This window comes from Phaeodactylibacter sp. (assembly GCF_022763345.1).
GTDB lineage: Bacteria > Bacteroidota > Bacteroidia > Chitinophagales > Saprospiraceae > Phaeodactylibacter.
Map to the genome: position 1 here is coordinate 1 of NZ_JALEGS010000026.1, position 44,631 is coordinate 44,631.

General features: G+C 43.7%; 44 protein-coding genes. 41 read left to right on the forward strand and 3 right to left on the reverse strand.

Going from position 1 to position 44,631, the window contains the following annotated elements; all coding sequences use genetic code 11:
- Positions 1–195: hypothetical protein (locus MRY86_RS07450; protein WP_293571161.1), on the forward strand; the 195-nt coding region annotated here is incomplete at its 5' end.
- 658 nt (positions 196–853) lie between these two features.
- Here MRY86_RS07450 and MRY86_RS07455 read toward each other — a convergent pair.
- The gene (locus tag MRY86_RS07455) at positions 854–1,123 is read right to left on the reverse strand and encodes a hypothetical protein (protein ID WP_293566406.1); all 270 of its coding nucleotides are present in this window, start codon (positions 1,121–1,123) and stop codon (positions 854–856) included.
- 622 nt (positions 1,124–1,745) lie between these two features.
- On the opposite strand from MRY86_RS07455, the gene MRY86_RS07460 reads away from it, so the two are divergent.
- The 15 genes from MRY86_RS07460 (at position 1,746) to MRY86_RS07530 (ending at position 18,404) form a co-directional block, all read left to right on the forward strand.
- Positions 1,746–2,804: an NAD-dependent epimerase gene (locus MRY86_RS07460; protein WP_293566407.1), complete on the forward strand. Its 1,059-nt coding sequence runs from the start codon at positions 1,746–1,748 to the stop codon at positions 2,802–2,804.
- A 235-nt stretch (positions 2,805–3,039) separates the two neighbouring features.
- Entirely contained in the window at positions 3,040–3,408 is a 369-nt protein-coding gene (locus tag MRY86_RS07465) for a four helix bundle protein (protein WP_293566408.1), read from the forward strand.
- Positions 3,409–3,512: 104 nt separating this feature from the next.
- Positions 3,513–4,301, forward strand: a complete 789-nt coding sequence (locus MRY86_RS07470) for a polysaccharide biosynthesis/export family protein (protein WP_293566409.1) — start codon at positions 3,513–3,515, stop codon at positions 4,299–4,301.
- 133 nt (positions 4,302–4,434) lie between these two features.
- Positions 4,435–6,825, forward strand: coding sequence for a tyrosine-protein kinase (locus MRY86_RS07475; protein ID WP_293566410.1), 2,391 nt, complete (start codon positions 4,435–4,437; stop codon positions 6,823–6,825).
- 114 nt (positions 6,826–6,939) lie between these two features.
- Positions 6,940–8,187 (forward strand): IS256 family transposase, encoded by a 1,248-nt coding sequence (locus tag MRY86_RS07480; RefSeq protein WP_293566411.1) that lies wholly within the window; start codon positions 6,940–6,942, stop codon positions 8,185–8,187.
- 286 nt (positions 8,188–8,473) lie between these two features.
- Positions 8,474–10,198 carry an ABC transporter ATP-binding protein gene (locus MRY86_RS07485; protein WP_293566412.1) on the forward strand — a complete coding sequence of 575 codons (1,725 nt, stop codon included), beginning with the start codon at positions 8,474–8,476 and terminating at the stop codon, positions 10,196–10,198.
- Positions 10,195–11,277 carry a DegT/DnrJ/EryC1/StrS family aminotransferase gene (locus tag MRY86_RS07490; RefSeq protein ID WP_293566413.1) on the forward strand — a complete coding sequence of 361 codons (1,083 nt, stop codon included), beginning with the start codon at positions 10,195–10,197 and terminating at the stop codon, positions 11,275–11,277. The genes MRY86_RS07485 and MRY86_RS07490 overlap by 4 nt, the downstream gene beginning before the upstream one ends.
- Entirely contained in the window at positions 11,270–11,992 is a 723-nt protein-coding gene (locus tag MRY86_RS07495) for a WbqC family protein (RefSeq protein ID WP_293571163.1), read from the forward strand. Before MRY86_RS07490 ends, MRY86_RS07495 begins: the two co-directional genes overlap by 8 nt.
- 9 nt (positions 11,993–12,001) lie before the next feature.
- Complete coding sequence (locus MRY86_RS07500) at positions 12,002–12,679, forward strand: methyltransferase domain-containing protein (RefSeq protein ID WP_293571165.1); 678 nt, start codon at positions 12,002–12,004, stop codon at positions 12,677–12,679.
- Positions 12,680–12,699: 20 nt separating this feature from the next.
- Positions 12,700–13,485, forward strand: coding sequence for a sulfotransferase domain-containing protein (locus MRY86_RS07505; RefSeq protein WP_293571166.1), 786 nt, complete (start codon positions 12,700–12,702; stop codon positions 13,483–13,485).
- 8 nt (positions 13,486–13,493) lie between these two features.
- The gene (locus tag MRY86_RS07510) at positions 13,494–14,402 is read left to right on the forward strand and encodes a glycosyltransferase (RefSeq protein WP_293571168.1); all 909 of its coding nucleotides are present in this window, start codon (positions 13,494–13,496) and stop codon (positions 14,400–14,402) included.
- Between the two features lie 2 nt (positions 14,403–14,404).
- Positions 14,405–15,451, forward strand: coding sequence for an N-acetylneuraminate synthase family protein (locus tag MRY86_RS07515; RefSeq protein WP_293571170.1), 1,047 nt, complete (start codon positions 14,405–14,407; stop codon positions 15,449–15,451).
- The gene (neuC, locus tag MRY86_RS07520; protein ID WP_293571172.1) at positions 15,448–16,575 is read left to right on the forward strand and encodes a UDP-N-acetylglucosamine 2-epimerase; all 1,128 of its coding nucleotides are present in this window, start codon (positions 15,448–15,450) and stop codon (positions 16,573–16,575) included. The genes MRY86_RS07515 and neuC overlap by 4 nt, the downstream gene beginning before the upstream one ends.
- A 3-nt stretch (positions 16,576–16,578) precedes the next feature.
- Entirely contained in the window at positions 16,579–17,286 is a 708-nt protein-coding gene (locus tag MRY86_RS07525; RefSeq protein ID WP_293571174.1) for an acylneuraminate cytidylyltransferase family protein, read from the forward strand.
- Complete coding sequence (locus MRY86_RS07530) at positions 17,283–18,404, forward strand: polysaccharide pyruvyl transferase family protein (RefSeq protein WP_293571176.1); 1,122 nt, start codon at positions 17,283–17,285, stop codon at positions 18,402–18,404. The genes MRY86_RS07525 and MRY86_RS07530 overlap by 4 nt, the downstream gene beginning before the upstream one ends.
- Positions 18,405–18,601: 197 nt before the next feature.
- On the opposite strand, the gene MRY86_RS27140 is transcribed toward MRY86_RS07530, so the two are convergent.
- Positions 18,602–18,901, reverse strand: coding sequence for a transposase (locus MRY86_RS27140; protein ID WP_366145559.1), 300 nt, complete (start codon positions 18,899–18,901; stop codon positions 18,602–18,604).
- Between the two features lie 24 nt (positions 18,902–18,925).
- On the reverse strand, positions 18,926–19,687 hold the full coding sequence (locus MRY86_RS07535) for a transposase (protein WP_293571178.1): 762 nt from the start codon (positions 19,685–19,687) through the stop codon (positions 18,926–18,928).
- A gap of 188 nt (positions 19,688–19,875) precedes the next feature.
- Between MRY86_RS07535 and MRY86_RS07540 the strand changes: the two genes are divergently transcribed.
- The 25 genes from MRY86_RS07540 (at position 19,876) to MRY86_RS07660 (ending at position 44,134) form a co-directional block, all read left to right on the forward strand.
- Positions 19,876–20,925 (forward strand): polysialyltransferase family glycosyltransferase, encoded by a 1,050-nt coding sequence (locus tag MRY86_RS07540; RefSeq protein WP_293571180.1) that lies wholly within the window; start codon positions 19,876–19,878, stop codon positions 20,923–20,925.
- An 11-nt stretch (positions 20,926–20,936) separates the two neighbouring features.
- Positions 20,937–21,803 (forward strand): ATP-grasp fold amidoligase family protein, encoded by an 867-nt coding sequence (locus MRY86_RS07545; RefSeq protein WP_293571182.1) that lies wholly within the window; start codon positions 20,937–20,939, stop codon positions 21,801–21,803.
- A 794-nt stretch (positions 21,804–22,597) separates the two neighbouring features.
- The gene (locus tag MRY86_RS07550) at positions 22,598–23,860 is read left to right on the forward strand and encodes an EpsG family protein (RefSeq protein WP_293571184.1); all 1,263 of its coding nucleotides are present in this window, start codon (positions 22,598–22,600) and stop codon (positions 23,858–23,860) included.
- A 105-nt stretch (positions 23,861–23,965) separates the two neighbouring features.
- Positions 23,966–25,132 (forward strand): glycosyltransferase, encoded by a 1,167-nt coding sequence (locus tag MRY86_RS07555; RefSeq protein ID WP_293571186.1) that lies wholly within the window; start codon positions 23,966–23,968, stop codon positions 25,130–25,132.
- A 389-nt stretch (positions 25,133–25,521) separates the two neighbouring features.
- Positions 25,522–26,628, forward strand: a complete 1,107-nt coding sequence (locus MRY86_RS07560; RefSeq protein WP_293571188.1) for a hypothetical protein — start codon at positions 25,522–25,524, stop codon at positions 26,626–26,628.
- A gap of 88 nt (positions 26,629–26,716) precedes the next feature.
- Positions 26,717–27,793, forward strand: coding sequence for a glycosyltransferase (locus MRY86_RS07565; protein ID WP_293571189.1), 1,077 nt, complete (start codon positions 26,717–26,719; stop codon positions 27,791–27,793).
- On the forward strand, positions 27,790–28,914 hold the full coding sequence (locus tag MRY86_RS07570) for a glycosyltransferase (protein ID WP_293571191.1): 1,125 nt from the start codon (positions 27,790–27,792) through the stop codon (positions 28,912–28,914). Before MRY86_RS07565 ends, MRY86_RS07570 begins: the two co-directional genes overlap by 4 nt.
- Positions 28,915–29,010: 96 nt before the next feature.
- Positions 29,011–30,048, forward strand: coding sequence for an NAD-dependent epimerase/dehydratase family protein (locus tag MRY86_RS07575; RefSeq protein ID WP_293571192.1), 1,038 nt, complete (start codon positions 29,011–29,013; stop codon positions 30,046–30,048).
- A 188-nt stretch (positions 30,049–30,236) separates the two neighbouring features.
- Positions 30,237–31,409: a glycosyltransferase family 4 protein gene (locus MRY86_RS07580; protein WP_293571193.1), complete on the forward strand. Its 1,173-nt coding sequence runs from the start codon at positions 30,237–30,239 to the stop codon at positions 31,407–31,409.
- Positions 31,400–32,566, forward strand: coding sequence for a hypothetical protein (locus tag MRY86_RS07585; RefSeq protein ID WP_293571194.1), 1,167 nt, complete (start codon positions 31,400–31,402; stop codon positions 32,564–32,566). Before MRY86_RS07580 ends, MRY86_RS07585 begins: the two co-directional genes overlap by 10 nt.
- Positions 32,550–33,152, forward strand: coding sequence for a sugar transferase (locus tag MRY86_RS07590; protein WP_293571196.1), 603 nt, complete (start codon positions 32,550–32,552; stop codon positions 33,150–33,152). The genes MRY86_RS07585 and MRY86_RS07590 overlap by 17 nt, the downstream gene beginning before the upstream one ends.
- A 98-nt stretch (positions 33,153–33,250) precedes the next feature.
- On the forward strand, positions 33,251–34,204 hold the full coding sequence (locus MRY86_RS07595) for a sugar-transfer associated ATP-grasp domain-containing protein (protein ID WP_293563883.1): 954 nt from the start codon (positions 33,251–33,253) through the stop codon (positions 34,202–34,204).
- A gap of 79 nt (positions 34,205–34,283) precedes the next feature.
- On the forward strand, positions 34,284–35,348 hold the full coding sequence (locus tag MRY86_RS07600; RefSeq protein WP_293563885.1) for a hypothetical protein: 1,065 nt from the start codon (positions 34,284–34,286) through the stop codon (positions 35,346–35,348).
- Positions 35,345–36,469: a hypothetical protein gene (locus MRY86_RS07605; RefSeq protein WP_293563887.1), complete on the forward strand. Its 1,125-nt coding sequence runs from the start codon at positions 35,345–35,347 to the stop codon at positions 36,467–36,469. The genes MRY86_RS07600 and MRY86_RS07605 overlap by 4 nt, the downstream gene beginning before the upstream one ends.
- On the forward strand, positions 36,462–37,595 hold the full coding sequence (locus MRY86_RS07610; protein WP_293563889.1) for a CapA family protein: 1,134 nt from the start codon (positions 36,462–36,464) through the stop codon (positions 37,593–37,595). Before MRY86_RS07605 ends, MRY86_RS07610 begins: the two co-directional genes overlap by 8 nt.
- The gene (locus tag MRY86_RS07615; protein ID WP_293563891.1) at positions 37,570–38,589 is read left to right on the forward strand and encodes a hypothetical protein; all 1,020 of its coding nucleotides are present in this window, start codon (positions 37,570–37,572) and stop codon (positions 38,587–38,589) included. Before MRY86_RS07610 ends, MRY86_RS07615 begins: the two co-directional genes overlap by 26 nt.
- 64 nt (positions 38,590–38,653) lie before the next feature.
- Complete coding sequence (locus tag MRY86_RS07620) at positions 38,654–39,385, forward strand: ElyC/SanA/YdcF family protein (protein ID WP_293563893.1); 732 nt, start codon at positions 38,654–38,656, stop codon at positions 39,383–39,385.
- Between the two features lie 92 nt (positions 39,386–39,477).
- Positions 39,478–39,702 carry a helix-turn-helix transcriptional regulator gene (locus MRY86_RS07625; RefSeq protein WP_293571198.1) on the forward strand — a complete coding sequence of 75 codons (225 nt, stop codon included), beginning with the start codon at positions 39,478–39,480 and terminating at the stop codon, positions 39,700–39,702.
- 2 nt (positions 39,703–39,704) lie between these two features.
- The gene (locus tag MRY86_RS07630; protein ID WP_293563897.1) at positions 39,705–40,229 is read left to right on the forward strand and encodes a hypothetical protein; all 525 of its coding nucleotides are present in this window, start codon (positions 39,705–39,707) and stop codon (positions 40,227–40,229) included.
- Between the two features lie 2 nt (positions 40,230–40,231).
- Positions 40,232–40,612 carry a hypothetical protein gene (locus tag MRY86_RS07635; RefSeq protein WP_293563899.1) on the forward strand — a complete coding sequence of 127 codons (381 nt, stop codon included), beginning with the start codon at positions 40,232–40,234 and terminating at the stop codon, positions 40,610–40,612.
- A gap of 235 nt (positions 40,613–40,847) precedes the next feature.
- Positions 40,848–41,189, forward strand: coding sequence for a hypothetical protein (locus MRY86_RS07640; protein ID WP_293563901.1), 342 nt, complete (start codon positions 40,848–40,850; stop codon positions 41,187–41,189).
- A complete protein-coding gene (locus MRY86_RS07645; RefSeq protein WP_293563903.1) occupies positions 41,164–41,457 on the forward strand; it encodes an excisionase family DNA-binding protein in 294 nt (97 codons plus the stop codon). Before MRY86_RS07640 ends, MRY86_RS07645 begins: the two co-directional genes overlap by 26 nt.
- Before the next feature lie 488 nt (positions 41,458–41,945).
- Entirely contained in the window at positions 41,946–43,085 is a 1,140-nt protein-coding gene (locus tag MRY86_RS07650) for a DegT/DnrJ/EryC1/StrS family aminotransferase (protein ID WP_293563905.1), read from the forward strand.
- 139 nt (positions 43,086–43,224) lie between these two features.
- Positions 43,225–43,584 carry a four helix bundle protein gene (locus tag MRY86_RS07655; RefSeq protein ID WP_293563907.1) on the forward strand — a complete coding sequence of 120 codons (360 nt, stop codon included), beginning with the start codon at positions 43,225–43,227 and terminating at the stop codon, positions 43,582–43,584.
- A gap of 100 nt (positions 43,585–43,684) precedes the next feature.
- Positions 43,685–44,134 (forward strand): NUDIX hydrolase, encoded by a 450-nt coding sequence (locus tag MRY86_RS07660; RefSeq protein WP_293563909.1) that lies wholly within the window; start codon positions 43,685–43,687, stop codon positions 44,132–44,134.
- Positions 44,135–44,631: the final 497 nt, after the last annotated feature.

Below are 44,631 nucleotides of genomic sequence, written 5' to 3' on the forward strand. Positions count from 1 at the left end.
CAACACAAAACCATTCCCATCCTGGCGGGGGTCGGGGGTGGAGATTCTAACTTTTCCGTCACAAAAAATAGCGCCACACCGACCGGCAACGCTCGCCCCTTTTACATTTTTCAGTTTTACATTTTACATTTTACATTTCTCTGTTCTGCAGTTCCAATCCACAGCCAATGCCCCATAGGAGCAAAATATGGGTAACCCCAAAGACCAACCATCGCCCCGTGCCGTAGGTACGAAATGTGAACGCCCGGCCACACCGACCCAACAAACACGCCCGGCGAAAGGACCGACTCCGTATAAAACTACGTCGGACAGCGAGAGCGCCGGGCGAGACAGCCCCACCGACCGGCAACGCTCGCCCCCAAGACTGCACCAACGGCAACGCTCGCCACTTTTACATTTTTCAGTTTTACATTTTACATTTTACATTTCTCTGTTTTGCAGCCCCACCACAGCCAATGCCCCACTTGGGGCTAAATGTAGGTAACCTCCAAGACCACCCGTAGCCTCGTGCCGTAGGTACGAAATGTGAACGCCAAGGCTACACCAGCTGGGCACTGCTTACAGAACGCCGGGGGAAGGGAGAGCCCCCGGCGTTCCGATTTCCCAAGCCTCCCCGACCGGCACCGCTCGCCCCATGCCACCGCCCCCTGCAGACCCCGCCCGGCCCCGGCCTTGCAGCGTTTAGGGAAAATCGCAGGCAGACGACGGCCACCCAGTGGCGCGGATACACTGTTTGAGCCAATACGCCCCACCAACCTGAAAACCCAACACCAAGCTATTCCCCGCAACCCCTTAATCCACCACGCAACAAGGCGAGTTTGTAGGCGCGAGTCGGCTGTCTGCGATTTTCCCGTTAAGAACGATAAGTCCCGGTATAACCGGGAATTTTTGTTTCCTCCGCCTGCCGTAGCTTAAGCAAAGGCAGGTTCATCCAGGAAAAGAAAATGCTAGATTTGCGCACAAGCCACCGCCCCGCCAGACCAAGCCCAGAAGACCAACCGTACGGCACCGCTCGCCCCAAAGCCATCCCCCCCAGCAGCCACCGCCAGGAAGACCCCGCCCGGCCCCCGGCATTGCAGCGTTTAGCGGATTGGGCTGCGAAAAACCGTGAAGAACGGCTCATTGTTTGAGCCAATGCCTGCAATCAAACTGAAAACCCAGCACTACGCTATTCCCCACAATTCCTATCACCACAATGCACTAAGGCGAGTTTGAGCAGTTTAGGTTTTTCGCAGTTCAATCCGCGTTAAGAACGATGCAGAGCCGTGATTTTTGTTTCTTTTCATCTAGGAAAAGAAAATGCTAGATTTGCGCATAGCCGCACCGACCGGCAACGCTCGAATACAACCAGCCCACGCTGCCCCCACCGACCGACAAAGCCTTACACAAAGTCACCCTACACCTCCCAATACAAAAAACAACCCAAAAGAAAAAATCCCCCAAAATTTGGCACTCTCAAAACCCCTTCGTTTTTTTGTACCGTCTAACACACAACAGGGCAAACACAACAACATCACCACCAACACTGCTCGTCAGCCCACCCGCTGATACAGCAGACCTATCTACCGACGTTGATAAGCCCCTGCGACTTATCGTCGGCGAAGCCGTAGAAAGAAAAGGTTTACCACTCAGGCACTAAGACACCAAGTCTCACTGATGATTTTACAGACAGCTGCCAATCTTAGTGCACCTCACGCCCTTACACCCTTAGTGGTCCATCCCACACGCATAGCATACAACTATAGATGAAAATATTAATCACAGGCACCGCTGGCTTCATAGGCTTCCACCTGGCCAACCGCCTCACCCACCGCGGCGACCAAGTCACCGGCCTAGACATCATCAACGACTACTACGACCCCCAAGTCAAATACGACCGCCTCAAAAGCGCCGGGATCAATACCGATGCGATTGAGTACGGCAAGCCCGTACAAAGCACCACCCACGACAACTACCAGTTCGTCAAGCTGGACCTCGTGGACCGCGAAGGGCTCGACCAACTCTTCAAAACCGAACAGTTTGATGCCGTAGTCAACCTCGCCGCACAGGCCGGCGTACGCTACAGCCTCATCAACCCGCAGGCGTATATCGATAGCAATATCATCGGATTTACCAATATACTGGAGTGCTGCCGCCACCACGAGGTCGGGCACCTGGCCTACGCCTCCAGCTCCAGCGTGTACGGACTGAATGAGAAAATGCCGCTGTCCACGGCCGATAATGTGGACCACCCCATCTCCCTCTACGCCGCTTCCAAGAAGAGCAATGAGCTGATGGCGCACACCTACAGCCACCTGTTTGGCATACCCACGACCGGGCTCCGCTTCTTCACCGTCTATGGCCCCTGGGGCCGGCCGGATATGGCGCTCTTCCTGTTCACGGAAGCCATGCTCAAGGGCGAGCCCATCAAAGTCTTCAACCACGGTAATATGGTGCGCGACTTCACCTATGTGGATGATATCGTAGAGGGCGTGGTGCGCGTCATCGACAACCCGCCAAAGGGCAACCCGCAGTGGACCGGCGCATCTCCCCTGCCCGACTCCTCCGTAGCGCCCTGGAAGGTCTACAATATCGGCAATAACAACCCGGTAAAGCTGATGGACTTCATCAAAGCCATTGAGGAAAAACTGGGGATTACCGCAGAGAAAAATATGATGGATATCCAACCCGGGGACGTGCCCGCGACTTATGCGGATGTGCAGGACCTCATGGATAACTTCAACTATAAACCGGAGACGACGATTCAGGAAGGGATTGATGCTTTTGTGGATTGGTATGTGGCATATTATGGGGTGGAGGTTTAGGCTTGGATGGGTCTGGGCGGGTTTAGGGGTTAGTTCTTGGATGGGTCTGGGCTGGTTTAGGGGTTAGCGTTTAGGTCCTTGCTGCGTCTTGAGTTGTTTAGGGTTTAGGGATAGAGGTCAGTCTGGGCTGGTTTAGAGGTTAGCGTAATAGATGCTCTGCATTTTGCGTTGAGAAAATAAAAAAAGGGCATCGCCCCCCTCTAAACCCTAAACTAAAACCTCTAAACTCAAACCCATGAAAACCTACAGCTTCGAATCCCTAAAAGCCTGGCAAACGAGTAAAGATCTGGCAAAAATAGTGTACGAAATCACCAGAAACTTCCCGGCAGATGAGCGCTACGGGCTGACAAGCCAAATCCGAAGATCCGCCGTTTCCGTACCTACAAATATCGCAGAAGGCAGCGGGAGAATTACTGGCAAAGACAAAGCACACTTTACGACGCAATCCTACAGCAGCCTCATGGAAGTACTCAACCACGCCATCATCGCCCAGGAATTAGGTTATATGAGCAAGGGCCAGCTAGACGTCATACGAACCCGTGTAGACCAAATCGCACCACTACTCAGCGGACTACGAAATGCTCAACTCAAGCAATCAAGCTAAACCCTAAACCCTAAACCACCCCAGCAACACCCCAGCCCTAAACCCTACCCTCTACCCCCTAAACCCTACCCTCTAAACAAAAACCCTATCTTCACCCCAAAAAAATGACCTCCACCATAAAAAATATAACCCTCTTAATCCTTACAGCCCTTTTTCTATCTTCCTGCGTCACACACGATGAACTCCTGAACTTCAACAAAGGACCAGAATTCCCGACTGCTCCAGAAGCCATTCAAAACCTCCCGCAGCTGACGATACAACCGGACGACCTCCTCTCTATACGGATAAAAGCGCTCGACCCCATTGCAGCCATGCCCTTCAATATTGACCCAGAAGGTATGATGAATATGAATATGGGCGGTGGCGGCATGCGCCCTTTAATCGGCTACCTCGTGGACCGGGAAGGCACGATCGATATGCCCATGCTGGGAACAATCAAGGTACTAGGAAGAACAACGGATGAAGTGCGGCAGATTGTACTGGAAAAGTTGGAACCATTTTTGAACAACCCAGTGGTCTCCGTACGATTCTTAAACTTTAGAATTACAGTTTTAGGCGAGGTTTTACAGCCTGGTACTTTTTTTGTAGCCAATGAAAGAGTTACTGTTCTCGATATGTTAGGACAAGCCGGCGATATAACCCCCTATGGTAACCGAACCAATATCCTCGTCATCCGGGAAGAAGATGGGCAGCGGGAATTTGGACGGCTTAATATACAGGAGCGAGATATCTTTAAATCCCCTTTTTTCTACCTCCAGCAAAATGATGTGATCTACGTTGAACCTTTGCAAGTAAGGACTGCCTCTATTCGTGACCAATCTACACGGATTTTACCTTGGCTATCAGCAATTACTGCATTAACTACTTTGGCGTTGACTTTATCGAATTTATGAGTTTAAAAGCAGAGCAGTTGAGGGGTAATTACTAAAGAGAATAAATTTTAAAACAGGCACAGCTACAGAAAAGCAACTCTACTAATTATCTAGCAAAAGCATATCACCCAACTGCTTACTAACTAAAAATACCTTGACCAATAATACCAACATAAACAACCCTGACCGCATCTCCTCCGATCAATACGAAGGAGATGCGGTAGAAATAAAAGAACTCCTCTTTGCTTTCCTCCGAAATTGGTATTGGATTGTGCTTTTTGTTGTGATTGGCTTTTTGGGAGCAAGATTTTATTTAAGGTATACCATAACTATCTACCAGGCAAGCAGCAAAATACTGATCAAGGAAGAAAAAGGAGGAGGCTTGTCCGAAGAGGCAGTGCTTCAGGAAATTGGAATACTTAAGCCGAACAGCAATATTGATAACGAAATACAAATCCTAAAGTCTCGTACCCTCATGACAGAGGTGGTGCAAGAGCTGGGACTGGATGTGGAGTACCTAGGGTTAGGTCGGCTTAAGCATACCGAACTATACACAAGCTCGCCAATAGTGCTAGATTCCGTGCACTGGGGGGGAATAAGGCAGAGTGCCACACTGGACTTAATAGTCAATGGACCTGTTTCCTATAATTTACTGGATTTGGAGTCAGAAACAGAAACAACACACAGTTTTTCCACTCCACTAGTTGTACAAAAGGATACTTTCTGGCTGCGCTATGTCCCAGGCAGAAGTAGAGCAGATCGTATTCAAATCAACATTGGAATAGGCCCAGGGCGTTATATGAAGCCGTTAGAAATAAAAACAGTAGGAAATTACTCCAGTGTACTGAGTCTACAAATCGAAGACCCGGTACCGCAAAAAGCGATTGACATTCTCAATAAACTCGTAGAGGTCTACAATCAGGCAGCGATTGATGATAAAAATCAGGTGGCAAAAAAAACACTGAAGTTTATCGACGAGCGCCTTCGATTACTGACGATCGAACTGAGCAATGTGGAAGGGGGGCTCGAGCAGTATAAAGAACGTAATGAAATCCCTACAGAAACATCCGTTACGGTAAGTATGATACTTTCCGAAATTACTGAATATGATAACACTCTAACACAAGAACAAATCCGGCTAGAACTCCTCATAGCGGTAGAGGATATGCTAAGCAGTGGGGATGTCAACCAATATGAACTGATACCCGCCAATATTGTCCTCGAAGATGCGGGAGGGTTAGATGCTCAAATACAAAGATACAATGAATTACTGTTGGACCGGGAACGGCTAATGCGGGCGGCAGGAGCAGATAACCCTCAATTGATGGCACTGAATGATCAATTGGCAGGCATGCGGCAGAATATTGTGCAGAGTGTGCAGGCGGTTCGGCAAAACCTGGAACTGTCGATCAGGGAAACCCAACGTAAGCTAAAAGAATTACAACAGCGGATTAATCAGGTGCCCCGACAGGAAAGGGAATTGCTGGAAATCAAGCGGCAACAAAATATAAAAGAAGCTCTGTTTCTGTTTTTATTGCAGAAAAAAGAGGAAACAGCGCTCTCGGCGGCTATTACGGTGCCTAATGCCCGAGTTATTGATTCTGCAATATCAGGTGGAGGTCCTGTTTCCCCTAAGTCCATGCAGGTTTATGCTATCGGCCTTATGCTGGGCTTCGCTCTCCCTATCGGCTTAATCTTTATCCGGGAATTACTAGATAACAAAATTTACAGCGAGGCGGATATCAAACGCTTTACCCAAACTCCGGTACTGGGAGCAATTGTCCAAAGTAAAAGCCAAAACCCTATTGTGGTTAAAGCCAATAGCCGTACCGGGATTGCCGAAATGTTCCGCTTATTAAGAACCAATCTCAATTACATTGGTAAGGGGCAGTCTAAACAGACGATACTCATCACTTCTGGCATGGGGGGAGATGGTAAAACATTTATTGCCATTAACTTGGGGATATCGTTGTCTCTGACAGATAAGCGAGTGGTCATCCTAGGCTTGGATTTGCGTAAACCTAAATTATCTAAGTACCTGGCACAACAATCAGACTACGAGGGAGTTGGGATTACAAATTATTTGGTCTCTGATATAGAAATAGACAGTGTCATTCGCCCAACCGAAATTAATGACAATCTTTTCTTTATACCAAGTGGTCCTATTCCACCTAACCCAGCGGAGCTTTTGAGCGGAGGCAAAGCACCTGAGCTCTTTACATACCTCAAGCAGCAATTTGATTATATTGTTATTGATACAGCACCGGTGGGATTGGTGGCGGATGCTTTCTTGCTGGAACCATACACTGATATTTCTCTATTTTCAGTCCGCCACGGCAAAACCCCTCAGCAAATGCTGGTTGGACTGGAGGAAATGCGGAAAGACCAAAAGCTTAAAAATCCTGCCATAGTATTGAATGGAGTGAAGGCTGGAAAAGGTGGGTATGGGTATGGGTATGGGTATGGGTATGGGTATGGGTATGGGTATGGGTATGGGTATGGGTACTATGAGGAAGATAGAAAGAAAAAATGGAAATTGTTTTAAGGAAAGGAATTGGGAAGTAGTCGAGGCATAGCGGAGGAAAAATGTCCCGATAACAGTTCATTTCAATGGGAGTGGCCACTGAACTGTGTCTGCGTCAAAAGTAGATACACGATTATGTCAAAACAACCAAAAAAGGGAGCGGTCAGTGATTTCGATTTCGAGTCCTACCGCCAAACGGTAATCCAGGGCCTGATGCAAGGCAAAGGGCTGACTGGCGAAGAAGGCCTCTTAAAGCCTTTGATTGCCAACTTCATAGAAGGGGCTTTGTCAGCCGAGCTGGAAGACAATCTTGCACAGAGCAAGGCAGAGGGCACCGCCAACAAGCGTAATGGCAAGCAGTCCAAGCAAATCCGTACCGAGTCAGGCGAGGTGGAAGTCCACTACAGCCGGGACCGGGAAGGGACTTTTGAACCTCTCACCGTAAAAAAGCGCCATCACGAGTTTGGCCTGAGGCTTGACAACCAGATCCTGGAGCTTTACGCAATGAGCAATTCAGTGAGCGATATACGCACGCACCTGGAGCGGATGTATGGAGCCCAAATGAGCGAAAGCCGCATTTCGAATGTGATCAATCAAACCTGGGACCGGGTGGAAGCCTGGCGTAATGCCCCTTTAGCTCCGATGCTAGCCGTACTGTTTATTGATGCAGTGCACGTGGACGTGCGCAGGGACGGGCAAGTCAGGCGTATTGCTCTTTATGTAATGTATGGCATAAGCATTGAAGGAGAACGGCAGGTCATTGCCCTAATCCCCGGCCAGGGAGCAGAAGGTGCCGTGGAATGGGGGCGCTGCCTGGAACAGCTTAAGCAGCGCGGCTTGCAGGATGTGCTCTATATCTGCAGCGATGGCCTAAGCGGGCTGCGCGAAGTGATCGCCGAGGCTTTCCCGTTAGCGAATATCCAGCGCTGCGTAGTGCATAAAATCCGCAATACCTTCAGATTGCTGGATGAAAAAGACAGCCGGCAGGTCTTGCGCCAGCTCAAAGAGGTCTACCACGCGGTCAATGAAGCCGAGGCCCGGCGTAAACTGGACGATTTCGGCCGTTATTGGGACGGCAAGTACGACTTAGTGGTTAACTTGTGGCTCAAAGACTGGGAAGACCTTATGGGGTGCATGAACCTCAGCCCGGCGCTCAAAAAGCTAATCTACACCACTAATGCCATTGAAAACCTGAACCGGGAGATCCGCAGGGTAACAAAGGCTAAGGCGGGGTGGGTCAGTGACCGCGCACTCTTGATCCAGCTCTTCCTGGCTTTAGACCGCAAGCGGTCGTCCTGGAATAAGAACGTCTTTGAGTGGAACGCCATCCATAGAGAACTGGCAGCAACTCATGGTGAGCGGTTCACTAAATATATTTCTTAATTTCGCCAGACACAGTTTAGTGTACACTCCCATTTCAATCTTAGTGCACCCTATGAAGTGTGCAAAACGCAATACAAAGCATTATTCCAAAAGGCTCACTTATCAACTTATCCACTGCTCAATACTCTCCCCTTCATAAACCGAAAGTAAAAATAGAACTGGGAAGGCACTCCTAAAATTCTCGTCTTCTTAACTCCTTCACTAAGAATATTAAAGCATCAAAATCTTCGTCAAAAAACACTTCAGTTCTTTAGCTTTCTTCTACCACCACCTGCGCTACCGATTAGTGCAGCTGCTGGTAGTCAGCATATTGGTAGGGCTACTCGATGGTCTAGGCCTGGCCATGTTCCTACCGCTGCTGGAGCTAGTGGCCGACAGCAACGCCCAAGTCTCAAGCGATGCTATGGGCAACCTCGCCTTCATCCTTGACGGGATACAAGCAATTGGGCTGCAGCTTACCCTTACAGTTGTGCTAATGACCATGCTGAGCTTCTTTGTATTCAAAGGTATATCCAAGTATATATCTAGCTATCTCAACGTCATTTACCAGCAATACTTTATTCGGAAGATACGGGTAGAAACCATAGACGCGCTGACCGAATACCGCTACGAAGCTTTTGTAAGTTCTGATGCGGGTGCCATACAGAATACGCTGAGCGGGGAAGTGCAACGGGTAATACAGTCCTATCGCAAGTACAGTCAGATGTTGGAGCAAGGCGTACTCGTTCTTACTTATGCAGGGCTAGCCTTTTTGGCTAATCCGGAATTTGCACTGTTGGTTTTGGTAGGCGGAGTACTCTCTAATTTTTTATTCAGCATCCTTTACAAAAAGACCAAAGTCCTCTCGCGGCAGTTTGTAAAGAGCAGCCATAGCTTTCAGGGCTTACTAATCCAAGAAGTTGCATTTTTTAAGTATTTGAAAGCTACCGGTAGCATCCGTCGCTATGCCCAAAACTTAAAGGAAAAAGTGTACGAAATCGAAGACTCCGTGCGCAAAATGGGCGTACTAAACAGCATCATGACCGGCGTACGCGAACCCCTAATGATGGCTATAGTTATAGGGACTATATTAGTACAGGTGCAATTAATGGGAGGCAGTTTAGCGACTATCATCCTTAGCTTACTCTTCTTCTACCGGGCGCTGAGCGCGGTCACTACCCTGCAAACTTCATACAACCAATTTTTAAGCTTCTCCGGTTCTCTAACCAATATGACCGACTTTGTGATAGAACTGCGTAAGCAGCGCGAGAGGAACGGCAGCATCGCAATGCCTAGTTTCCAACGAGTCATCAGAGTAGAAAACGTAAGCTTTGGCTATCAGCTAGGCGATTGGATACTCCAGGACCTCAAGCTCAGCCTGTACCGCAACGAGACTCTAGCCCTAGTGGGCGAGAGTGGCTCAGGCAAGACTACCCTTATGAACCTGCTGAGTGGTCTGCTGCAGCCTAGCCAGGGGAAGATTTGGATTGATGGACAGGACATGTCCCAACTCGACATTCTGAGTTTCCAAAGCCGCATAGGCTACATTACCCAAGAGCCGGTCATCTTTGATGATACGATTTTCAACAACGTGAGTTTCTGGGCGGAAAAGACGCCGGAAAACCTACGGAACTGTTGGGCAGCCCTGGAGCAAGCGAGCATTGCCGATTTTGTACGAGAACATCCCGATGTCGAGGACGCACGCCTGGGTAACAAAGGTATCAACCTTAGCGGAGGTCAAAAACAGCGGATTTCCATCGCCCGAGAGCTGTACAAGGAAGTGGACTTTCTGTTTATGGACGAGGCAACCTCAGCCTTAGATTCAGAGACCGAACGGGCCATACAAGAAAACATTGACCAGCTCAAGGGGCAGTACACCATACTAATTATCGCCCATCGGCTGTCTACTATTAGGAATGCTGACCGGGTGGTAGTGCTAAAACAGGGGCGAATTGAGCATATTGGGACTTACAAGGACCTAGTGAATAAATCCGTTTCTTTTAAACGGATGGTGGAACTACAAGAATTATGATCCCCGTAACCAAACCCTTCCTCCCTCCCAAACAAGAAGTCTACGCCCTGCTCAATGGCGTGTGGGAGCGCAATTGGCTGACCAATAACGGGCCCTTAGTCAATGAGTATGAGATACGGCTCAAACAATACCTGGGGCTAAAGCACCTCCTGTTTGTTTCCAATGGAACCATTGCGCTGCAGATTGCCATCAAAGCTTTGGGGCTGAAAGGGGAGATCATTACTACTCCCTTCTCCTACGTGGCCACGACCTCCAGCATTGTATGGGAAGGATGTACACCGGTTTTCGTCGATATTGATGAAGAAACGCTTAATATCGATCCGGAAAAGATAGCGGACGCTATTACGCCCCAAACATCTGCTATACTTGCTACGCACTGCTTTGGGAATGCCTGTGATATCGATGCTATTGATACGATAGCTAAAAAACACAACCTAAAAGTCATCTACGATGCCGCCCACTGCTTTGGAACCACCTACAAGGGCAAAAGCATCTTTGAGTACGGCGATATCAGTACGCTTAGCCTGCATGCTACCAAGCCGGTGCATTCGGTAGAGGGCGGTCTTGTGGTGACCCAAGACCCGGAACTTCTGGAGCGGATGGCTTTCTTACGCAATTTTGGGCACGATGGTCCCGAAAACTTTAATGGGGTGGGTATTAATGGGAAAAACTCGGAGTTGCATGCGGCTGTGGGATTGGTCGTCCTGAATCATGCAGATGAAATCCTGGAGAACAGAAAAAAACTGAGCCTTTACTACGATAGGGAGCTGGAAAACTTAAAGGTTAGGAAACCTAAAGTGCAGGAACATTGCGGGTATAATCATGCCTATTACCCTATTATTTTCGGGGATGAAGCCCAAGCTTTAACAGCTAAAGTGGCTTTAGATAAACAAGAAATTTTTTGCAGACGGTATTTTTTTCCTTCACTCAATAAAGTGGGATATGTCAATGATTACGACATGCCTGTTTCAGAAAAGATTGCCCAATCTATTTTATGTCTGCCACTTTACTACGGCTTAAGTAATCAGGAGCAGTTTTTAATTAAGCGAAACCTCCTCAGGCTTCAGAATTATGGATAGAATTAGTCGTATCGCCATAATGCAACCTTACTTTTTTCCCTATATAGGGTACTTTGCAATGATTAAGCATACAGAATTATTTATTTTATTTGATACGCCTCAATTTATAAGACATGGCTGGATAGAACGAAATCAGGTACTAAAACCTAGCGGTGAACCGCTTTATATAAAAGTGCCGTTGGTTAAACACCATAGGGATACAAAGATTAATGAAATAGTTATCAAAAATAGTCAGCCCTGGAAGGATAAAATACTCGCTCAACTTGGGCCTTACAAGAAAAAAGCCCCTAACTACTCAAAAGTAATTAACCTGCTTAATGAAATTTTTGAATTGGATACCGATTCGATTGTTGAGCTCAATCGTTTTTCACTAGAAAAAGTCTGCCAGTATTTAGAAATTAATACCCCGATTGAAGTCTGGTCTGGAATGAATGTAGATATAGCCCCCGTAAATGAGCCTGATGAATGGGCGCTGAATATTAGCAAAGCCCTCGGGGCAGATTCTTATATCAATCCACCGGGTGGAATGGACTTTTTCGATAGAGCAAAGTATAAAAATGCCGGGGTAAACCTCAAATTCATGAAAGTCGTACCCGTTGAATACAGGCAAATATCTGAATCCTTTGTCCCTAATTTATCAATCATCGATATCTTGATGTTCTGTGATGCTGAACAGGTCCACAGCATGCTGGATAATTATGAACTAATTAAGTAATTCAAAAATATGTCAGAATACTGGAAAAGCTATTGGAAAAATGTACATATTACTGATCCACAAATAACCGTAGGAAGGACAAAATTTGGTGATCCTGTATCGGCAAAAGCCTTTTCTAAGGAGATTACCTTCATTAATAAAAAATTAAAAGTCTCTGATAAAGAGAATCTTCTTGATCTTTGCGCAGGCAATGGACTCATATCTGATTTTTTTGCACCACTAGTAAATCAGGTGACAGCAGTAGACATATCAGAAGTACTTCTAGAAAACTTTATTTCTAGAATGCCTAATATAGAAAAAATATGCCAAGATTTAAATGAATTTGACTTCAGAAAATATCATTACCATAAAGTGATCTGGCATTTTTCAATTCAACATTTTAGCTTGTCGAACTCAGTACAAATAATTAAAAAGTGCCTTGATAATATACAAGAAGGTGGAGTGTTTTATATTGGCGATGTGCCTGATTTAGACAAAAAATGGCAGTTTTATTCCCTTCCAGAATATAGGTCTTTCTATTTCGATAAGTTAATTAACGGTCAAGATCATATTGGAACTTGGTTTCAGAAATCCTTCTTTATTCATTTATTAGACTACCTAGGTTACAAAGACAGATACGAAATTATCTCCAAGCCTGAATTTCACTTCAATTCGGGCTATAGGTTTGATTTACTGATTTGGAAATGAAGTTGATAGCCCTACATTCCATGCCACGATCAGGCTCTACATGGTTAGGAAGCATTATAGACTCTCACCCTTCTATTTCATATAAAATGCAGCCTTTATTCTCTTATTCCTTGAAAGGTTATTTAGATGATTATTCCAATTATAGCAGAATACAGAGTTTTAAAAATCAGCTATTAAACACTGAAAGCGATTTTATAGATCAAATTGAGAAAAAGAAAAGAAATATAATTCCAGTTTTTAAGAAGTCAACTCCAAAAGTAGTGGCGTATAAGGAAACTCGATATCATTATATTTTAGAAAATTTACTGCGCACTGATAAAGAATCCTATGTTGTTTGTTTAATCAGAAATCCTCTTGCTCATCTATATTCTTGGCTGAATGCACCAAAAGAGTTCAGGCATGAGTTAGGCTGGAAAATTGAAGAAGAGTGGTTACTTGCTCCCAAGAAAAACCAAGGTAGAGCCGAGGAATATTATGGCTATCAAAAGTGGAAAGAAACCACAATAATGTTTCATTCTCTACAAAAAGCATATCCTGATCGCTGTTTGATTATCAACTACTCTGATTTACTAAGGACCCCAATGCAAAAAGCCTTACATATTTTTAGCTTTTTAGGACTACAAATTCACCAACAAACAAAAGAGTTTATTAAAGAGAGCAGAAGCAAAAATGATAAAGATCCATATGGAGTCTATAAAGACAAGAAGGAAGACAATTCATGGCAAGGAAAATTACCTGGTTATATAGTCGATTACGTACAAAATGATTTGGCTGGTACTAGATTAGAATCATACATTACATCATAACCAATTGCATGAACTTCCAAGAATTCAAATCCAGATACCAAAAAGCCCCTGTTGAGGAATATCCCAACAAAGTCACGGACGTGCCTGTGGTTTCTGTCTGTGTGATGACCTATCAGCACAAAGACTACATCAGGCAGTGTCTTGATAGTATTTTGATGCAAAAAACGGACTTCCCCTTTGAAGTTTTGTTGGGGGAAGATGCTTCGACAGATGGGACACGGGAGATATGTATTGAGTATGCAGAGCGTTATCCGGATAAAATCCGGTTGTTTTTGCATGAGCGAGCGAATAATATTCATATTAATGGCAGTCCTACAGGGCGGTTTAATTTCCTTTATAATTTATTTTCTGCCAAAGGGGAGTATATCGCGCTTTGTGAGGGGGATGACTACTGGGTTGATATACATAAACTTCAAAAACAATATGACTTTTTAGAATCCAACCTTGAATATGTTTTAGTTAAATCAAAGCAAAGAAACGTTGATGAAATTGGAAATACACTCTCTGTGAGTAATGGAGGTACCCGTACAATTATGTTTCGCAATATAGTGAAGCTACCCGTTGACTTTATCAATATCATCCCACATGGTGACAATCTACTTAATGGAGTATTAAAACTATATGGAAAAACATTTTCACTAAATGAAGTTACAGCAGCTTGGAGAAAGCATCCTGAAGGTCTATGGGGACCACTTACAGACCAAGGTAACGAGGCAAAATTGCAGCTAAATAGAGGCCTGTCTAAGGTGGGTACAGGCCTTACTCTTCTGAAAATGAAAAATATAAAGTATGGTGAGGCATATATCCTAAACGCTATACCCAACTTACTCAGAGCCACAGAAACCCCTTACACTTGGAAAGACAAGCTTCGTTTACTAGCAAAAATGTTCAAAATAATCTTTAACAAAAACATTTAAATATGAAAAAAGCAGTTTTGACAATACGTGGTCGAAAAGTAGGTTATGATTATAAGCCTTTGGTTATTGCCGAGATTGGCATTAACCATGGAGGCAGTTTGGAAGAAGCAAAAAAAATAGTAGATGCAGCTTTAGAAGCTGGCGCTGAAGTGATTAAACATCAGACTCATATTGTGGAAGATGAAATGAGTAATTTGGCTAAAACTACTATCCCGGGAAATGCGAATAAATCCATTTACGAAATTATGGATGAATGTGCTTTAAATGAAGCAGAGGAAAAAGCATTAATGGAATATGTAGAAAATAAGGGAGGTATTTTCATTAGCACTCCTTTTTCTAGAGCTGCTGCTAACCGTCTTGAATCATTTGGTGTGCCGGCATACAAAATAGGATCTGGAGAATGTAATAACTATCCCCTGATAAAACATATTGCTAATTTTGGCAAGCCCATTATCCTCAGTACAGGAATGAATGATCTTGACACTGTCCGAGGAGCAGTAAATATACTTGAAAAATACAATGTTGATTATGCGTTATTACACACTACCAATTTATATCCAACTGACCCGAAGCTAGTAAGGCTAGGTGCTATGACAGATTTGCAAAACGAATTTCCAAATGCAGTAATAGGTTTATCAGACCATACGACTTCTAACCATGCTTGCTTGGGGGCTGTTGCCCTTGGTGCGTCTATCCTTGAGAGACACTTCACTGATAGCCTAAAAAGAGAAGGCCCTGATATTGTATGTTCGATGGACCCTAGAGCGCTAAAAAATCTTATTACAGGCGCGAATTTGCTTCAACAAATGCGTGGCGGAAATAAAAAAGTCCTGCTAGAAGAGGAGCAAGTGACTAGAGATTTTGCCTATGCCACAGTAGTTTCAATCAAAGATATAAAAGCGGGCGATGCTTTTACTAAACAAAATATATGGGTAAAAAGACCAGGCGTTGGGGAGATTCCAGCTATTGATTTCGAGCAAATTTTGGGAAAAACAGCTACAGAAGATATAGCTGTAGATCAACATTTGAAGAAAAGTCAAGTGAAATGAAAAGAAGAATACTATTTATTTCAGGGACTCGTGCAGACTTTGGCAAGCAAAAGGCTCTGATGCAAGCTGTCAAGAATCATCCAAATTTCAACTTAAGTATATTTTGTACAGGCATGCATCTAATGTCTAAATATGGCTATACTGTAACTGAACTACAGAAGGCTGGATTTTCAGATAATATCTTCCATTTTCTCAACCAAGTAGAAGGGGAAAGTATGGAAATAACTCTATCTAATACGATTGCAGGGTTAAGTCGTTACCTATGCGAAAACCCGGTAGATTTAATTATTATACATGGAGATCGAATAGAAGCTTTAGCTGGTGCCATAGTGGGAGCATTACGCAATCAACTCGTTGGGCATATTGAAGGCGGAGAGGTCTCAGGAACGATAGATGATCTTCTGAGGCACGCTACATCTAAAATGGCTCACATTCACTTCGTCGCTAGTTCGATTGCAAGACAGCGATTGATACAGTTAGGTGAATTAGAGAAGAATATATTTAAAATTGGATCCCCTGATGTTGATGTGATGCTATCAGATAACTTACCTTCTTTAGATGAAGTTAGGCAGCGCTATGATATAAAATATGAGCATTACGCCATTGCCATATTGCATCCTGTTACTACTGAAGTCCACATGATAAAAAAAGCAGTAACTACGTACATAGAAGTGTTAAGGAAGAGTGGTCGAAATTACGTAGTAGTATACCCAAATAACGATATGGGGTCCGAACACATTCTTGCTGCCATAGAGCAGTTAAAAGAGCTCGAAAGCTTTAGGGTGTTTCCCTCCTTACGCTTCGAGTATTTTCTAACCCTATTAAAAAATTCCGAATTTATCATTGGAAACTCCAGTGCAGGTATCCATGAAGCTCCAGTTTATGGAGTGCCTACGATCGATATAGGTAGCCGTCAGCGGAATCGCTTCAGGTATAAATCGATTCGTAATGTAGATTTTTCACAAGAGCAATTGCTAAGTGCGATTGAGGAAGCTACTCAGGCAGGTCGGTACGAATCAACTACTCACTATGGGAAAGGAGACAGTGCACAGTCTTTTATTAGAATTTTAGAATCTCAGACTTTGTGGGAAACTGAGAAACAAAAACCATTTGTTGATCTTTAGAAAATGTATCAGGATAAAGAAGTTATTGCAATTATTCCAGCTAGAGGCGGCTCTAAGGGTATTCCAAAAAAAAACATGATAAAGTTAGGTGGCTATCCTCTAATTTACTGGACAATAGTTCGGGCTCAACGCTCAAACCATATTGACCGTATAATAGTGAGTTCAGATGATGATGAAATTTTATCCTATTCAGAAAGTATAGGCGCAGAAGCTTTACGTCGACCTTTAAATCTTGCTACAGATACTGCCTCAAGTGTAGACGTTGTCCTTCATGTATTAGAATATCTTGGATTGAAAGAATCGCATGAGCTGATTCTTCTATTACAGCCTACTTCCCCGTTAAGAACAACTGAAACAATAGACAAGTCAATCAAATTCTGTTTGGAAAATGCATATAAATACGTAATGAGCGTCTCCCCACTGCAGAAGAGTCCCTATCATTTCTACTTAGAAGGAGAAAATAATATCCTTATTCCACTTTACTCGCCAGAAGGAATCACTTCAGTAAGACGACAAGATTTACCTACTGCTTATACATCTAATGGGGCGATCTATCTAGTGGACGCACATTACTTTACCCAAATTCGTACGTTCAAACCAGAAAATATTCATGCCTTCAAAATGAGTGACGAAGAAAGTATCGACATTGATACTCTGAGTGATTTGAACGCGGCAGAGAAATTAATACGTCTTAAAAACATCCAAGCATGAAAATACTTCATATCGCCTCTTTTATAGGCAATATTGGCGACAATGCTAGTCATTCAGGGTTCCATAACTTAATAGGTCAAGAGCTTCGACAAAAACTAGAGTTCAACCAAATAGAAATAAGGAGATTTTACCAGAGCTATAGTAGACTTGACAAGCAGCTTTTCGACGAAAGCTTCGCCAAATTATCGAATAAACATGATGCTTTGTTGATTGGGGGGGGAGGGTTTCTTGATTACTGGATTAAGGGTAGCCAAACTGGTACGACCCTTGATATATCTCTAGAAATACTCGAACAAATTAAGGTCCCTATTATTATTGGCAGTGTTGGAAGTCTTCCTCACCACGATGTACCTAAAGAAAACTTTAGGAAATTCGAAAAATTCCTCCAGTACGCATCAAATCGAGACAACCTACATATCCTTTTACGAAATGATGGTTCTAAAACAAGTTTACGAAACACTTTTGGCGAAGACTTAATAGAAAACATGCCCGAAATTCTAGATCACGGCTTTTTCTACGAACCACCCAAAAATGATTTGGTGCTAAAAAAAATAAAGCCTTATGTTCTTATCAATACAACAGTCGACCAATTGGAGATGATAAATAAAAATAAAAATTTGTCAATAGCAGAATTCACGAAACAAATTCGAAGAGTAATAATTCACTTACTGAAAACCACAGAATACAACATTGTATTTATTCCACATATTTACAAAGACATCTATGGATTTATGCAAATCTTAGAGAATGTAGATGATTATTTCATTCGTAGTCGTATCCAAATTGCTCCTTACCTTCAAGGCAATGCGGGGGCAGAAACTCTATTTAACTTATACAGGTACTCTGAACTAAATATCTGCATGAGATTTCATGCAAATGTTTGTTCGTTAGCTTTTAATCAACCAACTGTAGGCTTAGCCGCGTTACCTAGAATAGAGAATGTTCACAAAAATTTAGATAGTCATAACTATGTAAACCTAAATGAAGGAATGGCAGAAACTATTATTAAAAATTTAACAACAGGAATAAGTAAACCTGGAGTAGAAAGTAAATTAAAAGAACATAAAGAGAGGACTATCTCAGTGTATAGAGATATACTAAATGGAATAATAAAATAGTAACATCCAATCATTTATAGCAATTCTTCATCTTTGGCTTTGACTACATACAAATTTACCCCCCGCTTGTCTGCTACCACATCTTGAGCATATGTTCCCCCCTCCGGGTTAAAGTAATTTCTTCAGCTGTGGTGCACTCTCTATATGTTTTTTAGTTACAGTAAACCGGTACAAAATGATTTCATTTGGTCAATGAGCTAAAGAGCCCCAAAGGCAAATAAGATCATTCGTTTGAAATTATCAGTATATCGATAGCCCCTTGCGGCTCTTTTGATAAACTGGATTTTCGAGTTCATTCCTTCGAGTAACCCATTGGTGAGTTTGGGTTCGACGAAGTTAATGATACCCTGAAAATGCTTGTAAATGGATTTGCAAAGGCGGTCCATATTGAATAAATCCTTGGTTCGGCCTACCCAATAAGACAAGAAAGCAGCAGCCTCTTGGCAATTGGGCTGTATCCATAGTTGGTCAAGCTCTTCTATGTGATAAGCTAACAGCTGCTTATCGACTTTTTTTGACTTCTATAGTGGTTTAAAATACCGATTGATAAGTTGAACTACATGGAAGCGGTCAAAAGTCATTCGAGCATCTGAAAAATGAGTCTTCACTCCTGAGATAAAAGCAGGGGACATATCTATTGAAAACTTTTCAACCGTATCAACGGGCTTACCCGAAAGACGGAGTTGATTGACGTATTCGGTAACAGCTTCAGATGACCGGCCATCCTGAATATCAAGGATTTGTCCATTTTCTAAATTGACAAATAGGCTGATGTAGGTATGCGCTTTCTTGGTAGAAGTTTCATCAAGCCCAACTTTTTGAGCTACTTGAGCTTCTCGTTGTTCGTATCTGTCCAGCGTGTAATTATCATAGATAGTACGGACTCGTTGAGGGTAAATATTGAAAAAGGCAGCGGTTGTTTTCTTGCAATTCGTTAAGCGGAGCAATGCTAAGACCTCTTGTTCAAATAGCAGCGTAAAACCACTTCCTTTACGAGCCCAGGGAACATCAATCACTACTGTTTTCCCGGTTCGGCTATCTTTGAAAACAGGTAAATCGGCTTTAATATAACAGGGATACTGAAACAAACTCAGGTGCTGCCAGCATTTTTCATAAGAGGAATGCTTCGTATGAAATTTGCTTGGTCGATAGGAGCTATCGATTTCAATCGTGAACGTGATGCTAGATGTCTTTTCATCTTGCACTTGCCGGTCTACGCTAGCCAAATTAAAAGGATATTCAAGACCTAGCGATTCGATAAATAGTGTTTGTAACTGATCCATCTTTTGAGAATAAAGTTCTTGCACTTACATTTCTTAACCAAATGGATTCACTTTGAACCACATTTTGACTTAACTTCAGATATATTGCAAATTCAACTGCGAGAATTTTTTGTTTCAAAAAAACAGCCATCAAGTGTAAACTACATTGAATCAATCATAACTAAAAAACTTGAATTAGCGCAACAAACATGAAACATATATTCTGTGTTCATTCCCCAATTACTTATTTACTTGCTACCCTAATAATAAACAGCAAAAAGTTAAGTAATAATGATGTTATATTACTAGTAAAAAAGATTAAACTAGATTTTGGTAACATTCAAAGCTTCATGGCTTTTGAAAGTACAGCCAGAAGTGTTTTAAAAAAAATTATATATCTAAATGAGCCGAGAGCTTTCGATAATTATATAACTTCAATCACACAGAAAGAAAAGTTCACAGCTTATGTTCCTTTAATGGATGTTTACCATCGCCTTCTGGTGACACATAGCAATTGTGTTAATTTCAATTTTATTGAGGAAGGGATGATGAGTTATCGCAAATCAACCCAACTTAACCATCTATATCGCAACTATAAGTTTAGTCTCCGGCATTCCATTCTTAATAATCCAAGAGAGGTTAAGAAGTCTATCATTTATATCTTAAGAGGTTGGACTCTAAGGATATTAGAGATGCCATTCACTTACGAGGCCTATGCCCATTTAAAAGGAGTTGAATTTTACAGTATTTCACCTGAGGCGTATCCCATAGCGAGTATGGAAAAAAAAATCGTATTGCCATTAAAATCTTCCCCTACTATGAATGCTTTAGCAAAAGGGATTCTATTAACAGAGCCTAGCCTAATTTGGCTTGAAGATAATTACGCTGAAAACAATGGAATAGCAATCAAGGTTTATGAAAAAGCTATTGAACAAAGCCTGTCACGCGTGAAAAAGAAATTTCCTCAACACCAAATATATCTTAAGTTACGCCCAAGTACAACAATAAAAGATAGTCCTGTTGCTCGTATTCTTGACAGCAAAAATATCTCTTTTCTAAAAATAGACGATGACGTAGTTCTTGAAGCCTTAATGGCTATAAATAAAAACTTAACTTTTATAGGAAATGTATCCTCAGCTTTATTTTATGCTAAGCAAATGGGGCATAGCAGTTGGTCTATTTATGATTTTTTTGATATTCATTCTAATCGTACATTCAATGATTTTCCGCTATACTGGAATAATGTGCAAAAGCTTTAACTATTTAAAATATGAATGTTATTAACCGGATTCACAATAAGCTATTACAAACTATTTTACCTGATGCCGACTACTTGAGTTATCGCTTTGAAAAGCGTATGAACAGGAAGCTAGATTTAAACACCCCAGTTTCCTTTAATGAAAAAATCCAATGGTTGAAATTAAATGGTTTCAAACCAGAAATGACCTCTCTAGCTGATAAAGTGGCTGTTAAAGACTATGTTGGAAATATACTAAGCAATAAAAACCTAATCCCTACACTAGCTGTATATAGTCGAGGAGCCGATATTAAATTTGACCACTTACCCTCTGAATTTATTCTAAAAGCTAGTCACGGATCAGGATGGAACTTTATAGTTACTGATAAAGAGGATACCAAAGAGAACGAAGCGCAAAAATATTTTAATTATTGGCTTAGCAAGAATTATTACCCTGGATCTAGAGAGAAGCCTTATAAGAATATCCCTCCTAGAGTAATTGCAGAACCCCTAATAAGAGACCTTAACGGAGAGTTGCCCAAAGATTACAAAGTATTTTGTTTTAGTGGGGAGCCCTTATTTATTCAAGTAGACATTGATCGGTTTTCAAGTCATACAAGGGTGATCTATAATACAAAATGGGAAAAGCAGCCATATTCCATAGGATACAAATTGTATTCTGGCGAAGTAACAAAACCTAAAAATCTTGAAGCACTTTTAGATTGTGCAAAAAAACTTTCAAAAAGCTGGCCATTTGTGCGTATTGATTTTTACCTGCGAGGTCAAGATATTTTCTTCGGAGAGTTTACTTTTTACCCGGGAGGTGGAATGGAAAAGTTCACAGATTATAAGTGGGATATCGAATGGGGGCAAAAGATAACTTTGGAGCGACCAAAATAAAGTATTTGAACTTTAATTCAATAAAATTTAATCTGCTACTCTGCAAAACCAAAAAACTAGATATTTTGAAAAATCAATTGATACTTCCCTTTTGTTGTTTTACTCAAAAATCGTTTAAACTAAATTCAGCGCCCTTCGTTTGAGTATTTCGAGTCCTTTGAGGAAGATCGACACCTAAGCTTCCCCTCAATATTAAAACGGTGAAACTGCCCTTTACTCGAAGCCTGAAGTCTTGTTTAAGACCCAGCGAACCGTCCCTCCTCTCTTTTAGCAGCACCTCTCTGATAGCCGATTATATATGCGAGCACGGCGATGGTCTTCATCAAGTGGCATTTTTTCAGCCCTGCACATTCATCATCGCCTACAAGTTGACCACGTTGCTCTTCAGATGCTTAAAGCAGACATCAATCTGCCAGCGCCACCAATACCGGGTTGCTTATGTGGAGTTGTGCAAATTAGTAAGCAGGTAGACTAGCTCCGCTGTCGCTACGCACATGTGGGACACTGTTCTTTACATTGTTCAGATTCACAGTACTCTCATCAAAGATCGAATAACTAACGATCAAGGTGCTCTACAAGGTCTATTTTGGAAGTTCTACAGCCTTTCCTGTAACTTGTCCACGAAGCGTAAATGTCGACATGTTTTTTGATTTTGGTCGAGTTTAAAGATAATCGCTTTTGCGCTTCTTCTATAAAACGCCTAGTGGTGTGCTGCATAACTTCACACTCTTAATAGTCAAAAATAGAAATAGACTATGTCATTAAAGAATAAACTCATATACTTTTTCCAGAATATGCTGATAGCACTATTCTTCCCAGCTATTAGCTTATACTATGGAATAAAAAATGGAAATGAATCCCAAAAAAAAATAGTACTGTTTATTTTTTTTTTATTCTATGGTGCTACGATTAAGTTCAGCGTTGAGAATGATGGGTTCAGGCATAGAGAAAATGTAGATACATATTATCAAAATATGGATTTGTCAGAATTTGCGGGTGCATCTATGAAAATCCTTAAATTTCAAGACTCTGGAGTGGGATCAGATGACATCTATCGTCATACTATTTCTTTTATTTCAGGGAGTATATTAGGTAATTCTCTTTTCTTCTTCGTAATTGTAGCCGGTGTATATGGATTTTTTTTTCTGAACGTCCTTTTTGAAATTTTTGATAGACCCTTGACCTTTACTTATTTTCCTTTGATAGCGACTGGGTTCTTATTAATAATGCATAAAAATATAGAAGGCGTAAATACAGTTAGAACATGGACTGCTATGTGGATGCTGTTATATGGGACTTTAAAATTCTTAAAAAATAAAAAACCACAATATTTACTTTTCATTTTACTAACTCCAGTAGTCCATTTTGGTTATTTCATCTTAGCTCTTCCTGTTATATTAGGCATCGTTCTTAAAAACACACCAAGACTAGCTATAACAGCTTTTATAATATCCATGTTCTTTTCTAATTTCAACCCTACCAATGGTTTAGCAGAACGTTTTGAAAACCAAGAAATAATACACAAGCGAGTCGAAAACTACAGTGTTGACAAAAAGATTAGTGCTAATGCGAAATGGGAAAGAATCGAAAGCAGAGGAAATCAACGATTTTATAATAAGCTCCAATCCTTCGGATTACACCGGTATGCGTTTAGCTTTATAATTATTTCTGTCTACTTTTTTGCCATAAGGCAGTCGAATACGAATAAAAGCCTTATAATATCATTATTTGTAATTGGTGTTTTTATTCATGCGTTTTCTAATTTCAGTTGGTTTATAGATCAAGTCTCTGGTCGCTCTAGAGTTATAGGAGAAGTATTTATTTTAATGAGCCTATTTCTTCTTCTGCGTGACACAACAATCTACTTTAAAAATATCTACTTTAGATGGAGTCTTAATTTTTACCTTGCCCTAATGATTCCTTTTGCAATATGGAATATAAGCAGGTGGTTTGACCACCCAAGTTTCTTTTCATTTATTTTACCTGGAATTGTAATTACTAATCCTGATCTTAACTTTTCACTCAAAGAGTTACTCAAGTTTATTATTCCAATTTAGTCATTCTGAAGTCTGATGATACTCTACTAGTACGAGCGTTCGTGAAAATCCAAGTTACTTTAATCATTTAACTTTACTCAACTTTAAGCACAAACTGAGTTCTGCATGAAAATTTTATTCGTAAAAAGTACCGCATTCGATATCAATAAAGGCGGTGTTCAACGTACAACCTATAAAATGGGATCATATTTCCATTCGATCGGTTATGAGGTTTTCTATTTTTCGCTGAAAAACTCAGGACATCAACACAAATACCCTGGACATCAATTTAACGCTATTGAACCCAATGGTGCGAGTAACAAAGAAAACATCGCGAAATTAAAAGCCCTTATTGAAAAAATCAGCCCTAAAATAATTATCAACCAGATGCCTTATATTAAATCTTTAAGCAAGGTTCTTAGTGATTACTCAAGAAAAAATACTGACGTTCGCCTTATTGGTTGTCTTAGAAATACCTTATTTAGTTTTAAAGACAACATTAAAAATACCACTAAACGAATATTACCAGCTTCCGTTTTTAAAATCATTAATAATAAAATTGGATTTTCCCTGATTCTTGCTTATCACTACTTTAAGCATCGTTCACAATTACGTACAATTCTTAAAAGGCATGATTACTTTGTGCTTTTAACTCCCGCAAATAAGAAAGAACTGGAATTTTTTGTAGGAGATTTTCTTTCGAATAAGATAGCAATAATCCCCAACTCTATACCAAATATAGAACAGTGTGAGGCATTAAAAGAAAATACACTGCTTTTTGTTGGCAAAATATCCGAAGACCATAAGAGAGCAGACCTTCTATTACCGATTTGGAGGTTACTGGTAAATCGTTTACCTGATTGGAAATTCGAAATTTTAGGTGATGGATCTTTAAAAGAAAGAATCACGAAAGAAATTAGTCTTGAAAATTTAAAAAATATCAAATTGCTTGGATCACAGCAACCAGAGCCTCACTACAGAAAGGCAAAGCTTCTTCTTATGACTTCTGAAAAAGAAGGATTCCCCAATGTAATACTTGAAGCTCAAAGTTATGGAGTAATTCCTTTTCTTTTTAATAGCTACATGGCCGTACAAGATATTATAAAAAATGGAGAAAACGGATTTCATTACCCAGCATTTGATATTAATAAAATGGTTGATGGTATAGAAAAAATAGCTAAAAATGACAATTTAAGAAAATGTATTTCGATCAAATGTTTAGATAGTGCCCAAGATTTCACTCTTGATAATGTGGGTAGGAAATGGGTGAACTTTTTTAATCAAATTGCGTAGCTTATTGATTATCAACAATTTCTTTTCTTTTGATCTATACTTTTGACTTTAAAATCTATCAAAAACGCCACTTTTCAAGAAACCTGACCGTTGATTATCAGTTAATTATTTTTCAACAACTCTATTAAACTCGGCTATCCACCATTAATAGTTGACACCATAAACTTTTCCCATTAATTCTTAACTGTTTATTCTACTAAAATCAAATTCAAACTTGCTTCATTTAATATTTAATGCTTGTCCACTTTAGTGAATCTGTGTTTTGCCATGATCAAAACTACAGTTTTTAATCTGTAATCGAGTCTGATCTATTAGGGGGCTGAAATACTAATGATGTATGACTTCCTTGGGGCGAATACAAAATCAGTCTTGATCAAACATAACCCGCAATGAATAAAATTCATGTTTTATGCCATCGACCACCTTGGAAAAGAGGATTTAACTATTTTTTTCCACTCATCAAGTGGAAAAAAGAATTAGGGGATAATGGATATAACATCAAATTCAAGACCAACCATCAAGCTAAAGATATCTTAAAATGCGAGATACTAATAGTCGACTCTCGATATTATGAGCAAATTAGCAAAGGTTTATTCAAGCCAGGTGGATTTATGTCTCAATCACTCGACTATATAAAAGAATTACTACACAACGCTGAAAAATTAAGTATTAAGAGAGTCTTATTTGACAGCAGTGATTCGGCATTTTTTCTGATGCCGGAAGTTGTTCCTTACTACGATATCATTTTAAAAAAACAAATCTTCAAGGACACACAAATCTATACAAATTTCAGGAAGCAACTACTCATGAATAGCTGGAGACCGCTACAGGGATATTCTGATGATTTCATACAAAAAGCATCTTTACCAAATGAAATCATTCCCAAAATTCATGTTGGTTGGAATATAGGGTTATGCGACTATCGAGAGTTTTCACAATTTTTTCACAAATTTTCTCCAATAGGTACTTCTGTTATCTTATCTAGATATTACAATCATATTAAGCTAGAGAAGCCTTCTCAAAGTAGAAATATATTAGTGTCTTACAGGGGGGCTCTAAAAGGTGTTGAAAAATATGACTTTCACAGAAAGACTCTTTTAAAACAGCTTAACCGTCTTTCAAATGAGAAAAGTATTTCCTTCGGAGGCAAGTTGTCATTAAAAGATTACAAAAAAGAGTTGTATAATTCCAAAGCTGTAATCAGTCCATTCGGATTTGGTGAAGTTTGTTATAGAGACTTTGAAATACTTTTAGGAGGAAGCCTCTTAATTAAACCAAGGATGGATCATATACTCACTTATCCAGATATTTACCAGTGCAATGAGACTTATATCCCCACTAATTGGGATTTTAGCGACGTCCGTGAAATAATACGTAATATTGGAGAAAGACCTATCGATTATCTGCCAATAGCAAAAAAAGCGCAAGAGCTCTTCCTCAATCAATATAATTCTTTTTCTTGTTTTTTTAATCAATTTAACCACATCAATCTTTAACTTTCTTAGTTGTATTTTGTAATTGAACTATCTACTGTAGATAAGAATGGAGAGCTCATTTTGTACTAGGCTGAAAAGCATCTAGTTCATGATTATTATTTGCATAATCCACTCCCTAGGCATAGGCGGCATGGAGCGCGTTATGGCCATACTCCTTCGGCATTTTGCACAGGAGGAAGAAATAGAGATACATGTAGTGCTCTACGGGCGGAAACGGGAAGTTTTACAAACGATACCCAACCCTGTAAAAGTACATAAACCTACATGGGCTTTTAACAACAAAAAGCGCACCTGGCACACCTTGAAAAGCATTGCCTTCGTACGTCGTACAGTAAAGGCCATACAGCCAGATACCATTCTCAGCTTTGGCGAGATGTGGAATAACTTAGCTTTGCTGGCTTTAATCGGTTTGCCATATCCTATTTTTATCTCCGACCGGAGCAAACCGAATAAAGATTTAGGCTGGCTACAAAATAGGCTACGCGACCGCCTGTACCCAAGAGCGGCAGGCTACATCGCACAAACTGAAAAGGCAAAAGATGTTGCCCTACAAAAGAGTTGGAATACCAATATCCGTGTGGTTGGTAATCCTATACCTGCTATGGATTGTCAGCAGGAGCAGGAAAACATCATTCTAAGTGTAGGGCGCCTAATACCCACTAAGAATTCTGACCGGCTCATCCAACTGTTTAGCCGCTTAGAAAATGCGGAGGACTGGAAACTCTGCATCGTGGGTGGAGATGCTAAACAAATGAATATTTCCCAGCAATTAGCGAGACAGGTCGAATCATTGGGATTGGAAGATTGTGTAATACTCGAAGGAGCACAAAGAAATGTAAAGCCCTATTATTGCTGCAGTAAAATCTTCGCATTCATGTCTACATCTGAAGGATTTCCAAATGTTCTTGGCGAAGCGATGGCAGCTGGCTGTGCTTGTATTGCATATGATTGTGTAGCCGGTCCTTCAGATATGATTGATGATGGTATTAACGGTTTCTTGATTCCAGAAGGAAATGAAAAACTATACCTCAAAAAGCTACAGCTTTTAATGAAAGATTTTGACTTGAGGAGTAAATTTGGCAAAGCTGCTCGAAAAAAAATGAAACAGTTCGAGGCTTCTGAGATCGCAGGACAGTTTTACGAATTTATTACTGAGAGGCTTTGAAAATTGTAATTAATACCGCCCACCAACGTTTCGGCGGTGCCATACAAGTGGCACTGTCTTTTATCCATGAATGCCGCCGTTTCGCCGAGCATGAGTATTACATATGGGTAGGTAGCGGCGTACGAACCGCTTTAGACGAAACTGTATTTCCCGCCAACTTCCACTTCCGACACTTCGACTTTGGGGCAATCACCATCCAAAAAACCTTTATCATCAATCGTAGCTTGCAGCAAGCCGAGCGAGAGATACAACCAGATTGCATCATTGCCACTACCGGACCATCCTATTTCCATTCTAAAGCTCCGCAGATTATCGGCTTTAACCTGCCGCTTTACATCTACCCTGAATCGCCCTACGTACAGCAACTGTCGTTTAAGCAGCAGCTCAAAATGCTTCTGAAGAAAAAGGCTCATTTCTACTTTTTCAAACGCGATGCGAATGCCTACGTGGTACAGACTGAAGATGTCAACCAACGGGTGCGTAAAGAATTGAAAACATCCGCGGTGAACACAGTTACTAATACGGCTAGTCAGTACTACAGCGAAGAACAATTTACTGCGCCTAAATTACTGCCCAAAGAGCCAGACCGCTTTCGCTTTTTGACTTTGTCGTCCTACTATCCGCATAAAAACCTGGAGCTGATTCCAGCGGTCTTGAAAGAATTACATCAGCGAGGAATCAGTACCGTAGACTTTGTACTGACCCTAAAAAACAAAGATTTCCAAGCCCACATCGGAGACCATCCAAATATCATTAATGTGGGACCAGTTCCACCGCCGGAGGGACCGGGCTTGTATGCAGAATGCGACGGCATGTTTTTGCCGACCTTGGCGGAGTGCTTTTCGGCTTCGTATCCCGAAGCTATGAAAATGGAAAAACCCATCATTACCACAGATTTGGGATTTGCAAAAAGCATTTGTCAAAAGGCAGCACTTTACTTTACGCCTAGAAATGCTCTGTCTGCCGCTAATGCAATAGAAAAGTTAGTTCGCGATAAAAAATTACAAAAGCACTTGATTCATGAAGGTTCAAAAAGGCTGAGATATTTCGATACGCCTTCAAGCAGAGCTCAAAAATATTTAGAAATTTGCAGAAAATATGCAAAAACCGTACAGTCTTAACTGATATTGCGGCTTTTATTGTTGAAAAATACGATTTCAGTGGTTTTTGTCAATAACCACTCGTGCAATAATACTTTTTTTTAAAATTTCATTATCATGGAAAAAACAGCATTAGTTCTTGGTGGGGGTGGATTTATTGGAGGGCATATGGGAAAAAAGCTTAAAGAAGAAGGCTTTGATGTCAGAGTTGTTGATATCAAGCCTAAACATGAGTTTTGGGACCATACTATAATTTGTGATGAATATGTCGTAGGAGACTTAAGAGACCCGAAAGTTGTCGAGAAAATTATGGCTCCAATTGATGGTGAAAAACCTTTTGATGAGGTCTATCAATTAGCAGCTGATATGGGCGGAGCCGGGTATATTTTTACAGGCGAAAACGATGCTAATGTAATGCACAACTCGGCGATGATAAACCTTAATGTAGCCTATGAAGCTAGTCGGCAGAAAGTAAAAAGAGTCTTTTACTCTTCTTCTGCATGTATGTATCCGGAGCATAATCAGCTTGATCCCGATAACCCAAACTGTGAGGAAAGTTCTGCTTATCCTGCAAACCCAGATTCTGAATATGGATGGGAAAAGCTGTTTTCTGAACGCATGTTTCTAGCGTTTAACCGAAACTATAATTTGGAGGTAAGAATTGCTAGGTTCCATAACATATTCGGTCCTATGGGTACCTGGACCGGAGGTAAGGAAAAAGCTCCTGCGGCAATGTGCCGTAAAGCAGCAGAAACACCAGATGGAGGCGAGCTAGAGGTTTGGGGAACTGGTCAACAAACCAGATCTTTCCTTTATATCGATGAATGTGTCGAGGCAGTACTTCGGTTCATGAGGCAGGAAAATTTTACAGGACCAGTCAATATAGGTTCAGAAGAGATGGTTACTATCAATGAACTGGCACAAATGGCTATAAGTTTGTCTGGGAAGGACATTAGAATCAAGAATATTGATGGGGAAGAATTCCTTGGTAAATATGGCTTCCCTTGTCCAGTTGGAGTGATGGGTAGGAATTCTGATAATACTCTATATCATAAGAAGATGGACTGGAGCGTTTCTCAACCTTTGAAAACAGGCATGAAGCATACTTTTGAGTGGATAAATGAGCAGGTGAAGGCTCTTCAGCCTCAGAACTAGTTTACAGATATACTCTGAACGGAGAAGTTTGGGCGTCACCCGAGGCACGAGTATATGCCGACATAAAGATATGTTTGTTCCCAAACTACTTCGTCGTCGGTATAATCCATATGAGGCATGGAAATCACTTTAATCCTGCTTCATATCTTTGTTTAAACGATTAACTCTTGTAAAAAACACTATTGTTAGTGGATGGCAAAAAGAAAATAGTTTTAGTAAATCAGCATACGGCTTACTTGTTTATTGATGTAACAAACGCCTTTGCAAAGCATTATGATGAGGTCGTACTTATTGCAGGAGTAGTGCATCCACTTGGTAACGAATTAGACTCAAAAGTAACGGTTCAACCAATAGTACCCTATAATGTGACGAACATATTTACGAGAGCTTTATCATGGTTAATCGGTTTTATCCAAGTGATTTGGTATTTATTTTTTAAATATAGAACACATGAGGTCTTTTTATACTCAAATCCTCCCCTGCTTTCTTTTACTCCTTTCTTTTTAAAACGGAAAATGTCGCATCTTATCGTCGATGTTTATCCTGATGCTTTTGTGACGGCAGGTATTTTAAAGTCTAAAAAGACAATTATTTTTAAAATATGGAAGTTTTTAAATACGAAAGCACTAAAAAAGTTTCACTCTATTTCAACAATAACTAATGCAATGGCTGAGAAAGTTCAGCAGTATACTGAGGGAAGGGGTATTCCTGTAGTGAATTTATGGACAGATCAAAGTGTAGGTAGTTATACTATAAATCGAAATCAAAATTTATTCTTTAAAAAACATGGGTTAGACCCGAACAAAACTTATATAATATATTCTGGCAATTTAGGAAAGGGACACGATGTTCAGTATCTTTTAGATATAGCAATGGCTATGAAAGAGAACGATAAAGTTTTTTTTGTGATCGCTGGTGAAGGGTTTAAGAAGAAAATGATTAAGGACGGAATTGTCAGACTAGAATTAAATAACTGCATATGGCTACCCTATCAAGATAAAGAGTTATTCAAACACATGCTTGCAGCAACAGACATTGGAGTAGTAACAATAGATGAGCCGAATGCTTATGTATCTATTCCGAGCAAGACCTTTAACATAATGGGAGCGGGTAAGCCAATTATTTGTTTCGGAAAGAAAGATTCAGAACTAGGTAAATTAGTAAATGATAATAAAGCTGGAGAAATTTATACGGGCAAAGATTTAAGTGACTGTGTGAGTTTTGTTGAAAAACTTGTAAATAACCAAGAGGTTTATCGTTATTATTCTTATAATTCTAAGCAGGCTTCCAAAATGTATACTTCTAAAAATGCTGAAAAGTTTGTTTCAATGCACTTAAAAGAAAAACGCGAATGTTTTTAGCAATGATGCTTAAAACAAGTAGAGTTCTAGCCAATAACCTAAAAAACCTTTTAGGTTGGAATACTAGAAAAAAGTTAATACTTTTTGTAGTTGACGACTATGGTACTGTACGCCTGCACTCTAAGGCAGCCCGCGAGCAGCTAGATCAAGCTGGCTTGCCCATGGATTCCCGCTTTGACACTTATGACACCTTAGAAACCCGCGAGGACCTGCAAGCCCTATACGAAGTACTAAACTCTGTAAAAGACCAAAATGGTAAAGGAGCCGTCTTTACTCCTTATGCCCTTTCCTGCAACATTAACTTTGAGCGTTTATCACAGGACGGTTACCTCAGCGGCTACCACTACGAGCACTTGCCAACCACTTACAAAAAACTAAGCGCACTACAGCCCAGTGCCTACGAAGGTACCTGGGAACTCTGGAGGGAAGGTATTGCAAAAGGTCTGATAGCACCTCAGTTTCATGGCAGAGAGCACCTTAACTTAAAGGTATTTGAGGAAAAGCTACAGCGGCGTGATCATGATATTATGACAGCGCTGAAAAATCGTTCATATACCAGCATTCAACAAACAGACTATCCTTCTATTGGCTGGACGTCTGCCTTTTCTTTTGCACAAGCAGAAGAACTTAAACGCTTTCCAGAAGTCATAAAGTCAGGCCTTGATGCCTTCGCAACCGTTTTTGGCTACCGGGCCACCGCCTTCACTCCGCCCGCCCAGCAGTTTCACCCTTCCCTGCATGCTGTCCTCTGGGAAAACGGGGTACAAGCCATCGACCGTCCATTGACTTACAAGCAACACTTGGGAGACGGGCAGTACAAACGGGTTGTGAGTCAGACGCATTGCAATAAGAAAACCGAGAAAGTCACGTTAGTCAGAAATGTGGTCTTTGAGCCTACCGAAGAACGTGGTGTGGACTGGGTAGCCTTTACATTGAAACAGATCGAGGCGGCTTTCCGCTGGCACAAACCCGCTATTATCAGCTCCCATCGGGTGAATTTTTGTGGGCACATCGATCCCGATAATCGGAAAAAGGGGCTTAGCGCCTTACATGGACTTCTACAAAAAATAGTAAGCCGCTGGCCGGATGTGGAGTTTATATCTGTAGCTGAATTAGTAAAATTAATGCAAGAAGATAAAGGTGTACATTCGATTTAAGGCGTTGCTGGACTTTCTTTCCGCTTTGCTTATTCTAGCTATCGTCTCGCCAATCTTATTGGTATTAACCATTGTTTTATTTATCCAAAACAATGGTCACCCCTTTTTCCAGCAAAAGCGTCCGGGTTATCAAGAACGTCCCTTTTACCTGACCAAGTTCAAATCAATGACCGATGAGCGCGACGCGAACGGGCAATTTCTGCCGGATAACGAGCGGTTGACTCCCGTTGGCGCATTTGTACGCAAAAGCTCGCTCGATGAACTGCCTCAGTTGTTTAATGTGCTAAAAGGTGAAATGAGTATTGTTGGTCCTCGTCCCTTGCTTTTCAAATACATCCCGCTCTACTCCCCTGAGCAGCGCCGCCGTCACAATGTAAAGCCTGGCATCACCGGCTGGGCGCAGGTCAACGGCCGCAACAGCATCAGCTGGAAGCGCAAATTTGAATTGGATGTCTACTATGTAGATCATCAGTCTTTTTGGCTAGATATCAAAATCCTATGGCTCACGATGCAAAAGGTAATACAACGAGAAGGCGTCAACCAAAGCGCTGAACGCCCTATGCAACCCTTTAACGGCAATAATTGATGTTTACAAAGCGGTTTTTATATCTCGGGTATTACATAAGGCAGCTCGATTGGGGCAAATTGAGCCGGTTCCAAAGGCATGTACAGAAAAAATCTCGCTTGTCTTCGATATCGCAGTGGTATCATTCCATCCGCTCTGTATTTCGCTACAATATTTCGATTGAGGAGTATTACCAATTCCGTTTTTACGAGCATCAAAATAATATACGTAATACTTATGCAGGCACTGGCTACATGTACGAGTACCAGCGCCACATGAACCCGCCTGTATATCGCGCCATACTAGCCGATAAAACACAGTTCCTAAGAAAATACCGGGCTTTCGTCCGGCATCCCTTCCTTACTGTTCAGGAAATCGCCGAAGCACCAGATAAAGCGCAAGCATTGCTGGAAAACCGCTCCGGCAAGATTGTCCTAAAAAGCTCGGATGGGCAATGCGGAAGGGGCATCGAAGTGCGGTCGGGCAGCGACTTCACTCCTGAATCTTTGCTACAGCGGCTCCGGGAAACCGACAATGACTTTGTAGAAGCCTTTGTTACTCAACATACCGAATTGATGCGGCTTTCACCATCCGGCTTAAATACTGTCCGAGTCATCACTCAATTAGATAAAAGCGATCAAGTTCATATCATCGGCACCCGCCTGCGTATCACTGTCGATTCTGCCGTCGACAATCTGGCAGCTGGCAATATAGCTGCTCCCATTGATTTGGAAACAGGGAAAGTCAACGGTCCAGGCGTCTACAGCGACATCACCAAGTCCGATGAGTACCAACATCCAATTACTGGTGTGGATATCGTTGGATTTCAAATCCCTTACTGGCAGGAGACGGTCGAGATGTGCAAATCCGCTGCACTGCTCGACACCCGGAACCGATCCATTGGCTGGGATGTCGCCATCACGGATGAAGGGCCAGAGCTGATTGAGGGTAACCATGATTGGTGTAAATTACTGTGGCAGTTGCCGGTGAAGAAAGGGTTGAAGCCTATTTTAGAGAGATTCCGGAGAGAGTTGGAAAAGTATCCGCAGATACACGCAGATACACACAGATAACACAAGGTACCAGCATTCATCTGCGCTAACCTGTGGCCATCTAAGGACCCAAAATCTCATCAAAGTACCAACCAAAGAAATGAAGATACTAATCAACGGCATCGGCGGTCCCACCCCCCGCAGCATCACCCGCGCCCTACGCTGGTACAGCCGCTATAGGCAATACGAGTTCATCGGCACCGATATCAATCCATATGCCCGGGATTTATACGATTCGACCCTCTACAACAAAACTTACCTTGTCCCTCCCGCCGGGCATCCCGATTATTGGCCTGAAATCGAGCGAATTGTTGAAGCGCATAAAATTGAAATGGCATTGGTACAGCCCGAGCTTGAAGTGCTTGCCTGGGCCAAGCGTGCTGAAGAGAGCGCGCTACCCTGCAAAGCCCTACTGCCCAATTACACTTTAGCACAGCAGTTAACCGATAAGGGTATTATGACGAATATCCTGAAAGATACAGGCTGGGTGCCGCCCTCGGTAATTATTGAGCCGGATAGCAATAACTTCCAGGAAGCAGTAGAGACGTTGGGCTATCCATTTTGGATAAGAGCTACTTCTGGGTCCAGCGGCCTGGGTTCCTTAAAGGTGGAAAATGAAGCGGCGCTGCGCAATTGGATCCATATCAACCCCGAAGTGAAGCAGTTCATTGGCAGCCAATACCTGCCAGGGCGTAATTTGGCTTGTAAACTGCTCTATTTCGAAGGAAAGTTACTGCGGACTGCCTGTGCGGAGCGGGTCAACTATATTATGTCAAAGGTAGCGCCATCGGGCATTACCGGCAATACTTCCTTTGGCCGTTTACTAAATGAGCCTGATCTAGTAGATATGGCTAGTCAGGTTATGGATCGGCTCTTTGCATACGCGGAAGCTCCGAAGCATGGCTTTTTTACAGTAGATTTTAAAGAGGATGGAGACGGCAAGCTGTATGTCACAGAAGTAAATGTGCGGCACGTGGCTTTTTCAGTTTGCTTTGCTGCCGGTGGGGCAACTTTTGCTGAGGATACAGTTCGCTTGATAGATAAAGATGATTCTTTTGATCAGAAATATTGGATGTATACTTTCGAGAAAGACTTGATTTTTTTAAGGGATGTTGATGCGCAGCCCTTACTACTAAGGGAAGACCAACTTTTGCAGACTGTATGAGCATAATAACAACAGTAAAAAGTCATCTATTTAATATCCCTGGTTTGCGGACCCGCCGGAAGATTTTGGTGTTTGAGAGTGATGACTGGGGAAGCATAAGAACGCCTTCTTTATCCGCACTTGAATCTCTGAAACAAACTGGCTTACCCGTTCAGAACTGCCAGTACATGATGAATGACGCTTTGGAGACCCCAAGGGACCTTGATCGTTTATTTGAGATCCTCCAAAAATACCAAGACTGCAAAGGAAGACCACCAAAGTTCACCGCAAATACGATAGTTGCTAATCCAGACTTTGAGAAAATAAGAGAAGGCGGATTTGAAGAGTATCACTATGAACCCTTCACCGAAACCTACAAAAAACACGCAGCAACTACAGCCACGTTTCAGACTTTCCAAACAGGAATAGAGAATGGGCTTTTTTTGCCTCAATTACATGGCAGAGAACACCTAAATATCTCTCGTTGGATGAGAGACCTAAAAGCTGGTGTTAAAGAAGTGCATTTGGCTTTTGGGCTCCAAATGACCGGTATAAGCAAGCATATCACCCAATCAGACCGAGGCAGTTATCAGGCTGCTTTCGATGGTGGTGCCAAGGAGGTAAACTATAGACACGATGTCATCATGAAAGACGCAGTCTCTTTGTTTGAATCCTCATTCGGTTTCAGGCCGCTATCCTTTATAGCGCCCAATTATGTCTGGCATAAAGGAATTGAAGATATCGCATTCGAATTAGGAATTAAGTATATTCAAGGCAGCACTGCCCAAAACGTATCCAAAGATCACGGTGCTCCCCGGAAAATCAGCCGGCACTTTATGGGGCAACGCAATCGCAACCAACAACGGTATTTGGTACGCAACGCCCATTTCGAACCCACGCTAAGCAAACAGGCTGATCCTGTCGATAAGTGCCTTCAACAAATTAACAGGGCTTTTCTTTGGCGCAAGCCTGCTATCATTACCACCCACCGTGTAAATTATATCGGCTCGATAAATGATGAAAACTCTGACAACAGCCTGCGGCAGCTTGACCAGCTATTGCTCGGTATTTTACGGCGTTGGCCGGACGTTGAATTCATGTCTTCAGATGAGCTGGGAAAACTGATGGATAAAAATGGCTGAGCTAAAAGTATTGGTTACTGGTGATTTTTGCCCGGTGCACAGGCTCGCTAATATATCGGCAGGCGATGAGCAATTGCTAGGAAATTTTCGCAAATTTATCGACGATGCAGACCTAGCCATTACTAATTTAGAATGCCCTATAACCGGACACAATGCGCCCATTGCGAAGACAGGGCCAGCCCTGAAGGGACATGCCAGCTCATTGGATTTTCTATTGGCTTCTGGCTTTCATCTGGTCACGCTAGCCAACAACCACATCATGGACTATGGTGAGCAAGGCTTGCAAGATACTCTATCCTACCTAAAAGATAAGCATATCGAGTATGTCGGCGCAGGTATGAATGCCGAAGAGGCTTCAGATATTTATTACAAAACTTTCGGGAAGCACAAGCTGGCTATCATCAACGTAGCCGAAAACGAGTGGTCCACTACTCATGACCAGTCTCCGGGTGCCAACCCCATTGACCCCTTGCACGTCTATCGACAAATCGAAACTGCTAAAAAACAAGCTACACATATCCTTTTGATTACCCACGGAGGCCATGAGATGTACGAACTGCCCAGCCCACGTATGCAGACTTGGTTTCGTACTTTTATAGACATGGGTGCGGATGCAGTAGTCAATCACCATACCCACTGTGTCAGTGGCTACGAAGTATACCAAGGAAAGCCTATTTTCTACTCCACAGGTAACTTCCTTTTTGACGTTCCCATCCATAGAAATTCAATCTGGAATACAGGCATGGCTGTAACGCTAAACTTTAGCCAAGATAAAGTAGGCTTCGAACAGACTTACTTTCGGCAATGCGATGTCGATCCCATACTCGAAGTACTGCCATCCAACACTCTTGCAGCAAAAGTGGACTCCCTGAACCAAGTTATAGCCCATCCTGAGCAGCTTAATGCCCGTTTTCAACGATACTGCCAATCTAAAGAACGCATGTACAATGCCTACTTAGAGCCTCACCGCAACAAATACTTGGGCGCTCTTCAAAGCAGAGGTTTACTGCCTTCCTTCTGGCACAAAAGAAAAAGGCTTCTCTTAGAAAACTTGGTACGTTGCGAAGCGCATAAAGATGTTGTTCAATTCATCCTATCTCATGAAAATTGCCATACACAACAGTAAGTTCGGCTTCCATCCCCGCTGGATGGCATACTGCGAAGAACAAGGTATACCCTACAAGCGTGTCAACTGTTACGCTAATAACCTTATTGAGCAGCTTGCCGACTGCGATGCCCTGATGTGGCACCATGGACAGCAAAACCCCAAGGATATTTTAATTGCCCAACGAATTCTCTTTGCGCTGGAGCACACGGGTTTTCAAGTCTTCCCCAACTTCCGCACTGCTTGGCACTTCGACGATAAGGTCGCCCAGAAGTACCTTTTTGAGCGCGTCAACGCCCCCCTTGTCCCATCCTACGCATTCTTCGAGCGCGAGGCCGCATTAGCTTGGGCAGCATCTACTTCATTTCCTAAAGTATTCAAGTTGAGGGGGGGCGCCAGCTCCTCTAATGTCAAATTGGTGCGCACGCGGGCGCAGGCGGAGAAAATGATACGGCAAGCTTTCGGTGAGGGCTTTTCTAATTATGACCGCTGGGCTAGCCTTAAAGAGCGCTGGTATAAATACCGCATTGGTAAAGCCAGCATTCTTGAACCGATAAAGGGCATAGCCCGCTTTTTCCAGCCTCCTCCTTTTGCCAAAGCCTTAGGTCGGGAAAGAAACTACGCCTATTTCCAAGACTTCATCCCTAATAACGACTCCGATACCCGCATCATCGTCATCGGAGACAAAGCTTTTGGTTTGTACCGTTACGTCCGAAAGGGCGATTTCCGAGCTTCCGGAAGTGGTAATTTTGCCTACGATAAAGAGCTATTTGACGAGCGCTGCGTAAGCATCGCTTTTGATCTGACCCAACAATTGCAATTTCAGTGCGCTGCTTACGACTTTGTGTTCGACAAAAACAGCAACCCCTTGATCGTTGAAGTCAGCTACGGCTTTTCCCCTGCTGGCTACGACCCCTGCCCTGGTTATTGGGACAAAAACTTACAATGGCACGAAGAGACATTTAGCCCGCAGGGGTGGATGGTGGAAAGTGTGGTTTCCAGCTTAAAAGCCTAACGCGGTAAAACCACTTATTTATCCGCCATCTAGTCCACTTACTCCTCCATCCCTTAATTCACTTTTGGCTTGTCCTCATTTTAGGGCTTTTTTTCTACTACCGAGGCACAAAACATTAAGTCATTGGATATTTGGCTACGCGTTCGGATGGCTACTTCTCATCTCCGTCACCCCACTGCCCATTTACCTCGCACAGCAGCGCGAAAGCCGCCACCCTATCCTTTGGCGAATACCTGACAGCCTACAAAACGCCCATATCCTTATCCTCGGCGGCGGTCACAGCAGCGCCCCTACCCTGCCGCCCAATAATCAGCTATCGCATAAAGCCTTGGTACGCCTCGTAGAAGGCATCCGCTTAAAGCGGCAACATCCCGCTGCCAAGCTCATCGGCTCCGGCAAATCCAGCAGCAAGCGCGCCCCGCAGGCTACCGTACTTATGAATACCGCTGTCGCCCTGGGCATCGCCCCGAGTGACACCCTACAGAGCTCAATACCCTACAACACCGAAACCGAAGCCATCGCCTACGCCCAGCGCTTTGGCACCCAAACCCCGCTCATCCTCGTCACAAGCGCCCTGCACATGCCACGGGCGCTTTTTTGGTTTCAGCAGCAAGGCATTGAAGCCATCCCGGCACCTACCGACCACTACGTCAAGCCCGACCCGGAAAAATCACCTTACAACTGGAAGCCTTCGGCAGCCAAAATAAAGATGACTGCCGCTTTGCTGCACGAATGGGCAGGCATGCTCTACGCCAAATGGAAAACCCGCGGGCAAACAAAAGAAAACAAAAAGTAAACCCAGTGTTTACTTTTTAAAAATAATCACGTATATTGTTGGGCATCATCGTATAGCAGTCGAATGAATGTTTTAGGTTTAGGCTAAAAGCCATGCCTAAAACAGGTCGTTTATTGCTAAAAGCAAAGGCTAAAGCACGAGGGTTAAAAGCTCAGGACTTAGCCTACCACTGCGGCGTATCGCTGACCACCGTCAAAATGTGGTACAACCATACCCGCCGGCCGAGCGTCGACCACCTCATACAGCTGTCCGAATTGCTGTCCTGCCGCATCGATGATCTTTTTGAGGAAACCGATCCGTCGGATGACACTACGTGACTATGGTACAAAAACTTCCGAATGCGCCGCCGCAGGGAGAAAGAAAGCGGAAACAACGGCGCATCCTCGCAGCAATCGTGGGCATATGCCTTTTGGGCGCGGTGTTCAGCCTGCCGGGATTTATCGAAATCGATGAAAACGGCAACTACCGGCTGTCTGCACAGCGGAAGCGCGAATACCAGGAAAAGTCTGCCCGTTCTGAGCGGGTGGAAGTTTACCGCCTGATCGCCACCCGCACCGGCCTCTACAATTGCCTGCGCTGCCCCGGCATTACAAAAATCAAGCTTCAGTCTGGCGAGGTCTGGAAATATGGCATTACCCGCAAGGGCAAAGGCCGCTATTCCAGCTCTTTTTACGCCAGTAACTACCTGATGTACGAGATAATCGCTGTAACAGACATACTAAAAGCCGAGCAGCTGGAGCGCAAGCTGATTATTGCTTATCCCCTGCTGCCGGAAGCACAAGCCCGGATGGCGCGCTACGGTATTTTCCTCAAGCGCCCGCCCGGCAACACCAAGGATATGTGATTATGGAGCAAGCCATCCTCATCCACCTTTCCCCCCTACGGGCAGAAAGCCTGGCGCTGCACCTGCTGCTCGTACTGAAGCATACGGTAGATGGCCAGCCTGCCGACAGCCTCCAGGAAGAAAAGCTCGAATTGCTTGGGCAGATCGACCAGGCTTACCAAAGGCTCAATACCCTTTCTGAATTCACCGATGACGAAAGCCCACAGCCCCTTCAGTTTACGCCGGAGGAAGCCCGTGCGCTGCTGCGGGCTTTCCGGGAGCCGGACTTGCTTGAAGCGGCTCAGCAGGATGCTTTCTACGAGCGGCATGAGTATGAGTCTTACTATGAAGGGGTGTATGGGCCTTTTGTGGAAGAGTTGGAGGCGAGCTTAGATGGAGAATGATAAAGTGAGAGGGCACGTGACGAGGAGTGGTTCACGCCAAGCAGCAAAAGCTCGCAACGCGATGGTACCGCCTCCACAGCACAACACCCAAAAACGCCGTGTACAATAGCTGCGCAGCTACTGTTGAGTGAGCCTAAAAAACTCCGCACCCCAGAACTCCTGCCCGAAAAAAAGGTTTATTGAAAAATGTCAATCTATGCCTCTATGCCAAAATTTGAATGGGATGAGAACAAAGATGAAAACTAAACTATCCGTAGCCGAAGCCCTGCAAAGAGCCAGGGCCGAAGAGCCATTACAAGGCTACCAAGTGGATTTTACCGATCATAAAGTCGAAGCCCTTGAGGCGATGCAGCTTGCCAAAGCCGGGGTAGAAGTGCCCGAGGAAAGCATCTACTACGATGATGAGGCTATTGCCGAAGACGAAGCTTTCGAAGGCGAATGGACACCATTGGCTACCGATGGCCTTGCTAAAGCGGAAGCCGAAGCAGCCCTGAACGGCCGCCTGCAACTAAATCCGGAAGTTAAACTCGGAAAGAAAAGGCATAAAAGCATTGAAATTATTAAACGCTATTATTGAAAATATGGCTCAAGGGAAATCTATTGCTTTAATGTCGACTGATGCGGAAATTTCGACTCAACAAGCAGCTGATATTTTGAATGCATCAAGGCCCCATGTCATCAAGTTGCTTGAAAAGGGGGAGATACCCTTTAAGAAAATTGGCAGCCATAGGCGAATTCTGCTGCAAGACATTCTTAAATATGAGGCTAAATTTAAATCTGATAGAAGAAAGCATTTAGATGACCTGGCTAAAGAGGCTCAAAAACTAAATCTGGGTTACGAATAATGATATTCTCCTCTCGATTGATAATAATATTAGACGCTTGTGTAATCTATCCTGCTCTGCTTGGCGTCCTTCACATGAACTGAGGAAGAGGTAGCTCGGCAACTAACTTGTACCCCGCCGCCGCCTCACCCTGCTTAGCCCTAAACCACTACCCGTCTTAGCTTTATGAGAAAAGCTAAACCCGAAACTCCACTTCCCCAAAAACCAAAACACCCTCTGCCCGCCGAAGCCTTCAGGCGAAGGAGGGACCACAATACCATAAAACCCGACAACCAATAATGAATAAGATATACCTCTCCAGCCCTCCTCCGCCCGCCGTAGCCAATCATGAAATACCATAGCGCGAAGGCGGAATATCTTAAAATGCTACAGCAATTCAGACAATGAATAAAATCTACCTCTCCAGCCCTCCTCCGCCCGCCGTAGCCAACCATGAAATACCATAGCGCGAAGGCGGGACCTTTAAAAATACAACTGTAATTTAGCTCATGAATAAAATTTATCTTTCCAGTCCACACCTAGGCACCGAAGAACTCCACTTCGTCCACCAAGCCTTCGACACCAACTGGATCGCCCCCCTGGGCCCCAACGTCAACGGCTTCGAAGCCGACCTGCAGGACTACAACAAAGTCGCCCACGCCGCCGCCCTGTCCTCCGGCACCGCTGCCATCCACATCGCCCTCCGGCTTTTGGATGTACAACCCGGCGACTACGTCCTCTGTCAGAGCTTCACCTTCTGCGGTTCCGCCAACCCCATTTTGTACATGGGTGCGAAGCCCATCTTCATCGACTCCGAGCCCGACACCTGGAACATGAGCCCCGCTCATCTGCGGGAAGCCATCGAAGACCTCTACAGTCAGGGCATACGCCCCAAAGCCTGCATCCCCGTCCACCTCTACGGCACCCCCGCCGAGATGGACGAGATCGTCCGCCTCTGCGACAACTTCGACATCCCCATCATCGAAGACGCCGCCGAAAGCCTCGGCGCCACCCTCCACGGCCAGCACACCGGCACCTTTGGCAAGCTCGGCGTCTACTCCTTCAATGGCAATAAAATCATCACCACAAGCGGCGGCGGCGCCTTAGTCTCCCGGGACGAAGCCCTCATCCAAAAGGCCCGCTTCCTGGCCACACAGGCCCGCGACCCCGCCCCCCACTATCAGCATACCGAGGTCGGCTACAACTACCGCCTCAGCAACGTCCTGGCCGGCATCGGCCGCGGCCAGATGCGCGTCCTCGATGAGCGCATCGCCCAGCGCCGCGCCAATTTCCAGCGTTACCAGGATTACTTCGCCACCTGGCAAGACCACGGCTACCACATCCAATTCCCCACCGAGCCCGAAGGCACCTTCTGCAACCGCTGGCTCACCACCATCCTCGTAGACCCCAAACAAAACAAAGGCCTCACCCGCGAGGACATCCGCCTGGCCCTCGAAAAAGACAATATCGAAGCCCGCCCGCTTTGGAAGCCTATGCATATGCAGCCCGTCTTCCAGGAGGCTCCTTTTTATGGAGATGGCACTTCGGAGCGGTTGTTTGAGATTGGTCTATGTCTTCCTTCAGGCACCAATATGTCGGAAGGGGATTGGGAGCGGATTTTTGGGAGGTTAGAGAAGGTTAAAGGGTAAGGTAGAGAAGGTTAAAGGGGGCTGGGCTTTGGCTTGGGGGAAGGTTAAAGGTTAAAGTTGGCTGGGCTGGGGCTTTGGGAAGGTTAAAGAGGGCTGGGCTTTGGCTGTTAGTAAGGTCATATGTTAAAAGTATCTCTTTGTGGTTGAAAAACGGAAAAATGATCTGGCAGACCGGATATTCCATTTTGCGGTAGCGGTCATCAAAGCGACGAGGAAGCTTCCTAATGCGGCTGAATACCGAGTCATTATCCATCAGCTGGTAAAGTCTGCGACTTCTACGGGGGCAAATTATGAGGAGTCCCAGGCCGCTGTTTCCAATGCAGATTTCTCTAACAAAATAGGTATCGCCCTAAAAGAAATGCGGGAGACCCACTACTGGATTAGGATCGTAGTCGCCACTCTACCCGAGCACCAACTCTGGCTCCCCCTGGAAAAAGAAGCCGACGAACTCAAGCGCATCCTCGGCAGCATCTACAGCAAAACTTCCAGGAAACGATAAACGCCCTTGTATTCCTACCCGTACCCTTTCCCCTTTTACACTTTCCCCTTTTACACTTTACACTTGCCCCACTTTATCCTTTAACCTTGACACTTTAACCTTGACACTAAAATCTATTTATCTTAAAACCCTCGGCCGCCTCCTCCCCTCCGACTACTTCGCCCGCCGCTACCCCGTCTCCGTCAAAGGCCTCTGCTGCATGGACGGTAAGGTCATCCTCCTGCGCAACGAGCGCGGCGAGTGGGACTTCCCCGGCGGCAAGCTCGAAGGCCGGGAGTCCCTCACCGAGTGCCTGCGCCGCGAGATATACGAAGAGCTCGGCATCGCCGTCACCGTAGGCCCCCTCCTCCAAGCCACCACCCTGCGCATCCTGCGCCAAGTCAACGTGGTGGTCCTCCTATACAAATGTTACACCCAAGCCCCTCCCAGCGCCCTCCGGCTGAGCGGCGAGAATTTTGAACTCCGCCTTTTCCCGGTGGAAGAAGCCCTGCAGCTGCGGTTGCCCCCAGCATACCAGGCCGCTTTGCGGTCGGTGGTGGAGGCTAGGTAGGCTGGGCTGGGCGAAACCCCGCCGAGGTTAAGGTTGGTCCCGGGCAAGGTCCAGCCGAGGTTGAGGTTGAGCACCAGCCAGCGTCCTCCATGGGTACGGCCGCTTTGCGACCGCCCCGGCAGACCCACCACAGCCAATGCCCCATAGGGGCAAAATGTCGGTAACTCCAAAGACCAACCCATGCCTCGTGCCGTAGGTACGAAATGTGAAAGCCCGGAGACCCACCGACCGGCAACACTAGTATTCCAGGACCACCCCAACGAGCACGCCCGGCGAAAGGACCGACTCCGTATAAAACTACGTCGGACGGCGAGAGCGCCGGGCGAGACAGCCCCACCACCGGCAACGCTCGCCCCCAAGCCATACCCCCGGCAGACCCAGCCCCGAAGACCCCGCCTGCCCCCCGGCATTGCAGCGTTTAGGGAAAATCGCGGAGGAGCGGCGTTCACGCAGTGACGTGGATACACTGTTTGAGCCCAAACGCCCAATCACCTGAA

What these genes read in the sequence shown, in the direction of transcription:
- MRY86_RS07495 (WP_293571163.1), top strand. Translation starts at nt 11,270, where the DNA reads ATGGATAGAATTAGTCGTATCGCCATAATGCAACCTTACTTTTTTCCC.
- MRY86_RS07560 (WP_293571188.1), top strand. Translation starts at nt 25,522, where the DNA reads ATGAATAAAATTCATGTTTTATGCCATCGACCACCTTGGAAAAGAGGA.
- MRY86_RS07550 (WP_293571184.1), top strand. Translation starts at nt 22,598, where the DNA reads ATGCTGATAGCACTATTCTTCCCAGCTATTAGCTTATACTATGGAATA.
- MRY86_RS07505 (WP_293571166.1), top strand. Translation starts at nt 12,700, where the DNA reads ATGCCACGATCAGGCTCTACATGGTTAGGAAGCATTATAGACTCTCAC.
- MRY86_RS07610 (WP_293563889.1), top strand. Translation starts at nt 36,462, where the DNA reads ATGGCTGAGCTAAAAGTATTGGTTACTGGTGATTTTTGCCCGGTGCAC.
- MRY86_RS07625 (WP_293571198.1), top strand. Translation starts at nt 39,478, where the DNA reads ATGCCTAAAACAGGTCGTTTATTGCTAAAAGCAAAGGCTAAAGCACGA.
- MRY86_RS07530 (WP_293571176.1), top strand. Translation starts at nt 17,283, where the DNA reads ATGAAAATACTTCATATCGCCTCTTTTATAGGCAATATTGGCGACAAT.
- MRY86_RS07650 (WP_293563905.1), top strand. Translation starts at nt 41,946, where the DNA reads ATGAATAAAATTTATCTTTCCAGTCCACACCTAGGCACCGAAGAACTC.
- MRY86_RS07575 (WP_293571192.1), top strand. Translation starts at nt 29,011, where the DNA reads ATGGAAAAAACAGCATTAGTTCTTGGTGGGGGTGGATTTATTGGAGGG.
- MRY86_RS07460 (WP_293566407.1), top strand. Translation starts at nt 1,746, where the DNA reads ATGAAAATATTAATCACAGGCACCGCTGGCTTCATAGGCTTCCACCTG.
- MRY86_RS07615 (WP_293563891.1), top strand. Translation starts at nt 37,570, where the DNA reads ATGAAAATTGCCATACACAACAGTAAGTTCGGCTTCCATCCCCGCTGG.
- MRY86_RS07540 (WP_293571180.1), top strand. Translation starts at nt 19,876, where the DNA reads ATGAAACATATATTCTGTGTTCATTCCCCAATTACTTATTTACTTGCT.
- MRY86_RS07455 (WP_293566406.1), bottom strand. Translation starts at nt 1,123, where the DNA reads ATGAGCCGTTCTTCACGGTTTTTCGCAGCCCAATCCGCTAAACGCTGC.
- MRY86_RS07585 (WP_293571194.1), top strand. Translation starts at nt 31,400, where the DNA reads ATGTTTTTAGCAATGATGCTTAAAACAAGTAGAGTTCTAGCCAATAAC.
- MRY86_RS07555 (WP_293571186.1), top strand. Translation starts at nt 23,966, where the DNA reads ATGAAAATTTTATTCGTAAAAAGTACCGCATTCGATATCAATAAAGGC.
- MRY86_RS07600 (WP_293563885.1), top strand. Translation starts at nt 34,284, where the DNA reads ATGAAGATACTAATCAACGGCATCGGCGGTCCCACCCCCCGCAGCATC.
- MRY86_RS07525 (WP_293571174.1), top strand. Translation starts at nt 16,579, where the DNA reads ATGTATCAGGATAAAGAAGTTATTGCAATTATTCCAGCTAGAGGCGGC.
- MRY86_RS07640 (WP_293563901.1), top strand. Translation starts at nt 40,848, where the DNA reads ATGAAAACTAAACTATCCGTAGCCGAAGCCCTGCAAAGAGCCAGGGCC.
- MRY86_RS07630 (WP_293563897.1), top strand. Translation starts at nt 39,705, where the DNA reads ATGGTACAAAAACTTCCGAATGCGCCGCCGCAGGGAGAAAGAAAGCGG.
- MRY86_RS07545 (WP_293571182.1), top strand. Translation starts at nt 20,937, where the DNA reads ATGAATGTTATTAACCGGATTCACAATAAGCTATTACAAACTATTTTA.
- MRY86_RS07510 (WP_293571168.1), top strand. Translation starts at nt 13,494, where the DNA reads ATGAACTTCCAAGAATTCAAATCCAGATACCAAAAAGCCCCTGTTGAG.
- MRY86_RS07500 (WP_293571165.1), top strand. Translation starts at nt 12,002, where the DNA reads ATGTCAGAATACTGGAAAAGCTATTGGAAAAATGTACATATTACTGAT.
- MRY86_RS07515 (WP_293571170.1), top strand. Translation starts at nt 14,405, where the DNA reads ATGAAAAAAGCAGTTTTGACAATACGTGGTCGAAAAGTAGGTTATGAT.
- MRY86_RS07465 (WP_293566408.1), top strand. Translation starts at nt 3,040, where the DNA reads ATGAAAACCTACAGCTTCGAATCCCTAAAAGCCTGGCAAACGAGTAAA.
- MRY86_RS07565 (WP_293571189.1), top strand. Translation starts at nt 26,717, where the DNA reads ATGATTATTATTTGCATAATCCACTCCCTAGGCATAGGCGGCATGGAG.
- MRY86_RS07635 (WP_293563899.1), top strand. Translation starts at nt 40,232, where the DNA reads ATGGAGCAAGCCATCCTCATCCACCTTTCCCCCCTACGGGCAGAAAGC.
- MRY86_RS07490 (WP_293566413.1), top strand. Translation starts at nt 10,195, where the DNA reads ATGATCCCCGTAACCAAACCCTTCCTCCCTCCCAAACAAGAAGTCTAC.
- MRY86_RS07480 (WP_293566411.1), top strand. Translation starts at nt 6,940, where the DNA reads ATGTCAAAACAACCAAAAAAGGGAGCGGTCAGTGATTTCGATTTCGAG.
- neuC (WP_293571172.1), top strand. Translation starts at nt 15,448, where the DNA reads ATGAAAAGAAGAATACTATTTATTTCAGGGACTCGTGCAGACTTTGGC.
- MRY86_RS07470 (WP_293566409.1), top strand. Translation starts at nt 3,513, where the DNA reads ATGACCTCCACCATAAAAAATATAACCCTCTTAATCCTTACAGCCCTT.
- MRY86_RS07605 (WP_293563887.1), top strand. Translation starts at nt 35,345, where the DNA reads ATGAGCATAATAACAACAGTAAAAAGTCATCTATTTAATATCCCTGGT.
- MRY86_RS07535 (WP_293571178.1), bottom strand. Translation starts at nt 19,687, where the DNA reads ATGGATCAGTTACAAACACTATTTATCGAATCGCTAGGTCTTGAATAT.